General features: G+C 45.3%; 57 protein-coding genes and 1 tRNA gene (2 of these 58 cut by a window edge). 43 read left to right on the top strand and 15 right to left on the bottom strand.

Annotated features, from left to right (window positions below):
* The 3 genes in view from rfbA to AZI87_RS12560 are tightly spaced (at most 41 nt apart) and all read right to left on the bottom strand, a layout consistent with a single transcriptional unit that may run on beyond the window.
* A protein-coding gene (gene rfbA, locus AZI87_RS12570; protein ID WP_063207598.1) for a glucose-1-phosphate thymidylyltransferase RfbA crosses the window boundary here: on the bottom strand, positions 1 to 621 show its 5' portion. Its footprint begins 267 nt before the window's first position; only the first 621 of its 888 coding nucleotides appear in the window; the start codon lies at positions 619 to 621; its stop codon lies off the left edge, out of view.
* Positions 618 to 1,757 carry a dTDP-4-amino-4,6-dideoxygalactose transaminase gene (gene rffA / locus AZI87_RS12565; protein ID WP_063207594.1) on the bottom strand — a complete coding sequence of 380 codons (1,140 nt, stop codon included), beginning with the start codon at positions 1,755 to 1,757 and terminating at the stop codon, positions 618 to 620. Before rffA ends, rfbA begins: the two co-directional genes overlap by 4 nt.
* Positions 1,758 to 1,798: 41 nt before the next feature.
* The gene (locus tag AZI87_RS12560) at positions 1,799 to 3,460 is read right to left on the bottom strand and encodes a HAMP domain-containing methyl-accepting chemotaxis protein (protein ID WP_081112218.1); all 1,662 of its coding nucleotides are present in this window, start codon (positions 3,458 to 3,460) and stop codon (positions 1,799 to 1,801) included.
* 203 nt (positions 3,461 to 3,663) lie between these two features.
* Here AZI87_RS12560 and AZI87_RS12555 point away from each other — a divergent pair, with 203 nt between their 5' ends.
* The 6 genes from AZI87_RS12555 (at position 3,664) to AZI87_RS12530 (ending at position 9,037) form a co-directional block, all read left to right on the top strand.
* Positions 3,664 to 4,551: a hypothetical protein gene (locus AZI87_RS12555; RefSeq protein WP_253696783.1), complete on the top strand. Its 888-nt coding sequence runs from the start codon at positions 3,664 to 3,666 to the stop codon at positions 4,549 to 4,551.
* 98 nt (positions 4,552 to 4,649) lie between these two features.
* On the top strand, positions 4,650 to 5,387 hold the full coding sequence (locus AZI87_RS12550; RefSeq protein ID WP_063207592.1) for an efflux RND transporter periplasmic adaptor subunit: 738 nt from the start codon (positions 4,650 to 4,652) through the stop codon (positions 5,385 to 5,387).
* Complete coding sequence (locus AZI87_RS12545) at positions 5,384 to 6,124, top strand: ABC transporter ATP-binding protein (protein ID WP_253696782.1); 741 nt, start codon at positions 5,384 to 5,386, stop codon at positions 6,122 to 6,124. The genes AZI87_RS12550 and AZI87_RS12545 overlap by 4 nt, the downstream gene beginning before the upstream one ends.
* A complete protein-coding gene (locus AZI87_RS12540; protein ID WP_063207586.1) occupies positions 6,121 to 6,861 on the top strand; it encodes an ABC transporter ATP-binding protein in 741 nt (246 codons plus the stop codon). The genes AZI87_RS12545 and AZI87_RS12540 overlap by 4 nt, the downstream gene beginning before the upstream one ends.
* Entirely contained in the window at positions 6,858 to 7,964 is a 1,107-nt protein-coding gene (locus tag AZI87_RS12535) for an ABC transporter permease (protein WP_063207583.1), read from the top strand. The genes AZI87_RS12540 and AZI87_RS12535 overlap by 4 nt, the downstream gene beginning before the upstream one ends.
* Positions 7,961 to 9,037 (top strand): ABC transporter permease, encoded by a 1,077-nt coding sequence (locus AZI87_RS12530; protein ID WP_063207580.1) that lies wholly within the window; start codon positions 7,961 to 7,963, stop codon positions 9,035 to 9,037. Before AZI87_RS12535 ends, AZI87_RS12530 begins: the two co-directional genes overlap by 4 nt.
* Here the strand turns inward: AZI87_RS12530 and AZI87_RS12525 are convergent.
* Positions 8,954 to 9,547, bottom strand: a complete 594-nt coding sequence (locus AZI87_RS12525) for a hypothetical protein (RefSeq protein ID WP_063207577.1) — start codon at positions 9,545 to 9,547, stop codon at positions 8,954 to 8,956. The genes AZI87_RS12530 and AZI87_RS12525 overlap by 84 nt on opposite strands.
* Before the next feature lie 341 nt (positions 9,548 to 9,888).
* Between AZI87_RS12525 and AZI87_RS12520 the strand changes: the two genes are divergently transcribed.
* Positions 9,889 to 10,755 carry a formylglycine-generating enzyme family protein gene (locus AZI87_RS12520; protein WP_063207574.1) on the top strand — a complete coding sequence of 289 codons (867 nt, stop codon included), beginning with the start codon at positions 9,889 to 9,891 and terminating at the stop codon, positions 10,753 to 10,755.
* A gap of 225 nt (positions 10,756 to 10,980) precedes the next feature.
* Positions 10,981 to 11,056: transfer RNA gene (locus AZI87_RS12515), tRNA-Gly, on the top strand.
* 158 nt (positions 11,057 to 11,214) lie between these two features.
* On the opposite strand, the gene AZI87_RS12510 is transcribed toward AZI87_RS12515, so the two are convergent.
* The 3 genes from AZI87_RS12510 to AZI87_RS12500 all read right to left on the bottom strand — a co-directional run bounded on the left by AZI87_RS12510 (position 11,215) and on the right by AZI87_RS12500 (position 13,858).
* Complete coding sequence (locus AZI87_RS12510; protein ID WP_063207573.1) at positions 11,215 to 11,694, bottom strand: hypothetical protein; 480 nt, start codon at positions 11,692 to 11,694, stop codon at positions 11,215 to 11,217.
* Positions 11,695 to 11,860: 166 nt separating this feature from the next.
* Positions 11,861 to 12,823 (bottom strand): hypothetical protein, encoded by a 963-nt coding sequence (locus AZI87_RS12505; RefSeq protein ID WP_155722563.1) that lies wholly within the window; start codon positions 12,821 to 12,823, stop codon positions 11,861 to 11,863.
* A 234-nt stretch (positions 12,824 to 13,057) separates the two neighbouring features.
* Entirely contained in the window at positions 13,058 to 13,858 is an 801-nt protein-coding gene (locus tag AZI87_RS12500) for a TIGR02147 family protein (RefSeq protein WP_063207567.1), read from the bottom strand.
* A 300-nt stretch (positions 13,859 to 14,158) separates the two neighbouring features.
* On the opposite strand from AZI87_RS12500, the gene AZI87_RS12495 reads away from it, so the two are divergent.
* The gene (locus AZI87_RS12495) at positions 14,159 to 14,896 is read left to right on the top strand and encodes a substrate-binding periplasmic protein (RefSeq protein ID WP_063207565.1); all 738 of its coding nucleotides are present in this window, start codon (positions 14,159 to 14,161) and stop codon (positions 14,894 to 14,896) included.
* 1 nt (position 14,897) lies between these two features.
* On the opposite strand, the gene AZI87_RS12490 is transcribed toward AZI87_RS12495, so the two are convergent.
* On the bottom strand, positions 14,898 to 15,356 hold the full coding sequence (locus tag AZI87_RS12490) for a MarR family winged helix-turn-helix transcriptional regulator (protein WP_063207562.1): 459 nt from the start codon (positions 15,354 to 15,356) through the stop codon (positions 14,898 to 14,900).
* Positions 15,357 to 15,473: 117 nt separating this feature from the next.
* Here AZI87_RS12490 and AZI87_RS12485 point away from each other — a divergent pair, with 117 nt between their 5' ends.
* Genes AZI87_RS12485 through AZI87_RS12475 form a run of 3 tightly spaced genes read left to right on the top strand, consistent with a single transcriptional unit; the run spans position 15,474 to position 19,215 of the window.
* Positions 15,474 to 16,787 (top strand): TolC family protein, encoded by a 1,314-nt coding sequence (locus tag AZI87_RS12485; protein WP_063207559.1) that lies wholly within the window; start codon positions 15,474 to 15,476, stop codon positions 16,785 to 16,787.
* A gap of 8 nt (positions 16,788 to 16,795) precedes the next feature.
* Positions 16,796 to 17,644 (top strand): HlyD family secretion protein, encoded by an 849-nt coding sequence (locus tag AZI87_RS12480; RefSeq protein WP_063207557.1) that lies wholly within the window; start codon positions 16,796 to 16,798, stop codon positions 17,642 to 17,644.
* An 11-nt stretch (positions 17,645 to 17,655) separates the two neighbouring features.
* Entirely contained in the window at positions 17,656 to 19,215 is a 1,560-nt protein-coding gene (locus tag AZI87_RS12475; RefSeq protein ID WP_063207554.1) for a DHA2 family efflux MFS transporter permease subunit, read from the top strand.
* A gap of 150 nt (positions 19,216 to 19,365) precedes the next feature.
* Here the strand turns inward: AZI87_RS12475 and pgsA are convergent, their stop codons facing one another.
* Positions 19,366 to 19,926, bottom strand: coding sequence for a CDP-diacylglycerol--glycerol-3-phosphate 3-phosphatidyltransferase (gene pgsA / locus AZI87_RS12470; RefSeq protein ID WP_063207552.1), 561 nt, complete (start codon positions 19,924 to 19,926; stop codon positions 19,366 to 19,368).
* A gap of 107 nt (positions 19,927 to 20,033) precedes the next feature.
* On the opposite strand from pgsA, the gene AZI87_RS12465 reads away from it, so the two are divergent.
* The 15 genes from AZI87_RS12465 to tsaE all read left to right on the top strand — a co-directional run bounded on the left by AZI87_RS12465 (position 20,034) and on the right by tsaE (position 31,836).
* The gene (locus AZI87_RS12465) at positions 20,034 to 20,444 is read left to right on the top strand and encodes an acyl-CoA thioesterase (RefSeq protein ID WP_063207549.1); all 411 of its coding nucleotides are present in this window, start codon (positions 20,034 to 20,036) and stop codon (positions 20,442 to 20,444) included.
* A complete protein-coding gene (gene glpX / locus AZI87_RS12460; RefSeq protein WP_063207546.1) occupies positions 20,423 to 21,382 on the top strand; it encodes a class II fructose-bisphosphatase in 960 nt (319 codons plus the stop codon). Before AZI87_RS12465 ends, glpX begins: the two co-directional genes overlap by 22 nt.
* The gene (locus AZI87_RS12455; RefSeq protein WP_063207543.1) at positions 21,382 to 21,675 is read left to right on the top strand and encodes a hypothetical protein; all 294 of its coding nucleotides are present in this window, start codon (positions 21,382 to 21,384) and stop codon (positions 21,673 to 21,675) included. The genes glpX and AZI87_RS12455 overlap by 1 nt, the downstream gene beginning before the upstream one ends.
* A gap of 73 nt (positions 21,676 to 21,748) precedes the next feature.
* Positions 21,749 to 22,180: a type II toxin-antitoxin system RatA family toxin gene (locus AZI87_RS12450; RefSeq protein WP_063207540.1), complete on the top strand. Its 432-nt coding sequence runs from the start codon at positions 21,749 to 21,751 to the stop codon at positions 22,178 to 22,180.
* Positions 22,170 to 22,541, top strand: a complete 372-nt coding sequence (locus tag AZI87_RS12445) for a hypothetical protein (protein ID WP_063207538.1) — start codon at positions 22,170 to 22,172, stop codon at positions 22,539 to 22,541. Before AZI87_RS12450 ends, AZI87_RS12445 begins: the two co-directional genes overlap by 11 nt.
* The gene (locus tag AZI87_RS12440; protein WP_063207535.1) at positions 22,541 to 23,344 is read left to right on the top strand and encodes a PulJ/GspJ family protein; all 804 of its coding nucleotides are present in this window, start codon (positions 22,541 to 22,543) and stop codon (positions 23,342 to 23,344) included. Before AZI87_RS12445 ends, AZI87_RS12440 begins: the two co-directional genes overlap by 1 nt.
* A gap of 55 nt (positions 23,345 to 23,399) precedes the next feature.
* A complete protein-coding gene (locus tag AZI87_RS12435) occupies positions 23,400 to 23,630 on the top strand; it encodes a hypothetical protein (RefSeq protein ID WP_155722562.1) in 231 nt (76 codons plus the stop codon).
* A gap of 50 nt (positions 23,631 to 23,680) precedes the next feature.
* A complete protein-coding gene (locus tag AZI87_RS12430; protein ID WP_063207530.1) occupies positions 23,681 to 25,030 on the top strand; it encodes an NAD-dependent succinate-semialdehyde dehydrogenase in 1,350 nt (449 codons plus the stop codon).
* 2 nt (positions 25,031 to 25,032) lie between these two features.
* Entirely contained in the window at positions 25,033 to 25,983 is a 951-nt protein-coding gene (gene tilS, locus AZI87_RS12425) for a tRNA lysidine(34) synthetase TilS (protein ID WP_063207527.1), read from the top strand.
* A 75-nt stretch (positions 25,984 to 26,058) separates the two neighbouring features.
* Positions 26,059 to 28,005: an ATP-dependent zinc metalloprotease FtsH gene (gene ftsH, locus AZI87_RS12420; protein WP_063207523.1), complete on the top strand. Its 1,947-nt coding sequence runs from the start codon at positions 26,059 to 26,061 to the stop codon at positions 28,003 to 28,005.
* A 48-nt stretch (positions 28,006 to 28,053) separates the two neighbouring features.
* Positions 28,054 to 28,866 (top strand): diadenylate cyclase CdaA, encoded by an 813-nt coding sequence (gene cdaA / locus AZI87_RS12415; RefSeq protein WP_063207521.1) that lies wholly within the window; start codon positions 28,054 to 28,056, stop codon positions 28,864 to 28,866.
* A complete protein-coding gene (locus tag AZI87_RS12410) occupies positions 28,863 to 29,285 on the top strand; it encodes a hypothetical protein (RefSeq protein WP_063207518.1) in 423 nt (140 codons plus the stop codon). Before cdaA ends, AZI87_RS12410 begins: the two co-directional genes overlap by 4 nt.
* Before the next feature lies 1 nt (position 29,286).
* On the top strand, positions 29,287 to 30,663 hold the full coding sequence (gene glmM, locus AZI87_RS12405; RefSeq protein ID WP_081111028.1) for a phosphoglucosamine mutase: 1,377 nt from the start codon (positions 29,287 to 29,289) through the stop codon (positions 30,661 to 30,663).
* A gap of 1 nt (position 30,664) precedes the next feature.
* Positions 30,665 to 31,390 carry a pyridoxine 5'-phosphate synthase gene (locus tag AZI87_RS12400; RefSeq protein ID WP_063207515.1) on the top strand — a complete coding sequence of 242 codons (726 nt, stop codon included), beginning with the start codon at positions 30,665 to 30,667 and terminating at the stop codon, positions 31,388 to 31,390.
* Positions 31,390 to 31,836 (top strand): tRNA (adenosine(37)-N6)-threonylcarbamoyltransferase complex ATPase subunit type 1 TsaE, encoded by a 447-nt coding sequence (tsaE, locus tag AZI87_RS12395; RefSeq protein WP_063207512.1) that lies wholly within the window; start codon positions 31,390 to 31,392, stop codon positions 31,834 to 31,836. The genes AZI87_RS12400 and tsaE overlap by 1 nt, the downstream gene beginning before the upstream one ends.
* An 88-nt stretch (positions 31,837 to 31,924) precedes the next feature.
* On the opposite strand, the gene AZI87_RS12390 is transcribed toward tsaE, so the two are convergent.
* From AZI87_RS12390 to AZI87_RS12380, 3 genes are all read right to left on the bottom strand, one after another.
* The gene (locus AZI87_RS12390) at positions 31,925 to 32,566 is read right to left on the bottom strand and encodes a thermonuclease family protein (protein ID WP_063207509.1); all 642 of its coding nucleotides are present in this window, start codon (positions 32,564 to 32,566) and stop codon (positions 31,925 to 31,927) included.
* A gap of 139 nt (positions 32,567 to 32,705) precedes the next feature.
* Entirely contained in the window at positions 32,706 to 33,221 is a 516-nt protein-coding gene (locus tag AZI87_RS12385; RefSeq protein ID WP_063207506.1) for a cysteine hydrolase family protein, read from the bottom strand.
* Between the two features lie 85 nt (positions 33,222 to 33,306).
* Positions 33,307 to 34,776 (bottom strand): hypothetical protein, encoded by a 1,470-nt coding sequence (locus tag AZI87_RS12380; protein ID WP_063207503.1) that lies wholly within the window; start codon positions 34,774 to 34,776, stop codon positions 33,307 to 33,309.
* A 197-nt stretch (positions 34,777 to 34,973) separates the two neighbouring features.
* Between AZI87_RS12380 and AZI87_RS12375 the strand changes: the two genes are divergently transcribed.
* From AZI87_RS12375 to AZI87_RS12345, 7 genes are read left to right on the top strand one after another with little or no spacing between them, the layout of a single operon-like run.
* The gene (locus AZI87_RS12375; RefSeq protein WP_063207500.1) at positions 34,974 to 36,179 is read left to right on the top strand and encodes a cysteine desulfurase family protein; all 1,206 of its coding nucleotides are present in this window, start codon (positions 34,974 to 34,976) and stop codon (positions 36,177 to 36,179) included.
* Positions 36,172 to 37,254, top strand: a complete 1,083-nt coding sequence (gene mnmA / locus AZI87_RS12370; protein WP_253696781.1) for a tRNA 2-thiouridine(34) synthase MnmA — start codon at positions 36,172 to 36,174, stop codon at positions 37,252 to 37,254. The genes AZI87_RS12375 and mnmA overlap by 8 nt, the downstream gene beginning before the upstream one ends.
* Positions 37,239 to 38,582, top strand: a complete 1,344-nt coding sequence (mtaB, locus tag AZI87_RS12365; RefSeq protein WP_063207497.1) for a tRNA (N(6)-L-threonylcarbamoyladenosine(37)-C(2))-methylthiotransferase MtaB — start codon at positions 37,239 to 37,241, stop codon at positions 38,580 to 38,582. Before mnmA ends, mtaB begins: the two co-directional genes overlap by 16 nt.
* Positions 38,579 to 39,268 carry a ribonuclease III gene (rnc, locus tag AZI87_RS12360; protein WP_063207494.1) on the top strand — a complete coding sequence of 230 codons (690 nt, stop codon included), beginning with the start codon at positions 38,579 to 38,581 and terminating at the stop codon, positions 39,266 to 39,268. The genes mtaB and rnc overlap by 4 nt, the downstream gene beginning before the upstream one ends.
* Position 39,269: 1 nt before the next feature.
* Positions 39,270 to 40,181: a GTPase Era gene (gene era / locus AZI87_RS12355; protein WP_063207491.1), complete on the top strand. Its 912-nt coding sequence runs from the start codon at positions 39,270 to 39,272 to the stop codon at positions 40,179 to 40,181.
* Positions 40,159 to 41,499 (top strand): ribosome biogenesis GTPase Der, encoded by a 1,341-nt coding sequence (gene der / locus AZI87_RS12350; RefSeq protein ID WP_063207488.1) that lies wholly within the window; start codon positions 40,159 to 40,161, stop codon positions 41,497 to 41,499. Before era ends, der begins: the two co-directional genes overlap by 23 nt.
* Complete coding sequence (locus AZI87_RS12345; protein WP_063207485.1) at positions 41,499 to 42,863, top strand: sodium-dependent transporter; 1,365 nt, start codon at positions 41,499 to 41,501, stop codon at positions 42,861 to 42,863. Before der ends, AZI87_RS12345 begins: the two co-directional genes overlap by 1 nt.
* On the opposite strand, the gene AZI87_RS12340 is transcribed toward AZI87_RS12345, so the two are convergent.
* The 3 genes from AZI87_RS12340 to AZI87_RS12330 form a co-directional block, all read right to left on the bottom strand.
* On the bottom strand, positions 42,864 to 44,603 hold the full coding sequence (locus AZI87_RS12340) for a hypothetical protein (protein WP_063207482.1): 1,740 nt from the start codon (positions 44,601 to 44,603) through the stop codon (positions 42,864 to 42,866).
* A gap of 111 nt (positions 44,604 to 44,714) precedes the next feature.
* Positions 44,715 to 45,482 carry an outer membrane beta-barrel protein gene (locus AZI87_RS12335; RefSeq protein WP_063207479.1) on the bottom strand — a complete coding sequence of 256 codons (768 nt, stop codon included), beginning with the start codon at positions 45,480 to 45,482 and terminating at the stop codon, positions 44,715 to 44,717.
* Between the two features lie 119 nt (positions 45,483 to 45,601).
* Positions 45,602 to 46,156: a glutathione peroxidase gene (locus AZI87_RS12330; protein ID WP_081112217.1), complete on the bottom strand. Its 555-nt coding sequence runs from the start codon at positions 46,154 to 46,156 to the stop codon at positions 45,602 to 45,604.
* A gap of 162 nt (positions 46,157 to 46,318) precedes the next feature.
* Between AZI87_RS12330 and AZI87_RS12325 the strand changes: the two genes are divergently transcribed.
* From AZI87_RS12325 to AZI87_RS12285, 9 genes are all read left to right on the top strand, one after another.
* Complete coding sequence (locus AZI87_RS12325) at positions 46,319 to 47,614, top strand: hypothetical protein (protein ID WP_063207477.1); 1,296 nt, start codon at positions 46,319 to 46,321, stop codon at positions 47,612 to 47,614.
* Positions 47,611 to 48,894: an adenylosuccinate lyase gene (gene purB, locus AZI87_RS12320; protein ID WP_063207474.1), complete on the top strand. Its 1,284-nt coding sequence runs from the start codon at positions 47,611 to 47,613 to the stop codon at positions 48,892 to 48,894. The genes AZI87_RS12325 and purB overlap by 4 nt, the downstream gene beginning before the upstream one ends.
* 2 nt (positions 48,895 to 48,896) lie before the next feature.
* Positions 48,897 to 49,829, top strand: a complete 933-nt coding sequence (locus tag AZI87_RS12315) for an LD-carboxypeptidase (protein ID WP_063207471.1) — start codon at positions 48,897 to 48,899, stop codon at positions 49,827 to 49,829.
* Positions 49,826 to 50,887 carry a serine hydrolase domain-containing protein gene (locus tag AZI87_RS12310; protein ID WP_063207468.1) on the top strand — a complete coding sequence of 354 codons (1,062 nt, stop codon included), beginning with the start codon at positions 49,826 to 49,828 and terminating at the stop codon, positions 50,885 to 50,887. The genes AZI87_RS12315 and AZI87_RS12310 overlap by 4 nt, the downstream gene beginning before the upstream one ends.
* 82 nt (positions 50,888 to 50,969) lie before the next feature.
* Entirely contained in the window at positions 50,970 to 52,379 is a 1,410-nt protein-coding gene (mpl, locus tag AZI87_RS12305; RefSeq protein ID WP_063207464.1) for a UDP-N-acetylmuramate:L-alanyl-gamma-D-glutamyl-meso-diaminopimelate ligase, read from the top strand.
* Between the two features lie 283 nt (positions 52,380 to 52,662).
* Positions 52,663 to 54,513: a hypothetical protein gene (locus AZI87_RS12300; protein WP_253696779.1), complete on the top strand. Its 1,851-nt coding sequence runs from the start codon at positions 52,663 to 52,665 to the stop codon at positions 54,511 to 54,513.
* Position 54,514: 1 nt separating this feature from the next.
* Complete coding sequence (locus AZI87_RS12295; RefSeq protein ID WP_063207462.1) at positions 54,515 to 55,180, top strand: hypothetical protein; 666 nt, start codon at positions 54,515 to 54,517, stop codon at positions 55,178 to 55,180.
* 23 nt (positions 55,181 to 55,203) lie between these two features.
* On the top strand, positions 55,204 to 56,616 hold the full coding sequence (locus AZI87_RS12290) for a hypothetical protein (protein WP_063207459.1): 1,413 nt from the start codon (positions 55,204 to 55,206) through the stop codon (positions 56,614 to 56,616).
* 54 nt (positions 56,617 to 56,670) lie between these two features.
* Positions 56,671 to 56,826, top strand: partial view of a hypothetical protein gene (locus AZI87_RS12285; protein WP_063207451.1) — the 5' end (the start) only. The gene runs 1,104 nt beyond the window's last position; 156 of the gene's 1,260 nt are visible here — the first part of the coding sequence; its start codon is at positions 56,671 to 56,673; its stop codon lies off the right edge, out of view.

Here is a 56,826-nt window from a genome sequence, read left to right as displayed (position 1 = left end):
CAGAATCAAATCCACGATTTCTGTTTCACCGCGAGGCGAAGGTTTTAATTCCTTCGCACGCTTTGAAACTGTGTTATCGAAAAGGTAAAGCCCCGGGATGGCATAATTGGATTTCGGTTGTTTTGGTTTTTCCTCGATCGACTTTACTTTTTTAGTCATCTTATCAAACTCAACAACACCGTAAGCTGTGGGGTCGGCAACGTAGTAAGCAAAAACACGTCCGTGAAGATCTGATTTTTTTGCCTTTTGCTCTTCAATCGCGCGACGGAAGAAATCCAAATCTCCATAGAAAAGATTATCACCTAAGATCAAGCATACGTGATCGTTGCCAATGAAATCTTCACCCAAGACAAAAGCTTCAGGAAGTCCGTTCGGCTTTTCCTGAATTTTATAGCTGAGCTTCACGCCAAATTGAGAACCATCACCCAAAAGTTTTTTAAACAAGGGTTGATCATCCGGTGTTGTGATCAGAAGAATATCTTTGATTCCACCTAACATAAGAATGCTCAGCGGATAATAAATCATGGGTTTGTCGTAAACAGACTGAAGCTGTTTTGTCATGACCCGAGTCATTGGATAAAGACGCGATCCTGCGCCGCCAGCTAGGATGATACCCTTCATGCTTGCCCCTTAAAGAACGAATGAATTTTTTCAAGAACCAAGGCTGCCTCATCACTGGAAAGGTCAGCCCACATCGGAAGACGTAACAGGCGATTGGAAAGATCGTCTGTGACTTTCATCGAACCCGACACGCGACCGTACTTCACTCCCGCCGGAGCCGAATGAAGTGCCACATAGTGAGTGGTGGATTGAATGCCAGCTTCTTTCAGGTAAGTCCATAAAGCCGCACGCACCTCAGACGAATTTAAAAGCAGATAGTAAATATGAGCATTCGCCTGGCACCCGCTAGGAATTGTCATGCGTTGCAAGTGGCCGTTTTTTTCAAGGTCCGCTAAACCTTGATGGTATTGATTCCATAAAGCCAAGCGTTTTGCTGTGATCTCTTTGCCTTCTTCCAATTGGGAAAGAAGAAAGGCGGCGGAAAGTTCCGAAAGAAGATAAGAAGAGCCTTTGTCCTGCCACGTGTATTTATCCACTTGGCCGTTCAGAAATTGCTGACGGTTCGTACCCTTGTCGCGGACGATTTCAGCTCGCGCCACTAGGCGGGGATCATTGATTGTTAGGGCTCCACCTTCACCACAAACGATATTCTTAGTTTCATGAAAACTGAATGCCGCCATATGGCCCCAAGTACCTAAGGCTTTTCCTTTGTACGAAGCAAAAATGCCCTGAGCTGCGTCTTCAACAACCCAAATGCCGTGTTGGTTTGCTAGGGCCATGATTTCATCCATCTTGCAACCCACACCAGCGTAATGCACCGGCATGATGACTTTAGTACGCGGAGTGATGGCCCGTTGAATAGCCGCGGGATCAATATTCATTGTTAAGGGATCGACATCGACAAAGACGGGGACCGAACCGTAAAGCGCGACGACGTTAGCTGTGGATGTGAACGTGAAGGAAGGCAGAATAACTTCATCTCCAGGTCCGATGTCAGCAAGCACCATGGCCATTTCAAGAGCCGATGTGCATGAAGGAGTGATGACGGTCATCAGAGTCGGAAGATTTTTATTAAACCACTCAGCGCATTTTTTATTAAAAGAGCCTTCGCCGCTTAATTTTTTATTGGCGATGGCCTGAGAGATATATTTCTCTTCATTCGAGCTTTTTGGCGGAATATTAAATGGGATTTTCATACCCCCTCATCGTAGCCTAAGCACCATGAGGGAGCAATGGATTAAAAACCGTCTGTAGTGCCCACTTTGCGAGTCGGGCCGTCATCATCAAATGGAATGACGCTCGACGCGGTCTGTGACTTTTTCCCCACGGGACGGGCTGGTTTTTCAGAGGATTTTTTCTCTTGGAATGAAAGCACTTTAGCTTCTTTTTTTGCAGAAGTTTTGTGGACAGAAGGCTTCGCTATAGGCCCCTGTGAAGAGCCTAAAATAACAGCATTCAGATTCTCGACCATCTTCTTCATATTCAAAGCCTGTGCATTGATTTCTTCAGCAGATGCCGCGACTTCTTCAGAGGATGCCGCATTGGATTGTGAGCTTTGATCGAGTTGATTCATGGCCCGGCTGATCTGTTGGATGCCCGTAGTCTGCTCACCGCTAGCCGCTGAAATTTCATTGTTCAGATCTGCGACCTTTTTAACAGAGTTTACGATGTTAGAAAGAACTTCGCCTGAACGATCCGCGATCGTGGATCCTTTTTCGACCTTCTCAACGCTTTCTTTAATAAGACCGTTGATGTCTTTGGCTGCCACTGCGGAGCGTTGTGCTAGGGTGCGAACGGCTTCGGCGACAACGGCGAAACCTTTTCCATGTTCTCCGGCGCGAGCTGCTTCCACCGAAGCATTCAAAGCCAATAAGTTTGTCTGGAATGCGATATCATCAATCACGCTGATAATTTCTTCGATCTTTTTAGAAGAAGACGAAATGTCACGCATAGATTCGATCAAATGATGAATCTCTTGCTGTCCGTGTTCTGCAGCGTCTTTAGATGATTGAGATAGAGCTGCTGCTTGTTTTGCATTGTCAGAGTTCATTTTTACCATCGAAGACATTTCTTCAAGAGAAGCGACAGTTTCTTCTAAAGAAGCCGCGGCTTCCGTAGAAGCTTCAGAGAGGGTTTGTCCAGCAGCTGAAAGTTGAGTGATTGCAGATGCGACTTGCGAACCCGACTCATCAAGGCCAGAGGCAATTCCACTGACTGTGTTTGAAACGCGGTATGCAATCCACATCAAAAGACCAAACATCGCGGTCGCACAGAAGCCCGCGATCAAAAGAAGAAGCTGAGTTTCAAAAACGCGCTTCTCTTTTTGCATTTTATTGTTCTCCAAAGAGCGCTTGTTGTACAATTCCATGTTAGTTGCAATTGCCGCTTGTGTGTGCAGAGCCAAAACATGCCATTCTCCGCCATTCATTGCGGTATGTACTTTTGCATTATCTTCCGGAGTATTCTTTTCGAGGCCGGCAATCATGTTCTCTGTAAGAGTGTAAAACTGTTCTTTGACTTCGCGAGCTTTGGCGTAGTTTTTCTGTTCTTCATCATCTAAACGAGTGGATTCGTAGTAAGCTTGACCTTCTTTAAAGTCTGCAAAAGCTTCTTTGGCTTTCTTGATAAAGTTATCGCGGGACTTTTTATCATGTTCATTCGCAAGGGCGGCCCAAATAAAATAGCCAATACGAGCGCGTTGCATACCAATGCGGCCAAGGCCATCCATGTTCGGGATCACGTCTGTGTAAGCATCCGTCAGCATGTCACCCAGGTGACTCATGGAGTTTAAAGAAATTCCTGTGAGGACACCGAAAGCAATCACTGGCAGCATTGCTGACAAGAAGAGCTTGCCGCGCAAACCTTTAAACCATGATGATCCTGACGTTCCTAATTTCATCTAAGACTCCCTGTTAAAAAAAAATGATTAGTACACCAATAGTCTTCTCGACGGGAAAATTGTGGAACTTTAAGTCTTTTGTAAAATGCGAGGTCATCGTATGGACGTAGGTGCGGTGCGAAACGTTAAAGTTATTTAATTGAATATGGCCGCACTAGGTTGTTACGATTTTTAGTACGTCTAGACTCAAGGAGGGGAAAGTCATGACAAAATCAACGCTTACGCGTGTGACGGCGGCTGTTGCATTGATCGCAACACTCGGCTTCACGCATAAAACCACGGACACAGTTTCTCTTTGCCACGGTTTCGTTCCAGAAAATGATATGAGAATTCCAGTGGGACTATTCACTGCTGGCGGTATCACAGAGCAGCAATTTAATGATGTTTTGGATCGTTTAGAAAGAATCTACAAAGCTGACGTTGAAAGAATGGGCGACACTTTGAAGATCAACCGCCTTTGGAAAGACGCGACAGTGAACGCTTCTGCACAAAGATCAGGCAAAACTCAGATCTTAAATATGTACGGCGGTTTGGCTCGTCACCAAGCAACAAATGTGGAAGGTTTCGCGTTGGTAGCTTGTCATGAGTTCGGTCACCACAATGGGGGCGCACCAAAAATTTCTGGTTGGATGGGTTCATGGGCGACAAACGAAGGGGGCTCTGACTATTTCGCGACTTTGAAATGTCTTCGCCGCTTCTTTGCTGAAGATGACAACGCCGCGATCTTGAAAGATCTTGATTTGGATCCGTACGCAGTGGCGGGTTGTGAAGCGCAATTCTCTGACGAGAAAGAGCGTTTGATCTGTTTAAGAACTTCTTTGGCTGGCCAATCTGTCGCTAATCTTTTCCAATCTTTACGTAAAGAAACAACAGCACCTAATTTTGGAACTCCTGATAAACGAGAAGTGACTCGTATGAACGATCAGCATCCAGACACTCAATGTCGTTTGGATACATACTTCCAAGGTATGTTGTGCGTAGCTAAAGAGAGCGAAGCGGTGAGCAACTCTGATTACAAGCAAGGTTCTTGCTATGCTCCTCGTGACGTTGCGGGTGTTCGTCCTCGCTGCTGGTTCTTTCCAGGTCGCTAATATTTTCTGACTAAAGAAAATGATCAAAGCCGGTGTTGTTGAAACATCGGCTTTTTTTACATGTTTACTCTGGCCCTCCATTGGCGCTATCGTGAAGCATGTCAAAAAAGAAAGTCATCCCGGTTGTTCTCATCGTTGTGATTCTTATCCTGGCCTACGTGGTCAAAGTTTTCTTGTTTAAAACTGAATTTGCTTATGCTGGTACGGTGGAAGTGACCAAGGTGGATATCCCGGCTCGGGTGTCTTCGGTGATTGAAGAATTTCCAGTGCGTGAAGGGCAGATCGTCGAAAAGGGTCAACAAGTCGTAAAGCTGGCTTGCGAAGACATCCGTATTTCTTATCGGCTTATCAAAAGCAGTTATGATCGTTCCAACAGTCTTTTTCGCAGCGGCGGTATTTCACGAGAAGCCTATGATCAAATGAAAAATAAAATGGACGATGTTTCCTTACGCCAAGGCTGGTGTGACATCGCGTCTCCGTTAAAAGGCACGGTGTTAACGACCTATTTTGAGCCGGGCGAAATGGTGCCTCCAGGAGCGAAGCTCTTAACGGTAGGTAACCTTGAAGAAGTTTATGCTTATTTCTATTTGCCTCACGATGAAATTTCTAAGTTGAAGCTGGAACAAAAAGTGATGGCTGAAGTTCCAGAGTTAGATCATAAAAGTTTTCAAGGCGTGATTTCCTATATCAATCCCGAAGCTGAATTTACACCTAAGAATGTCCAGACCCGGGATGAAAGAACGCGTTTGGTGTACGCCGTAAAAATTTACTTTAATAATCCCGAAGGCTTTTTAAAGCCGGGAATGACCCTGGAATGGGCCGCGGACGAACCGTGAAAGACATTTCTTTGAAAGCTGTTAATGTCTCTAAGAAGCTGAGACAAACCCAAGCTCTCAAAGGTCTTTCTATGCAGTTTGCCCCGCATCAGATTCACGGGATCATTGGGCCTGAGGGCGCAGGTAAAACCACTTTTCTTCGCCACATCATGGGTCTTTTAAAACCAGATGCAGGTGAAATAGTTTTTCTTGATGAAGACTCTCCGGTGGAATTTTCTAAGATTCGCGAACTCGTTGCGTATATGCCACAGACGCAAAGTCTTTATCCAGAGCTCAGCATTCACGAACATCTGGAGTTTTTTAAAACGTTGTACCAGCTTCCTGAAGAAGAATATAAAAACCGTCGGCAAAAGCTTTTGCATATGGCTCGCTTAGAAAAATTCACGGATCGACTGGCTTCGCAATTATCCGGCGGGATGTACAAAAAGCTGGGTTTGATCTGTGCGCTTCTGTCTTCCCCGAAAGTTCTATTGCTGGATGAGCCTACCAATGGTGTCGATCCTTTGAGTCGTCGCGATTTCTGGGAACTTCTTTACGAACTCAAAGAGCAAGAAGACATTCTTATTCTGGTAACGACATCTTATATGGATGAAGCCTTAAAGTGCCAACAGGTGCATTTGCTCTTTGATGGAAAAATGCTGCTTGAAGGCACTCCGCAAGAAATTCTAAAAGAGAAAGGCTGCAAAAGCTTTGATGAAGTGTTTTTGCAATACGACTCCTCTTTGGAGGCCTTATGAATGCGGTTGAGGTCGAAGGTCTTTCAGTCAAATTTGGCGACTATTATGCAGTGAATGATATTTCTTTTAAAGTCAGCAAAGGGGAGATCTTTGGATTTCTAGGCGCCAATGGCGCAGGTAAAACGACGACAATCCGAGTTCTTTGTGGGTTATTACTTCCTACTCATGGGAAGACTTGGGTCTGCGGCTTGGATGTTCTGAAAGACTCGTTTCAGGTGAAGCAGAAAGTCGGTTACATGTCTCAGAAATTCACGCTCTATGACGACTTGAGCGTAGCGGAAAATCTGGCGTTCACCGCTTCTTTACGAAAAATTTCGGATTTAAATTTTCAACAACAAAAAGAAAAGCTCTTAAGTTTTATTAAGTTTAAAGAGTCTGAAAAAAGTTTGGTTCGCGATCTTCCCGGCGGCGTGAAACAACAGGTGAGTCTTGTGGCTTCGCTGCTTCATGATCCTGAGTTGGTGTTTTTAGATGAACCGACGGCGGGTGTGAGCCCGGCCTATCGTCAACGCTTCTGGGCTTTAATTCGTGAGCTTGCCAAAGAGGGTAAGACTGTTTTCGTCACGACCCATTACATGGATGAAGCCGAACAATGTGAGCGTATTGCCCTGATGCGGTCCGGAGAACTCATCGCCTTAGATTCGCCCTCAGGTTTGAAACATAATAGTTTCCCCGATAGAGATCCGCACGTGGTCACACTGGAAGATGTCTTTATTCATCAGGTGGAGGGAAAGTGAAACTTCGCTCTATTTTAGCGATAGCGAAAAAGGAAGTTTTCCATATTGTGCGCGATCCATTCACCATGGCCCTGGCATTAGGAATGCCTGTGGTAATGGTACTTTTTTTTGGATACGCCATAGAATTCAACATGGATAAAATTGGACTTGCGGTCTTTGACGGAAATAAAACACAGACGTCGTGGAATATAGAAAAGACATTTACGAGCTCAGGCTATTTCGTTTCGGATCCCGTGCATAGTCCTGCGGAAGCGGTTCAAGCTTTGGATGAGGGACGGGTTCATGCGGCTTTGATTATGCCTCCGACGTTAACTCAAGATTTAAGGCCTTTTTCAACTGCGTCGGTGCAGGTTTTAATCGATGGCTCTGACAATTCGTCTGCGGGTTCTATCGCAGGTTATCTGGGTGGCATTCATCGGCGGGTTCTTGAAAATGAATTTGGAAAGATCAAGCCTCGCATTGATGTGAAAACGAGATTTTTATTTAACCCGGAATTGAACAGCCGCTGGTTTGTGGTGCCGGGCTTAGCGGCTGCGATCATTGCGATTCTTTCTATTTTGATGACGGCTCTCACCGTTGCTCGCGAGTGGGAAAATGGCTCTATGGAGTTGCTGCTGGCAACGCCCGTAAGACCGATCGAGATTATTCTGGGTAAACTTTTACCCTATTCTGTGATGGGAATGGTTGCGGTGTTTTTCGTTTTTATTATGTCTCAACTGGTGTTCTCAGTTCCCTTTAAAGGAAACTTTTTGGTGTACCTGTTAGCATGCATGATTTTTCTTAGTACTTATTTGGCGCAAGGTCTGTTGATCTCTGTCGTCACTCGTAAGCAGCAGCTAAGTATGCAGATTGCAATGTTGTCGGGGCTTTTACCGACAATATTGCTTTCAGGCTTTATTTTTCCTAACGAGCACATGCCGTCGTTCTTTTACTACGTCACGATGATTTTACCGGCGCGTTGGTTTATTAAGATCAGTCGGCAGCTGTACCTGCAAGGATCCAGCTTTTTAGACATCCTTCCTTCGTTTCTCGCTTTGTGCGGGCTTTTTTGTTTGATGATCCTGCTTGCGACGAAAAAGTTTAAAAAGGACGTCGAACCATGAAAACACTTTTAGGCTTTATCCGAAAAGAATTTTTGCAGACCTTGCGTGACCCTCGTATGCGCATGCTTTTATTCGTGGCTCCTTGTGTGCAACTGACTATCTTTGGTGTGGCTTTATCTACAGAAGCAAAGAATATCCGCCTTAGTGTTTTCGGAGCGCCGAACGACACCAGTCTTCAAGAGATCTACCGCAAGGCCTTAGCCTCAGGATGGTTTATTCCCGCGAAGACCTCGTCACTCGATCCTTTCGATCAAGTCAATAAAGGGGAAGCCGATGCCGTCCTCGTGGCTCCAACCGGTGGTTTAGATAAAAGCTTAGGCCGCGATGACGGGAAGGTGCAGCTTCTTATCAACGCCACGAATGTCACTCGTGCACAAAGTATTGAAAGATATTTTTTAAGTGTCGTGCAATCCCTGCACCCTCAACAGTCGCCTTTTCATTTTGACGTGCGGGTTCTTTATAATCCCGCTCTAAGAACGGCTTTGTTTCTCGTTCCCGGCGTCATGAGTTTGCTGGTTTGTCTTATCACGATTTTGCTGACCAGTATGTCGATCGCAAAAGAAAAAGAGATGGGAACATTTGAAACGCTGATTTCGGCTCCGATAAAACCAGAAGAAGTTATTTTTGGTAAAACAGTGCCGTTTGTGCTTTTAGGAATGAGTAACATTCCTTTGATTGTGGGAGTGGCCGTCGCTCTATTCGGAATGCCTTTAAGAGGCAGTCTTATAATCCTGCTTCTTTCGTCTTTTGTATTTGTGTGTTGTACGGTGGGAATTGGACTTTTTATTTCGACTGTCGCCAAAAACCAGCAGCAATCAATGATGGGAGGATTTCTCTATCTATTTCCGTCAGTGCTTCTTTCAGGGCTTGTCTTTCCTATTGAAAACATGCCCTGGGTTTTAAGAATTTTTTCTTACATCAATCCGCTGACATATTTCATCGAGCTTCTTCGTAATATCATGCTTAAAGGTGGGGATGCTCGGCTGATCTTATTTAATGTTCTTATACTTACCGCCATGGCTGTCTTTGTCATCACAGCTAGCTGGCGACGCTTTAAGGTCGTACTCGGGTAGGCCACAAGGATCTCCGCCATCTTCAATTTCAGGAATTGCGGGAAGGGGTTCGGAAGTTCTGGACGTTCTTTCAAGATCAATCTCAAAGATATCCAAAGTTTTTAGTGTATCCGACCGGCGATGCATAGAGAGGTGATAAAGATCTCCGGAGACCTTGCGCATGATGATCACTTCACCATAGCCGTATTGGTCATTAATAAAAGAAGCATAGTAATCACCTTTTTCGGAATATTTTCCGTGAGGCAACTGACTCATGTTTTTAGGAAGACCAAAAGAGCGGACCGCTTCTTCGCCATTAACCCATTGAGAAAAGTAAATAGAAGTTCCGTAAGTTTCAGGATGAATAGTGACTTGTTTGTTATTGCAAAGCTTCGCATCTCCCACAGAAGGATTCGCCGACTCATTTTTGCAATTCAGGATTTTATAGGTCCCACGAACATTTTCAAAAGTAGAAGCCTGAGAGTTGAGGCCAAAAAATACCAGGGCCGACAGGATGATGTTAAATTTCATAAAGACTCCTTTAAGAATCTTTTAGCGGATCCATCGCAGGAGTCATGTTTCTTTCCGTTAACCTACATAAACGATTTGTTAGAAATTTCTTTCAATTCTTATTGTCGTCCTCTTCTTGTCGCACAGTAACAAGGTGAGTCGTACGGCCTATCTGTCAAGGCTCATGAATCAAGCAGCTGCCGAAACTTCGGCAAGAGCCAGGATCTCGGCGAAAAGGCCTGACGGAGGCCCGGCAGCGTTCTTGAAATACGCACATAAGTTATTGAAAGCAGGTGGGACAGAGGCTGGCATCGACGGTGCAATATCAAGTCTCTGAAAACAAACAATCCTGGAGATTAAAAATGAAAAACCTTAAGTCCTTCCTACTTGCCGCATTCACTTTAGCTACATTAGCGAGCTTTGAATCCGCATTCGCGAAAGAAAGTGCCTGTAAAAATCAAAAGACTGTCGTTCTTGACGGTTATGTCACGATGACCTTTTGTGAAATACCGGCCGCTGGCGGAGTCATGATCGGGAATAACGATGACTTCGAAGCCGCGCCAGCAAAGCCCCGTAACTTTCAAAAATTCCAAATCGGTCAATTCACGGTGACGCAGCTTCAGTACAAAACAATTATGCAGTCAGAACCGTGGATGGCAAATGGATCGCCATTGACGTACGTGCAAGAAGGGGACAGCAATCCCGCAGTTTGGATTTCCTATGAACAGGCAAAACAATTCACGCGCACATTGAATTTAATTGATCCGACAGCCACCTATCGTCTTCCGACTGAAGCTGAATTTGAATACGCAGCTCGCGGCGGTACAAAGACGACATATTACTGGGGTGACGAGATGGACACTAACTTTCCTTTCTTCGCAGGCAACATCGGCAGCGAGAGTTATGCCCACGCAGTCGATTCCTGTCCTGTTCCTTACTTGAACAATAGAATGCCGGGCTACTGTGCCAATCCGTACGGGCTTTTTCATATGCTTGGAAATGTCTGGGAGTTGACTGAAGATGTTTACGTAAGGGGTTATGACAATGCGCCTACGAATGGGAACGAACCCATGAAAGGTGAGCCCAACGCTGTTCACACGACTCGCGGTGGAAGCTTTCTTGATGATGCGAATTTGATCTCTGCTACATGGCGCGGATATGCTCCACCGAACAAAGGCTATGGTGATACGGGTTTCAGAGTGGTTAGAATTCCAAAAAGTATGCGCTAGCAGAGGCTCAGTTTAGCGGGGGACAGTAAGAGCAGGAGGTTGTGAGTTTTCTTGCACCTTATGATTCTTGTGTCCCCAAATATAGCCCACAAAATAGGCAACGCAGCCTATAAGAGCGAAAATCATCCATTTTTTGATGCGACTGTACAGTAAAGCCTTCATTTTTTTGATTTTTACCCGTTGACAACGAAGGCTGGCAACTGTAATTTTGGTTTCTCTTCGAGCGCGGGAGTAGCTCAGTTGATAGAGCGATGCCTTGCCAAGGCATAGGTCGCGGGTTTGAGCCCCGTCTCCCGCTCCAAATTTTCAAGCTGTTTAAATTAACATTTCTTGAAATAAAAGAGCTTAAAATAAAATTAAAAACCCCTAGTGAGAAATTACTAGGGGTTTTGTTTTTTTATCCAGTCATATGTCGCCACCGCAGTCCATCTTCAAAACGGCTGAGTGACGTCAACACCACTAGAATCCTTCATTCTCTAGTTGCTCGCGGAAATCTTCAGGTACGGTGTCGATCCATTTTTCGCTAGGACCATAGTAATACTCCATATATTCTAATTCACCAATACGGCGGCCAGCGGTGTTGACATACGCACCGACAATGTAAGCTTCTGGATCTTGAGTGTAAGTAATAAATTCGGCGAAAATGTATCCCACCGTTTTCTTAGTTTGAGGATCAAAGACGCGATAGATAACAGAAGCATAAGAATCGTAATAGCCATCACCAAGTTCAAAAGGGATTTCAATTTCAGAAGCTGTTTTTTGAATCACCTTTGGAAGTTTTTGAAGGGTGGTGCGTTCAATGTTTTTTGAAAATACAGTGGTTTTCTTTAGGATCTCATCTGGGTGCTGAAGAGGAAGTTCCAGTTGTCGAGCAGAGGCACTTTGAAAGCCCAAAACCACTAAAGCTAAGAATACAAAAGTTTTCATAAAACGGATCATATGATCTCCTTGTGAGTGTTCTATTACTCTAAGTCGGTGCCGATAATACAATGCATCCTACGAAACAAATTATTAATTCCTGAGTTTTGAAAAAAAAGTGCGTCGCTAGATTTAGAGACGCACTTGCCGTCAGGAAACGCTATGAAATTCTTACCTGGAGGATGCTTTAAAACGAGGCTTGATAAAGAGACAGTCGTTGCATCGACCACTCTAATAGCTCTGTGACCTTCTGAAGATCAGTCTGAGCAGAGTCGGCGGGAAAGCGAATCTCGATCTGGTCGTAGCTTTCGCCTTCAATATCGGAAGTCTTGCAGATTCGCAGGGGAGAAGTCTCGTCCGCCCGGCAGTTCAAGGCGATGGTGCGAATATTCGCTTTGAATTTAGAAAGGTATCTGAAAGAGTTTTTTAAAAGTCTTCGAGCCGTTTCTTTCTTAAATTCAAGGTTTCTGTTTCGCTCTTCACGAAGTCTTTTTAAAGAGCTTTTATCCAGAACGTTTTCTTCTAATCCAGGAGCTTTTTCGGTCAGAAAATCAATATCTGACATATGCGTGTCTATTTCATCCAGACGAAGGAAGTCGGAATAGACCTCGGAGGTTTTCTTATCGGCGATCAACGTGATACTGGCTAGAGTCGACACTCCCGCAAGCAAGTTCTCGTTTTCAAGCACGTGCCGAAGCTCATGTTCTAAAGTGTCACCCAAACCACCTGTGCGATAAGAAAGGGCGGTCACGCTGAAGTAAAGAGAGTTTGAAGACGGTTCAAAGAAACCTTGTATCGGGCCACTCCACAACGGCAGAAATGGATCAAACACCATTTTTAAATTTTGAAAGCGGTCATCTGCCAGAACCTTCTCAAAGAATTGTCCATTGCTTTCACGGGATTCTGAAACCTCGGAGATGATAAAAAGCGGGTAAGAGATCTTTTCGATAAAGCTTCCTTGAAACTCTAAATCTTCTCTTTTCACCATTTCAAGTTGGTATTGAACACCGATAGATTTGAAATAGTCTTCCGCTGCATTTTGTATTTTGATGAACCAGGGCTGCAGATCTTTTTGGGGAATAAGTCGGCCATTGTAGCGCAGAACAAAATCGTAAAAGTCGGCTGTGAGATTGCTAAAAGGCTTCACCATTTCCAGAGGGTTGTTGGCAGAAGACACAGGGGAGGGCGGGGCGCTCTTTTTGGGCTTTGCATAACTTGTGGACAAGCCTGTAAAGAAAACAAAGCAGAAACCTAAGATGAAATATAGGAGCGTTGAAACGTGTTTTTTCATGACTTAACGGAAATGCAATCCAGAGACCTAAAAATAAAAAACGCCACTAACGATGACGTTGTGGCGTTTTGAAAGATGAAATTATGGCGAATCCTAAGATGACTGCTGTTCTGTAAGTTCAAAGAAGCTTGTTGAAAGCGCAAAAAGGGAATTTTTGCTCTCAGAGCTTTGCAGTTCTTGCATGATTTCCAGACGGAAAGCACGAATCTTCTGAGAGATCTCTTTGGCTTTATCGCGATTTGTTGGCACCAAAGTGCATCCCATGTCCCAGCGCTTTCCGCTGTTAGGAACCATCGCTTCAGAGGCTTTAGTCTGCATCTGGTTGTAGAAAGCGCGAGCTGCTTCAGAGGAAGGGGCATAGGTTGAGGAGTATTTGTTCTTGCTTGAAGTCCAAACGCCCTCAGCAGATTTTGTAACGAGCCCGACATTTTGCAAACGTTCTAAAGCCTTTTCCACTGTGTCGACAGGAAGGCCCAGTCGTTGAGACATGTTTTCAGGTGTTGCAACAAATTGATCTAGATTTAAAAGTTCTGCAATGGCCGTGTGGTACCAGTCAGAAATAATGGCGAACTGGTCTTCCCCGATTTTTTCAAAAGCTTCTTCGCGAGCTTGCACGCGTTTTAAAGCCATCTCGCGTAGAACCGCACTGCGAGCATGTTCCGAAAGTGCCAAGTCGACGAAGAAGTCTTTTTCCGATGGAGCCAAATTTAGTTTTACGGCTAGATTCATAGCGCGGGATTCAGAAAGACCCACTTTGCCATTTAGGATTTCGCTCAATCGTGAGCAAGGAACCTCAAGGTCGCGAGCGTAGGCGCGAAGAGAGTAAGACGGATTCTTTCTTTGTCTACGTTCAAGTTCTTTTAAAATATAGTCTCGATAGTGGTGTTTTGCCATGAGCGAGGGTGTAGACGGGAATTATTTGAGTGTCACTCATAGACTCGAAAACCCCCTCCATATTGTTCCAGAGTGTTCCATGTGCTTCCGTTGGAGTGAAATTCCTTCATGAAATAAACAATTTATGCTGTTCCATTTGTTGTAAAAATCTCCATGGGTTTGACCACACGAACTTAAGGCAGGTAATTCATCAATGACCTTTTCGTCCATTGTGGACAGGCACTGCTTTCTTAGGAAAGTCAGCATTGTTCAGGGTTTTTCGGTGACATAGAGTTAAGAACCTATAGTCTCGGGTGTGATATGAAGCTGTGTGGGTTTGTGTTCGTCATTCTTTTTTCCTCCTGGGCTCTTGCAAAAGAAAAACAGGTGCTTCGCTATGGCGTTAACTCAAACTATGCGATGCCTTTATTAGGATTGACTCGTCTGCCACAAGGGCAAGTCCTTCAAGAAGGCATTCTTAAAGATTTAGGTTTGGCTTTGGCGAAAGAGTTGAAGCGCGAGCCTCAATTCATTTTACTTCCCAAAATACGTGTCGCGGAAAATCTCAAAGCGGGCAGTGTTGATATTCTTTGCCATCTGAATGAGGTGTGGCAGCCGGCGATCAAGAATGACGTTTATTGGAGTGATGCCCTTTATGAAAGTCGAAATTTGATTGTGCACATTGATAGTAAACCGATTAAACGAATCAGCGACCTTTACGGCGCTCGTGTCGGAACGGTTCTTAATTTTATTTATCAGAATCTCGACCCCTATTTTGCAAAGAAACAGATCCTGCGCGAAGATACGTCGACGAACGAAAGTAACATTCAAAAAATTCTCAAGGGACGCATCGACTATCTAGTGATGTCGAATTTAGAGTTTGATTTCTATAAACGAATCTATCCAAATCTGGATGCGGTCGATTTAAATATGGATTCCGTGCAGACCAAGTGCGCCCTGTCGAAAAAGTCATCTATCCGTCAGGAGAGTTTCGATAAAGCCATTTTCAATATTCAAACCACAGGTGTTCTGAGGAAGATTCTAAAAGTCTATCAATGATCTAGGTGAGTTTATTTAACATCTCGTGGAGAATTTGTCGTTCCTTCGCGGTTAACGGACCTAAAAACTCGCTAGTGATAGAGGCATGCATATCTAACACTTTTTTAAGCCCCTCAGTTCCTTTGGGGGTCAGTTCAACAAGTTTGATTCGACGATCCACTTTGTCAGGCACTCGTCGCACCCATTTCATCTTTTCTAACCCATCAAGAAACTTCACCATAGAGGCTTTGTCGACACCCATGTCTTGACCTAAGGCAATCTGACTTGCGGGGCCATGAAGGTTGAGAAGCTTTAAGATTCCAATATGCGCAGTCACAAGTTTATGCTTCTCAAGTTCTTGTGAGAGCATAGTACGGTATTTCATGGCCGCTTTGATAAAAGAATAGCCAAAAGAGGTCTTTAACGCCGGGTGTACGCCGTTATAGCATGCCGGAATTGAGCCTGCCTCATTCTTTTTCAAAATCGACCTCCAATCGAAAATCAGTTGCTGTGGTTTTTAATACCCAATTGATAGTAGCACAAATGGTTTGCAGCGCAAACGGTTTTGTGTTACAACCAATACATAGTTAGGTGGCTTATGAATCATCTCAAATGGATCTTTTCTTCTTTAGTCTTGTTCGTCTCATTAGAATCTTACTCTCAAGGAATGAAACTCGGTGAAGCGGTGGACGAAGCTATGGCTCAGTCTCCAAAAGTTCAAAAGTCCGAGTCCCAATACAAGGAAAGCAGTTGGAAGAAGACCGAGTCTTACTCCGGTTTCTTACCCAGCTTGTCAGCCAACGCCAGTTATCTCTTTAACAAGAAGTATGCGTTGGTGGACGTGACCATGAATAACACTCCGTTGACCATTCCTCAGGTTGTACCCACGACAAATCTCTATTTAACGGCCCAGTGGTCGATTTTTGATGGTTTTTCAAGCACGAACCGCTATCTCAGTGCGGGGGCTTTTGAAGATTCCGCAAAGAATGAATATGACTGGACTCGCTTCCAGGTTGAGCGCGAAGTCGTCGTGCTTTTTTATAAGGCCCTTGCTGCCAAAGAACTTAAAGCAGTGGCAGAACAAAATGTGCGCGCTTTAAACGATCACCTTAAAGATGTTCGTCTATTTAAAAAAGTGGGGACTTCGACGAACTACGACGTACTTCGTGTCGAAGTTCAGATGAGCGAAGCGCAGTCGGAGCTACTCAATGCAACGGATAATGTTGAGGTGGCGCGTGCGCGATTAAGTGAGGCTTTGGGGCAGGATCAAGATGTCTCTGAAGTGGAAGGGGTGCTTCCACGTTTAAAACCGGAGCTTGTCGCAAAAGTGACCCAATTTAATTCGAGTGAGCGTAAAGATCTTCAATCCCTTCGTCAGAAAGCAGAGGGTTTTCGTTATCAGGAAGACTCGGCTGAAAAATACTGGGTTCCACGTTTGGCTTTGATTGGTCAATATCAGTACTACAACAATCGCAATGATCGCTTCGACGATTATGAAAACGGGTTTCGCGATGCTTGGCAGTACGGCATCAGTCTTACTTGGAATATCTTTGATGGTATGACATCGATCTCGCGTTCGAAACAAAGTATCGAGCAAAAATATCAAGCTGAAAAAACACTTCGTCAGGCGGAACTTAAAGCTAAACGCGACTTCGATTTCTGGAAGCGCAAGTATCTTTATTACTGCGCGGTTTTTGAAGCTCGTCAAAACGATATTGCAAAGTCTGAAGAAAGCGTTCGTCTATCACGAGAAGGACAAAAAGTCGGTGCAAGAACAAATACAGATGTTCTTGATGCGGAAGCAGAGTTGTACCGGGCAAAAGCCGGCGCGGTCAATGCTCAGATTGGTGCTATTGAAGCACTTGTAAATCTTGAGCTGAGCACAGGTCAAAAATTGGTTGATTTTAATTGAGGTTGAAAATGGATAAGAAGAAAAAGATTTTATCAGGTATTGGTGCGATCGCAGTTTTGGGTGCACTTTATTTCGTTTACGAACATTTTATGTTTGTGACGACGGACAATGCACAAGTTGAAGCGCACTCTGTGATGATTGCTGCTAAAGTCGGCGGTTACGTCAAAGCAGTTCATGTCACAGAAGGTTTGCGAGTGAAGAAGGGTGACTTGTTGATTGAACTTGATGAGCGCGATTACCAAAACACTCTTCGTCAAATGAAAGGCGAACTTTCTTCCTTGGAAGCTCGTAAGCGCGATTTAGAAAAAAACCAAAGACGTCTGTCAGAGCTTTTTTCTAAAGGCGTCGTTTCTCAGCAGCAATATGATGCTGCTTCCACTTCTTTTGCCGAAGCCAAAGCAAAGTTTGAAGCTTTGTCAGCTCAAGTGGCACAAGCTGAGCTGAACTTCGAAAATACCAAAATCAAAGCTCCTTCTGACGGTTTTATTGCAAAGAAGTCGGTGGAGGTTGGTCAGTTGGCGGCTCCGGGTGTCCCGCTAGTAGGGTTTGTCGATGCGGGTGAAAGATGGGTCACGGCGAATTTCAAAGAAACTGAAATCGAAGGAGTGCAGCCCGGTAAGCGCGTGAATATCGACGTGGATGCGATTTCGGGACGCAGTTTCGTAGGGGTCGTAGAATCTATCAGTTCTGCGACAGGCGCGACATTCACCTTGCTTCCTCCAGACAATGCGACGGGAAACTTCACGAAGGTTGTTCAGCGCGTTCCTGTGAAAATCAGATTTGAAAATGTGACGGCTGAAGAAGTGGAAGCTTTAAAAGCCGGTCTTTCAGCGTTCGTAAAGGTGCATAAGCACTAAGGTCGTTTTTTATGAAAAAGGAATCCGTACTGATTATTGTCGTAGCGGTGATGGCTTCGCTTTTGGAAATCATCGACGCCTCGATCGTGAACGTGGCCTTACCCTCTATGATGGGGAACTTAGGTGCCACGTTGGAAGACATCAGTATGGTGATCACGGGCTACGCGATCGCCAATGCCATTGTCTTACCAGTCTCTGCATGGTTGGGGGAGCGCATTGGTCGCAGGACTTATTTTTTAGGATGTATTCTTCTGTTTACGGGAACCTCTGTGGCCTGTGGTCTGGCGCCGAATTTAGAAACTCTGACCATCTTTCGAATTCTTCAAGGTTTGGCGGGCGGAGCTCTATTGCCCACATCTCAAACTTTAATCTATGAGCAGTTCCCAAAAGAAAAAGCCGGTATCGCCGGAGCGATCTTTGGTATGAGTGTGATGATTGGTCCAACACTGGGTCCCACGATGGGGGGATATCTGACTGACAACTTCGGTTGGAGATCTATTTTCAACATCAACCTGCCTTTGGGTTTGCTCGCGTTCTTCATCGGTGCCGCCGTGATTTTCAATCGTCCCAAAGAAGAGGGCCAGCATCATGAAAAACAAGAACTTGATATTTGGGGTCTGACTTTCTTGGTATTGGGTATAGGTTGTCTGCAGTTCGTCTTAGAACGCGGTGAAGCGGAAGATTGGTTTGCCTCACGTATGATTGTGGTCAACTCCCTGATCGCGGTCGTCAGTTTGCCGCTCTTTGTATGGTGGGAATTGCGCGTAAAAAATCCCATTATCAATGTGCGATTGTTCTTAAAACCTTTAGTGAGTAACGGCGTGATGTTGATGGCCATGGTGGGATTCTTCCTTTATGGAGTGGTCTTTATTCTTCCCATTTTCGTCGGCCGAACATTGCACTTGGATGCAACCCAGACGGGCATGCTCTTTATTCCAGGATCTCTTTTAACTGCGGCAGTCATGCCCTTTGTAGGTCGCCAGATGTTTAAAGGGACGAATCCGAAGATCTTAATTTTTATCGGCTTGGTGTCCCTGGAAATCTGTTTGTTTTTAATGACACGCTTATCACCTCAATCCTCAGAGCGCGACGTTCTGAACATGATGTTTGTGCGTGGATTCGGAATGGCGTTTTTATTCGTTCCAATCAACTCTTCGATTTTAAGTCAGTTCAAAGGCGTAGAGATGGGGCAGGTTTCTGGACTCTTAAATCTGGCTCGCCAGATTGGAGGCAGTGTGGGGATTGCTCTTATCGGAACTTTACTCACAAAGAACAGTCATCAAAACTATCTGGATCTCGCCGGAAAGGTTTCATTATTAAATCCTCAAACTCAAAGTGCGTATTACTCCTCAGCTTCAGGCATGGGCGTTAAAATGAGTGAAGGTTTAGGAATGGCGACGGGATCTGAGGCGGCGTTGAGAAGTCTTTACGGACGTATTCAGAACCAAGTCTTCATGCTGAGCTTTACTCAGTTGATGTTCCTGATGATGTTGATCTTTGCGTTGTCATTCATCCCTCTTTATTTCTTAAAGTTTAAAGAGAAGACAAACAAGGTCGTCGATGCGCACTAATTAGCGCAAGATGGAACTGAAAGAGGAACTTGCAAAAGAAACGGGCTTTTGCGTTTTAGCCGAAGCAATCTTCAAATAGCTCGATAGCAAAAGAGCTAAGAAAATGAAGAACCAATTGCTAGGTGATAAATGCAAAAGCATAACCGTCCATTAAGCCTTTCGGCTTTTAAGATAACCTAAGTAGTATTCGATACCGCTGGTTATACTCAAAATGACGCTGATCCACAAGACGCCGTAGCCAATTTTGTCCAAATAAGGCAGGTAAGGCTCTAAATTTCCAATAATTACAATCGGGATGGCCACCATTTGCATGGCCGTTTTCCATTTTCCGGCGGGTTTGGCGGCAATAATGATTTGATCTGCCGCGGCAACGGAGCGGATGCCCCCAATGAAGTTGTCACGCGCCAAAATGATGATCACCATCCAGGCGTCGATTTTTCCTTGAGCTAGAAGCATGGCCAACACACTGGTCACAAGGATTTTGTCGGCGATCGGGTCCATGAACTTTCCGAAATTGCTAACAGCATTGTACTTACGAGCGTAATACCCATCGTAGTAATCCGTGATCGAAGCCAGAATGAAAAACACAGCGGCAGCAATATTCCATGCCAGGGTGTCGGGCCACATCATTGCCACAATAACGGGCACGGCGAAGATACGACTGAGGGTGATTCTCATCGGAAGATTTTTTTGGAATTCGGTTGCTGTCATATCGTCCTTTGTTGATGCTTCTGCTTCAGCTACGGGCCCGAAGGCGCTCCGGCACTGCGACCTGCCGGTCGTTGACTAAAACTAACCGTTTAGACTAGAAATAATCAATGTTTATTCATCGTCACAAAGTGCAGTTTTACGAAACGGACTTGATGGGCATTGTTCACCATAGCAATTATCTGCGTTTTTATGAAGAAGCGCGGGTGGGGTGGGCACATGCGAAGGGTCTTTTGGATTACCAAAAACCGGGGTCAGCAAGTCAGTTTGCTGTTTACGAGACCCAGGTTCGACATATAAAGCCGACTTTTTTTGGCGACGATTTAGAAATTGAAGTGCAGGGGCGCACCGAAGGCAATCGCATCGTTTTGCAGTATCGCTTGCGGGGACGTAATAAAGAAATTTGTTCGCTTGCGAAGACCGTGCATGTAGCATTAGGACCGGACTTAAAACTACAAAGACTGTCGGCCGAGATGAAAGCCGCAGCGGAGAGTGACTCATGGACAGAAACCTGGCTTTAGAATTTGTACGTGTAACAGAAGCTGCTGCTTTGGCTTCAGCAACTTGGGTTGGACGTGGAGAAGAAAAAACGGCGGATAAAGCCGCGGTCGACGCTATGAGAAAAGCCTTTGATCACATTCGCATGGATGGCACCGTTGTCATCGGTGAAGGAGAGCGCGACGAGGCTCCGATGCTTTATATCGGCGAAAAAGTGGGTCACAAGACAGAAGATGCTCCAAAACTGGATATCGCTTTAGACCCTCTTGAAGGAACGACTATTTGTGCGACGGGTGGGCCGGGATCGATTTCTGTTATCGCTGTTGCGGAACAAGGTAAATTCCTGCATGCGCCTGACACATACATGGATAAAATCGCGTGCGGTCCCGGAGCAAAAGGTCACATCGACATTGATAAGTCGGCAACAGAAAACATCAAAGCTGTTGCAAAGGCTTTGGGTAAGTCTGTAAGTGAAATGACGGTTGTTATATTGAATCGCCCTCGTCATGAAAAGTTGATCGCTGAAGCTCGCGCTACGGGCGCGCGTATTAATTTGATCGGTGATGGCGACGTGTCTGCGGCGGTGTCTACGGGTTGGAATGACACAGGCATTGATTTACTCTTAGGTATTGGTGGTGCCCCAGAGGGAGTGATCTCAGCTGCAGCGATGCAGTGTTTAGGTGGAGACTTCCAAGGTCGTTTGAAATTTAGAAATGACGAAGAAAAAGTGCGCGCAAAACGTATGGGTGTCGCGGATCTAGAAAAGAAATTTACAATTGATGAATTGGCGTCAGGCCCTGTGATGTTTATTGCAACAGGCGTGACCGACGGATCTCTTTTAAAAGGTGTTCGTTTCATGCCAGGCGGACAAGCGAAAACGCATTCGATTGTCATGCGTTCAGCGACAGGTACCATCCGTAACATCGAAGCTCACCATGTTTTGAATAAGAAGCCTCAGTAATGGAAGGAAAGTTGTTCTGCTTTAATTGCAACAAAGAGATGGCCTTTGCCGGAGTCATCGGTCGTCGTGAGGAATGCCCTCATTGCCGCGCCGATGTTCACGTGTGCAAGAATTGCGAACACTACGATCCCAAAGTTTATAATGAATGTCGTGAGCCACAAGCGGATGTGGTTCGCGAAAAAGACCGAGCCAACTTCTGTGATTACTTTACTCCACGCAAAGGCAGTGGCGGCGGCATTGATAAGGCAGCGGCATTAAGGGCTGCGGCCGAAGCTCTATTTAAAAAGTCTTAGGTTGTTGTAACATAATCATTCGTGGTCTAGGTCGGCGTTGACTTGAGAGTCGTTGCAAAGACACACTTATTTTATGGCAAAAGCATCAACCACCGAAGTTTTCAATTGCACTCCCGAACAATTTTATAAAATCATCGCGGACTATGAAAAATACCACGAGTTTTTACCTGAGGTAAAACAGTGCAAAGTTCTAAAGTCTGAAGGCAATCGCAAGCTTGTTGAATACAACGTGCAAGTAATGAAGTCGTTTAAGTACAGTTTGTGGATGACAGAGAATGCACCTACAAGCATTACTTGGGAGTTTGCGTCCGGAGACATTTTTAAAACGTCTGTAGGATCCTGGAAATTGGAAAACGAAGCTGGCAAAACGCGCGCGACTTATTCGGTTGAAGCGACTTTCAGCATGTTTGTTCCCGGTCCGATTGCAAATGCCTTGGTCAGCGTGAATCTTCCAAATATGATTAGCAGCTATCACAAGCGAGTGAAACAGCTTTATGGCGTCTGATGATTCAAATAGAAAAGACGATAAGGACAACTCCGGAGACCTTAAAGGTCTTCTGGGTGACACTGTAAAAAAAGTTTTTACAGCCGGAGTCAGTGCCGCTTTCATGACCGAAGAAAGCTTGCGCGCCTATGTCTCTGAATTGAAACTGCCCAAAGAAGCCTTGAATCTTCTAATTCAAGGTGCCAATAAGTCTAAAGAAGAGGTCACCAATCGCGTGACAAAAGAAATCTTAGGCATCATCCAAAAAATTGATTTTGTGAAAGAGGCCTCCAAGTTCGCCGAGACTCATAAATTCAAAATCACCGCCGAAATCGATATCATAAAAAAAGAAAATACCAACAAAGACTCCGATCCCTCTTAATGACGAAGAAATTGAATTCTGCGGGATTAAGTTTGATTGAAATGTTAGTCGCCGTGGCGATTGGCAGTATTATGTTGGTGATGGTCGCTTCCATGTTTCAGGCGCAACAAAAAGAAGTGCGCTCCCTTCGCCAAAAGCAGGAAGTCATCGAACTTAAAAATCTGATGCTTGCCCAACTCACAAAAACCGAAGTGTGTTCATGGCAACTTAAAGGCCGCGTGATTGACGTGGCGGCTTCGCCGACAGCGGCAAAACCCTCCGAAACGATTTTGAACTTAAAAGAATTACGCCAAGGTGTAAACAACGCCTCAGCGATTGTAGCTAAAACTGGCGACAGCCTTCCGGGTTCCAGTATTAAAGTAAAGAGCATCACGTTCAAAGACATTTATCCGACAGGAAATCCTGACGAATACAAAGGTGTTTTTGAAATTACATTTGATGAATCTTCATTGGCGTATCCTCTTCGCCCTTTGCAAACGCAGCAGATCATCAAGACTCTTTCCGGTTCTCCAGATCGTGCCAAGATTATCGATTCGTGCGGGACAGTTTCTGCCTCCAGTGGATTGGGTGAAGAGGATCTTGATACGAGCGAATCCTTTGATGTTTATTGCGAATATCGATGGGTGACTTCCAATGGGTATAATGGCGGCTATGCTTCGTTTAAGGCGTCTTTAGTGACTTCTGAGATGTTGCAGTGGCAGGAAAAAGATCAAGACCCCACGCGCGTGTTTCGCACGAATAAGCGTCAGGCCATGGGCCCCCGATCCGGTGTCATTCGCGGCATCTATAAAGTCTGTCCTTAAGAACTCGACTTAAGGCGATCTCAAGTTGAGACGATTTTTCTCCGACAAGACGGACATGGAAAATGAAATCTTAAGCGTCATTTCAGTTGTGCTGTTCTGTTTGTGTTGTCACCAGTTCATTCGAACGGTGGTGAAACCAATTCCGCTTTTGGCGTCCGAAAGACCTTATGCGCGCGCAGCAATGCAGCTTGGCAAATTCTATAAGTCGATGGCTTGGGGGTCGATGACGGGGGCATTTTTATTGGGCCTCGTTTATTCGTTCACCCAAGTATTTACAACTCTTTAGTTCTCCTAAAATCGAAAATTCTGTGGCAGCCTTGCTGAAGGAGGCCTGCCATGAATACATTTTCCACAGTCAATCCTGCCACCGGCGAAACTCTAAAAACCTATCAACACACATCTTGGGAAGAATCGCAAAAAGCCATTCAAGGGGCTTGTGAGGATTTTAGCAAGTGGCGTAAGACTTCTTTCGAAGAGCGCGCCGTCGTTTTAAATAAACTTGCACAAAGTCTTCGGCAGCATAAAACGGAACTCGCGCAAATGATGAATGCCGAGATGGGAAAGCTGATCGCGGAAGGAAAAGCGGAAGTTGAAAAGTGCGCTGTCACTTGTGAATACTATGCGAAAGAGGCGGCTCACATGCTTAAAAATCAAGTGGCTGCTTCATCTCCTTACAAAACGGCCGAGGTGAGTTTTCAACCTTTGGGCGTGGTTTTTAGTATCATGCCTTGGAATTTTCCTCTGTGGCAGACGATTCGATTTGCAGCCCCCGCGTTGATGGCGGGGAATGTCATCCTATTAAAACACGCAGATCTGACGGCAGGAACAGCTGCGATGGTCGGGCAGATTTTTTCAGATCTGACATCGGGATATAAACTTTTAAGAAATATCCAAGTGGATCATGAAGTCGCGGCCAAAGTGATTGCAGATAAAAATGTGCGAGGGGTGACTTTCACTGGAAGTTCCAACGGCGGAAGATCTGTAGCGACCGAGGCGGCAAAGAATTTAAAGAAAATTGTTCTTGAGTTGGGTGGCAGTGATGCCTATCTCGTTCTTGAGGATGCCGATGTTGAAATGGCCGCGAAAACGTGCGTGAAGGCGCGTCTGGTAAATTGTGGGCAAAGCTGCGTGGCGGGAAAAAGATTTATCGTGCATGAAAAAATCGCGAAGGATTTTATTCAGCACTTTGTGAATGAAATGAAAGCCTCAGAAATCGCACCACTTGCGAGCAAAAAGTTCCAAAAGACAATTATCGAGCAAGTTGAAAAGCTCAAATCCTGGGGTGGTAAAGTCGTTCTTGGTGGCACAGCGCCGCAAGGTGAGGGAGCTTATTATCCTGCGACGGTGATCGTCTTCGAAAACAATCACCCCGAACTTCACGCCGAAGAAGTTTTTGGACCCGTGGCTTCGATCATTATTGCAAAAAGCACACAGGAAGCTTTGGATTTCGCAAACTCATCTCCGTATGGATTGGGCGGTGGCATCTTCACAAGTGACCTAAAAAAAGGCAAAGAGCTTGTGGAAAAAGAGTTGCAGGCCGGATTTGTCGTAGTGAATGATTATGTGAAGTCGGACCCGCGCATTCCTTTTGGAGGAGTGAAAGAGTCGGGTTATGGAAGAGAGCTGGGGCACTTTGGTATTCTGGAATTCGTGAATATCAAAACGGTGGCGGTGGCCGGGGAGTAAGAGTGAAACTAAAAAGAGCCAAGCAAGATTTAGATCATCACGTGTGGAAATTAGTAAAAACACACTCGCTGAATGAGAAAAAGATTTTGGTGGCTCTTTCGGGTGGGACGGACTCGGTCGCGCTTTTGCGCGTGCTTTCGAAAATTCATAAGAAAGAACTTTTAGGGGCGTGCTACTTTCATCATGGTGAAGATTCCAATCAAGAGTATCGCAAGGAAGCCCAAATCTTTTGCGAAAAACTGTGCACTAAATTAGGCATTGAATTTTTCCCTTTAAAATCGTCCGTCTTAGCAAAATCAGAAGCAGAATATCGCGAGCTGCGTTACGAAGCTTTAACCCGCCTCATGAAGGAACAAGGTTTTCAAATTCTTGCTACAGGACATCATCGAGACGATCTTTTGGAGACTCGACTTTTGCGTTTGATACGAGGTACGGGGTCCCAAGGATTTCAAGCCATGCATGTCCTAAAAGACGACAAGTTTCGTCCCTTTTTGGAAATCACAAAGCGAGAATTAAAAAAATATCTGCGCGAAGAAAAGCTTCGCATTTTTGAAGATCCTAGCAACGACAAACTGGACCCTCTGCGCAACTGGATTCGCGAGGATTGGTTGAAAGCTTTAGAGAAGCGTTCGCGAGGAGCTGCTTCGTCATTAGCTCGCTCTTTAGAAACCATTGCGCTTGAGATGGAAAATCGCGCTTGGGGAGATCTTTTGAGTCAAAATGAGGCTTATAAGACACAGGGCTTATCTCGGGGTTTTTATCTCACATTAAGCCCCTTCGAACAAAAACGACTGCTAGCGCAATATTTATTTGCTCTAGGAAAAAAAGATTTTTCGCAGTCTCATCTCGAAGAAATACAAAAGCGCCTGGACAAGTCACAAAAAGTGATCACATTCAAAGTCGGCGGATGCCACTGGGAAGTTAACGCAGAGCAAATTAAGGTCCAGTCCTGATTTGAGAGGTGTTTGTGACCCTTAAACCGTGTTACCCTCAAGGGTGACTTTAGACCTCGTTTGAAAGGAACTGAAATGCGCTCTACTCAAAAAACGCTAGCACTCTGGTTCTTCCTCATCATTATGGCTGTCTTTCTGTTTCAGGCCTATGAGAGTAAGCACCAAAAAGTGATTGCTGATTTTAACTTCTCGAAATTCACAGAGGCTGTGAAAGCTGGTGAAGTTGCGACTGTCACTTTCCGTCAGGACACAAGTGAAATTGTCGGTGAAATGAAACCGGAATTTGAAAAGAAATATAATGGAACTCACTTTGCCATTATCGGTAACACTCAAGATGAGGGTTATAAATTTCTTCAAGCAAACGGTATTACTCCAAACTACGAACGTGCTGACAACGGTGGCTTCTTCCAATCTTTGATTGTGAACTGGTTGCCATTGATTTTGATCGTCGCGATGTTCTTGTTCATCATGCGCCAGATTCAAGTCGGCGGTGGTAAAGCTATGTCATTCGGCAAAAGCCGCGCGCGCCTTTTAACGGAGCACAAAAATCGTGTGACGTTCAAAGAAGTGGCAGGCGTGGATGAAGCTAAAGAAGATTTGCAAGAGATCGTCAGCTTCCTCAAAGATCCAAAAAAATACACAAAATTAGGTGGTCGTATTCCTAAAGGTGTTTTGCTAGTAGGTCCTCCGGGAACAGGTAAAACATTGCTGGCTCGCGCCGTTGCGGGTGAAGCGGGTGTACCATTCTTCACAATCTCGGGATCTGACTTCGTTGAGATGTTCGTGGGTGTGGGTGCGAGCCGTGTTCGTGACTTGTTTGAGCAAGGTAAAAAGAATGCTCCATGTTTGATCTTCATCGACGAGATCGATGCAGTAGGACGTCATCGTGGTGCTGGTATGGGTGGTGGTCACGACGAACGTGAGCAAACTCTGAATCAGCTTCTTGTTGAGATGGATGGTTTCGAATCTTCTGAAGGTGTTATCTTGATCGCAGCGACGAACCGTCCTGACGTTCTCGATCCCGCTCTTCTTCGTCCAGGTCGTTTCGACCGCCGTGTCGTTGTGAATAAGCCAGACCTTAAAGGTCGAGAGCAAATCCTAACGGTTCACATGCGTAAGACTCCATTGGGTCCTGACGTTGAACCGTCTAAGATTGCTCGTGGTACTCCGGGCTTCTCGGGTGCTGACCTTGAGAACTTGGTGAACGAAGCGGCATTGATCGCCGCTCGCACAGATAAAAAATACTTGGATATGGAAGACTTTGAAAAAGCCAAAGACAAAGTCATCATGGGTTCTGAAAGAAGATCCATGGTTATCTCTGACGAAGATAAGCGCGTGACGGCTTATCACGAAGCAGGACATACGCTGGTTGGTAAAAAACTAACAGGCCTTGATCCAATTCATAAAGTAACAATCATTCCTCGCGGTATGGCGTTGGGTGTGACACAGACATTGCCTGAAAAAGAAAGCGTTTCATTGTCGAAACAAAAAGCGGAAAACATGATTGCCTTCTTGTTTGGTGGTCGTGCCGCTGAAGAAGTGATCTTTAAAGACATCACAACGGGCGCTGGTAACGATATCGAGCGCGCAACAGACTTGGCTCGCCACATGGTTTGCCAATGGGGTATGAGTAAGTTAGGTCCTTTGGCTTTTGAAAAACGTGAAGGTCCTGTGTTTTTGGGAATGCAGTACGGTCACACGCATAAAGATTACTCTGAATCAAAAGCGCAAGAGATCGATGCGGAAGTTTCTAAGATCATCAACGAAGGATACTCCACAGCGGTGCGTATCTTGACGGATTACAAAGATGCTCTTGAAAGATTGGCGAACGCCCTTCTTGAGTACGAAACTATCGACGGTCACGAAGTAGAAATGCTTGTGAACGGTGCGGCTGTTGCGGAGATTGAAAAATACCGTAACAACAAAAGAGATGGTGGCGGTTTAGGTGCTGTGGTGACGGCGGGTAAAAAAGATTCTTCGGGATCTGATCCTGTAGGCAACACGGGTCCTGTGACTATCTAGTATTCGCGAAGCTTTTAGTAGAACGTTTTAATAATTAGAGGCATCTTGATGTTGCAACAGTTTGTCGACAACTTGATATTTATCGTCCAGCATCTGCGCGTGCAAGATGCTGTCGATATGCTTCTAGTATGGATGGTGGTTTACCGGATCCTGGTTCTGATCAAAAGAACGGGCACCATCCAAATGCTTTCCGGTCTTGGAGTTCTAGCCATCGGGTACATCCTGAGTATTTGGCTAGAACTTTTTACGTTTAATTGGATCTTAGAAAAGTTCTTCTCAAATCTTTTTGTGATCGTGGTCGTCCTTTTCCAAGGCGAGATTCGCCGTGCTTTAGCGCACATTGGAAGCAATCCTTTCTTCAATGACGCCTCGACAATTCAAGAAACGCAAATCATCGAAGAGATCGCGAAAGGCATCATCTTAACTGCGCAAAAAGGTTTCGGCGCCTTGGTGGTGGTTGAGCGTGAAATCGTGATCGACTATCACATTGAATTTGGAACGGAAATGGATTCCAAAGTTTCAGCGGAGTTACTGGCGTCCATCTTCCATCCAGAAAGCCCCATGCATGATGGGGCGGTTCTTATTCGTAACGGCAAGCTTCATTCCGCAGGCTGTTTTTTGCCTTTAAGTAAAAATCCGGCTTTAGATAAAAACCTGGGCACACGTCACCGTGCTGCCATCGGATTAACAGAAGAAACAGACGCCTTGGTGTTTGTGGTTTCTGAAGAAAATAAATCTATCGGTATCGTACAAGGTGGTCACTTAAGCCCGAATGTCGAATTGGGCGATATCCGCAAGGCTCTTTATGAAACCTTCGGCCTTAAATACAAAGCCTTCTCTCAACAAGGGGAGGTTCTGTGAAACGTCGTTGGTCCAATATCGTCACCGAAAATTTCAGCTATAAAGTGGTCGCACTTTTTATCTCTTTGATTTTGTGGCTGACCATACTAGGACGTCGTGACTTTGTTCTTAGTAAGAACATCGATGTTGAGCTTATCACAGCTCCAGGGACGCAGGTCGTAGCGCAGACAACAGACCACATCAAAGTAAAAGTTTCTGGGCCGCGTTCCTCCTTGAAAAAATTCTTGGAGAGTTCCCTATCTGAAGCTATCACACTTGATATTTCACAAAAGGGTGAAGGGGTGGTTTATGTAGACATCCCTTTGAATAAGATAGAAGTTCCCCTGGGCGTAAGAATCCTCGGCGTGCGGCCTAATCAGATTCAAGCCGAAGTGGTTCCAGTGAGAGGTCAGACAAATGACGAACAAAAAGGTCAGTAAAGTGGAAAAGAAAGCAAAGCTTTTTGGTACCGACGGCATTCGCGGTACGGCAAATCAGTGGCCCATGACTCCGGATATGGTGGTTAAAATCGGGCAGGCAATTGGGTATCTCTTACAAAAAGAAACTCACGGTTCTCCGGCAGTGACACCTCGTAAAGTAGTTATCGGAAAAGATACGCGTCTTTCGGGTTATATGATCGAGCAAGCTCTAGCGAGTGGTTTAAACTCCATGGGTGTTTTTGTTCAATTGGTAGGTCCACTTCCAACTCCGGGTATCGGGTATTTAACTCGCACGATGAGAGCGGCGGCAGGTATTGTTATCTCCGCTTCTCACAATCCTTTCCATGACAATGGTATTAAAGTTTTCGGTCCGGATGGTTTTAAAATCTCTGATACGATGGAAAAAGAAATCGAACGTTTGGTGCTTGAAGAAGACCTGACGGAGTTTCTTCCTCCAAGTAAGGACATCGGTCGCACAAAGCGTATCGAAGACTCCCAAGGTCGTTACATCGTTTATGTGAAGGGCACTTTCCCTTTAGAGTACACGCTAGATGGAATGCGTATCGTTCTAGATACAGCGAACGGCGCTTCTTACAAAGTGGCTCCGTCCGTGTTCCAAGAGCTGGGTGCGGAAGTCATTCAATTGGGTGACGATCCAAATGGCACAAACATCAACGACAAGGTCGGTGCTTTGTATCCACAAAAACTTTCTGAAGCTGTGATTCAATATCGCGCGGATGTCGGAATCAGTCTTGATGGTGACGCCGATCGCGTGATCATGGTGGATGAAAAAGGGGAGATCGTAAATGGGGATCGCATCCTTGCGATCTGTGCTCTTCACATGAAAGAGCGTGGTCTTCTTAAGGGGAACACGTTGGTCGCGACGCAAATGTCGAACTTCGGTCTTGAAAAGCGCATGAACGAGGCCGGCATCAAGCTTGTGAAAACAGGCGTTGGTGATAAGTACGTCGTCGATGAGATGAGAAAAAATGGTTACAACCTGGGCGGTGAACAATCCGGCCATATTATTTTCTTAGATCACACGACTACGGGTGATGGTTGTATCGCGGCTTTGAGTGTTCTTGCGGTGATGAAACAGACCGGTAAAAAGATGAGTGAACTGAATCGTGTGTTTGAGGACATGCCTCAAGTGCTTATCAATTGCCGTGTGAAACGTCGTACAGAGCTTCATGAGATTGCAGGCTACGACAGTTTGATTGCAAGTATTGAAAAGAAATTAGGCGGCGAAGGCCGCGTCTTTGTGCGTTTCTCAGGAACAGAACCCGTGATTCGTGTTTTGGTGGAAGGATCTAATAAAACACAAATCAGTCAGTTTGCTGAAGAGATCGCCTCCTTCTTAGAAAAAGAGTTATCATAGTATGAAACATAAAATTCGTTTGGGTGTGAATGTAGATCACGTGGCAACTCTTCGCCAAGTGAGAGGCGGAACTACGCCTTATCCTAATCTTGTCGACGCCGTTAAAGCCTCGGTTAAAGGTGGCGCAGAACAGATCACGATTCATTTGCGTGAAGATCGCCGCCATATTCAGTTAGAAGATCTTAAAGTACTTTCTAAGGTGTGTCCGGTTCCTCTTAATTTAGAGATGGCTGCGACCGCGCAGATGGTGAAATTCGCGAAGAAATATCGTCCTGACTGGGTTTGCTTTGTTCCTGAAAAAAGAGCGGAGCTAACAACAGAAGGTGGCCTTGATGTAAAGAAAGGCTTTAAGAAGATGGCGCCGATGGTTGAAAAACTAGGGCGTATCGGGATTGAAATTTCGATGTTTATTGAGCCTTCCATCGAACAAGTTGAAGCGTCTTATGAAATCGGTGCGGATGCTGTTGAACTGCACACGGGAAAATGGGTTCTGCTAACGGGTGCAAAAAAAGAAAAAGAGTGGAAGCGCTTGGTAGATGCTGCTGTGTGGGCGAACTACTTAGGTTTGAATGTTCACGCCGGCCACGGTCTTGATTATCATCACTCAAAGCTGATCAATAAACTTCCCTTCCTTCAGGAGGTGAATATCGGGCACTCTTTGATTTGCTACGCTCTTGAAGACGGCCTTCAAGAATCCGTGCGCAAGATGAGAAAGATCTTAAAGTAATGTCTGAAGTTTTAAACTCCGAAAGAACAGTGAGAAATCTCGCTGAACTTAAAGAGTTCTGGAAAGAAATTTTGCCAGCTCTCAAAGATCGCTGCATTTTATTAATGAGCGGTGATGTCGGAGCTGGTAAAACCACTTCAGTCCAACTGATCGCAGAGATTCTAGGAATGCGAGATGTTCAATCTCCGTCTTTTGCGATTCACTTACGTTATGAAAACCAACAAGGCCAAGCCTTGGATCATTTAGATCTTTATCGCCTCAAAGACGACGACGATCTTGAAAGCTCAGGCTTCTGGGATCTTTTCAGTCAGCAAAAATCCCTGATCATCATCGAATGGGCAAACCGCCTGGACTACGAATACCTACCCATGAACTGGCAAAAAATCGAAGTCCAATTCCAAAAACTTTCCGACACCGAAAGAAAACTAAAAACCCACACCCTCTAAAAGGTGCCTGCTTCTTTTTCGGGTCTACACCGCATCAAAATGCCAAAAGTCCCCTGGCACCTTTTGGTTTGGGTCCGCTCAAGATTTTTTAGTTGTAGCCGTTTTTGTAGGCTTGTTCGAAGCTGGGGAAAAAGACTCTTTTCCAGACGGGAATATTGGCGGAGTCTTCAGGTGGAAGGACTTTTTTAAGTTCGAAATCACCGATGACATTGCGACCGACTTGGTTTTGAACTCGCATGCGGAACTCGTAAGGAATTTCTGTGCCTTTGAATTCGTTTGAGAAAATGCCGCGTTTGTTGTCGAAGGCTTCCTTAGAAGCTTTGCTGTAATCAGAAACAACGCGCTTATCGAATGGGTAGATAAAGTACATCGCTCCCCAACCCAGACGAAGCATTTCGATATTAATATCTTTTCCGTTTCTCAATAAGCGACCTAGAACACGGCCATGCTTGTCGACCTGACTGTCTTCAGAAAGAGTGAGGATACTACCTACAGGAGCTAATTTCAGTAAAACATCGCGGGCTTTAAGGGCCACGTCACCTTGAGTGCTCTTATAGAAATCCACTTCCGGGGTGTCGACTCCCAACAGGCGAACTTTGTACTTCTGTGAGTCTGAAACGCCAGTCGCCGTTAAGGTGTCGCCGTCATGAACGCTGATCACTCGGATTTGAAGATCGGCAAAGACGGAAAGGGGAAGAAGAAAAAATAATAAGAAGAGCGTTTTTTTCATAGAGAGAGTTTTAAAACTTTTACCTCTGAGAATCCAAGGATTCCCTTCATAGAGAAGAATTTCCTCTGGTGTATAAACTTATGACAAAGGTCTTCTCGTCAGAGGCCATTAATTGGTTATAAACGGTGATTCTAAAGATTTAAATCAACTCGCAATGAGGGCGAGTGATCAAGTCGGCCTTGATCTTAGCCCACTTTTTAGGAGAGCCACTCAGGATAGCTTCATCCACGAGCTTCACTGAATAACCGAGTTTGAGGGCGCCATAGGCTGTTGCCTGAATACAGGCTGTACCATCCTGCCCAACAATGTGGATTTCGTTAATGCCTTTTTCTTGCAAGATGCGATGAAGATCCGTCGATGCAAAAGTATTTTCCGTATTCTTTTGAAGAATCTGGGAATTACGAATTTCTAAGCGCGGATCAAAGATGGCGTTGGGGTCAGCGCGTAAGCCGGCGCCTTTAAAGAACCACTTGAGAACCCATTTTTCAGGACCCTTATCAAAGAAGTGCTGAATGTAAAAGACATCGAAATCTTCTTTCAATGCTTTCTCTGTCAGTTGATTGACCTTCGAAATGGCTTTCGCCGCCGCTTCTTCCGTTGCATTCATTTTCAAATAACAAACTTGCAGATCAATAACTAAAAGGGCTTTTTTCATAGGTAAATTTTAACTTCGGTTTTCAAAAAAATGTAGGGGCATCGGTAATTGATGCGGTGTAGACCCAAAAAAGAAGCAGGCACCTTTAGGCGGCGAGGCCTTTGACGAAATCAACAGAGAGCTTTTCGGCCAAGTTCAATGAGACCTTGTTGTAGGCGGCTTTTTCCGCGAAGCCCATCAGCATTCCTACCAATTTTTCGTTGATAATGATCGGAGAAATTGTGACGTGGTCGGGGATGCGTCCCTGATTCCAGTCTTCGAAGAACTTCTCGTTGATTTCATTTAAAGAAATGTAACCGTGGAAAGACTTTTGTGTTGAAGCCACGATGTTAAAAATACTTGGAGTGTGTAGAGGAAAACGCATGGATGTGTCCTTCATGCCTTGGAAGTTTTCGTCCCAAGCAAAGGCCGTCATTTGAGTTTCTTGCTCATCCAAAGTTAAAATCATCGACTTTTCAAAATGCACTTTCATTTCACTTAAGATCTGTTTCACTCTTTCGTTTAAGATCGCGGCATTTTTCTTTTTCATTCTTTCCAAAGCAAAATTCCCGGAAGCCACAGGATTGATTGTGGGTTTCGCTACACCCGCAGGGCGAGGAACGATTGGAATCGGCTTATTACCAAAGCTATCCTCAAAGGGAGGAGGCATCTCTGATTTTGGCGGTGGTGGCGGGATTTTCTTACCACCCAAAGCTTCATTCACTGCCACCACGACCGGCGCTTTTTCTTCTTGCACCACCAGTGGTTCAACAACGGGGGCAGATGTCGCTGCCGGAGTTAAAGCCACTTCGTCCACTTGAGTTTTTGGCTCGGAGCCTTCAGAAAATTCAACAACGATGGAATCGCTAGAAGCTTCTGCAGAAACAGGGGCTTCTGACGAAGGCGCCTCTGCTGTCGACAAAGCTTCAAGACGAATCACAGTCGGGCCGTCAAACAAACCGTCTAAACCCTCTTCTGATGTGTTTTGATCCAAAGAAAGAGGTTCTAAACTTGGAGCTGCATTTTCATTTTCAGAAACTGCTAAATCATCGAAGGAGAAACTGTCTTTAGGGCCTTGTTTTGTGACCGTGGCAACAGAGAAATCCATGCCTTCCGGAGCTTCTTCCGCAGGTGAAGCAGCGACAGGAGTAGTAGCGGTCGCAGGTATTGCTGCCGCACGAGGATGCAACTGTTCCCAAACCTGTTCTAGACTGTCAAAGTGCGCCAGCACTAAAATCGCCGAAGGTGTTTGAGGAAAATCCTGTGGCGGTTGAAGACAAGCTACGATGAGTGAGCCATCCCACTCCGCCACAGGCAGACACTCCGCAGACCACGGGTAATGGGTCGCCCACTTTGCGAACATTTCCTGGGAAACGGAAGTCTCTGTAAAAAATCGTGACTGAAGCTTTGGTAGTTTGTAGTGATCTTGTGCCCAGTTTAAATACAGCTCAGAGCTGAGGCGTTGTTCCTTCAAAGCATAACCCAACAGGCTTAAATTCGAACCGCTCTGTTCAAAAGATTCGGTAAGTCCTTGAAGTTGCTCTTTAAAATGTTCAAACCAGGCATGAATACTCATCTAGGGTTTTATCGGAATTTTAGGCCAGAACATTAAGAATCCGAGGTCTAGTCTAGCTTCGGTCGGAAAAAGCCCCTTTTTAAAGCACTTTAGGGGGTGTAGAATTTCCACTTCTGTTAACGCATTAGACGGCTCAAAACCGCAAATATTCTTAGAAGTTTTCAATACTTAAGAAGTATGCTAGTTTCCCCGAACTTATGAATCAAAGCCGTGTCTTTCATTATTTCGACCACAACGCCACAACTCCTGTGTGCAAAGAGGTTCTTGAAGCTTTGCCTGAACTTGCGCAAGCTTGGGGAAATCCTAGTTCCATTCACTGGGGTGGTCGTATGCCGAAGAATATTCTTCGTGATGCCCGTAAAGCTGTGGCAGATGCGATTCATGCAAGTCCTTTGGAAATTGTTTTCACCTCGGGTGGCAGTGAAGCGAACAACACCGTACTTAAAGGCCTTTTTGATTACTATCAAACGGCGCAATTCCTCACCGCAGAACAACGTCGTCGCACGCACTATATGACAACGACGGTCGAGCATCCGAGTATCATGAAGGCCATGCAGCACTTGCAGTCGTTGGGTGCGCGCGTGGATTACATTCCAGTGAATCGCCAAGGCGAAATCGATCTTGAATTTTATCAGGCTCACTTGTCCGAAGAAACAGCTCTCGTATCCGTGATGATGGCGAACAATGAAACCGGCACTTTGTTTCCAATCAAACGCATGGCTGAGATGGCGCATGCCAAAGGAGCTTTATTTCACACGGACGCTGTTCAAGGTTTTGGAAAAATCCCAGTTGATGTCCAAGAGCTGGGTGTGGACTTCGCTTCTTTCTCGGGTCACAAGTTTTACTCAATCAAAGGAACCGGGGTTCTTTACACGCGTAAAGGCAATAACGTCAGCTCTTTGATTCATGGTGGTGGTCAAGAAAGACATCGTCGGGGAGGCACGGAAAACACTCTGGGCATTGGTGCCTTGGGAGTGGTGGCTAAAAGAGCCTCGTTGATTCCACAAAAAGTGGAAACATTGACGAAGCTTCGTGACTACATGGAAAAAAGAATTCTTTCAGAAATCGAAGAAGTCACGATCACCGCAGGGGAGACGGCACGTCTTCCGAACACAAGCTCTTTGGTTTTAAACGGAGTGGATGGCGAAACCATGTTGATGTCTTTGGATATCAAAGGGTATGCGGTTTCCACAGGGGCCGCTTGTTCCAGCGGAAATCCCGAGCCCAGTCCGGTGTTACTCGCGATGGGCTTAACACGTGCGGAAGCGCAAAACAGTTTGCGCGTCAGTCTAGGTTGGGACACGACTCAAGAAGAAGTCGACGGTTTTATTGAAGCATTAAAGGTCGTAGTGGCTAGGCTACGATCACTGAACAACAACGAAGGAGATTCTTGCCATGTCTAAAGGGAGAGTCCTTGTTGCTATGAGCGGAGGCGTGGACAGTTCTGCCGCGGCTGCGCTCTTGGTCGAACAGGGGTACGAAGTTATTGGGGCGACAATGCAAGTCTGGGATTACTCGACTTGTGATATCGAAGAAGGGAATGGGACTTGCTGCTCAAGCATCGATGTGGATGATGCTCGCGCTGTAGCAGATCGTCTGGGCATTCCGTTCTATGTTTTAAACTGCGAAGCGAAATTCCGTGCGGCGGTTATCGATCCTTTTCTTAAAGCTTATCTTGAAGGACAGACACCGCTTCCGTGCGTGAACTGCAATACGTACTTGAAGTTTGATCACTTGGTTAAAAAAATGCGCGAGCTTGAGTGTGATTATCTGGCTACAGGTCACTACGCAAAAATCGTTTATGATGAAAATGGCAAAGCCTCTATTCACACATCAACAGATGATTGGAAAGACCAAACGTATTTCTTGTTCACAATTGATCCAGAGCTTGTTCCTAAGTTGTTATTCCCTGTAGGGGATATGAAAAAGCCTGAAGTGCGTGCTTACTCAGAAAGCCGTGGCTTGGTCACAGCTCGTAAGAAAGATTCTCAAGGTATCTGTTTTGTGGGTAATCAGGGGTATCAGAATTTTATTAAAGGCCAAGTCGATAAAACCATCCTGGCATCTAAAAAAGGTCTGATCAAACGCTATCCAGCCGGTGAAGTGATGGCTTCTCACGAAGGTATTCACAACTTCACAATCGGTCAAAGTAAAGGCCTGGGTATGGATCACCACGAAAAACTTTTCGTGATCAAAATTGATTCCGCAGACAATACAGTTTGGGTCGGTGACGAATCTCATCTGCATGCTCTTGAAGTAACGGTTGTTGATCCAAAACTTTTGGACGAAGTTCAAGATGGTGAAGTGATGAGTGTGAAGATTCGCTATCAGCACAAAGGCTCTTTGGCGCAAGTTTTCAAAACGGAAACAGGCTATAGATTGAAATTCCAAGAGCCACAACGTGCTGTGACGCCAGGACAAGCGGCGGTGTTTTATCGCAACAAACAACTGGTGGGGGGCGGATGGATCACTCTGTAAAGTATCAGGTCCACACCTTTGGTTGTAAGGTCAATACTTACGATACGGGCTTGATCCAAAAGAACTTGAATGCCCATGGTTTTGCTCCGGTGATTTCTGGAGAGAAAAACGCGCGCGTTCATGTTCTTAACACGTGTGCAGTGACGGCGGAGGCGACAAAAGAAGCGCTTCGTTATATCCGTCGTCTGAAAGTAAAAGATCCTTTCTGCACGATCGTGGTTACAGGTTGTGCTGCGCAAGTGGATACGGGGTCTTTTTCTAATCTTCCGGGCGCGGATTTGGTTGTTGCCAACTCTCATAAAGGATCTTTGCCAGATCTTTTAAATAAACACTTCCGCGGTGAACTTACGGAAAAGGTCTTTAAATCGAACATCTTTAAAAAAGAAGATTTAGAAGCGGGTGGCGGTATTGAGAAACACCACACACGCACTTTCTTAAAGATTCAAGATGGCTGTAATAGCTTTTGCACTTACTGTATTATTCCGTACGCTCGTGGTAAGAGCCGCTCTATTTCAGTGGCAGATCTTGTCAATCGCGTGAACGAACTTTACGCGGAAGGTTCGAGAGAAGTCGTGCTTACGGGCGTTCACATTGGTGATTACGAAGACGAAGTGGGCGGCAAGAAGTATGTGATGGAAGATTTGATCGAAAATCTTTTGGTGCGCACAAAAATGCCTCGTTTCCGTCTTTCCAGCTTGGAACCCGTTGAAGTTTCTGAAAGACTTTTAGAGCTTTATCAAGATCCACGTATGTGTCCTCATTTTCATATGAGCATTCAAAGTGCGAATACGGATGTGCTTTTTCATATGAAGCGCAAATACACACAAGATGATGTGGTGAAGTCTTTAAATGCGATTGCTAAAAAAGTGCCTGGCTCTTTTGTCGGTATGGATGTGATCGTTGGATTCCCCACAGAGACCGAAGAACAATTCCAAGATACTTACAATACTTTAGCGCAAACGCCTTGGACTAAAATCCACGTCTTTCCTTACAGCGAAAGACAAGGCACCCGTGCCGCTGCGATGGATGTGTCAGTTTATCCCCATGTTCGCGCCGAGCGCGCAGCTCGCTTGCGTGAGTTGAGCCTTTCTCGTTACTCGGAACTCGCGAAGTCGCAAATCGGTCAAACTAAGAAAGTATTGATTCTCAAAAATGCGGCTAAAGGTGGTCAGGGCCTCAGTCATGATTACTGGCCCGTGGAGATTCTAGGGGCCGAGAGCTTCATTGATCACTGGGCAGGACAAGAAATCGACGTGAAGATTTCGGGTTATGATCATTCCAATAAACAACATATGGAAGGTCATTTGTTAGGCGAGGTGGTTCCATGACAAATCTTGAAACGAGGCTAGGGTATACATTTAAAAACCAAGCCCTCTTGCAACGAGCTTTGACTCATAAGAGCTACGCCAATGAGCTTAAAAATGCGACTGAGCACAACGAAAAATTAGAATTCTTAGGCGATGCGGTCTTAGATTTAGTCGTCGGCGAATTTCTTTTTGAAAAGTTCCCGGAAGATACCGAAGGCGGGCTTTCAAAAAAGCGCGCTAGCATAGTGAATGAAGAAGTTCTTTCCGAACTGGCTCTTGATATGGAGTTAAACAAACTCATGCATCTAGGCAAAGGGGAAACACTGACCGGAGGCGCACAAAAGCCCCGACTTATTGCCTCTTCTTTTGAAGCCATCGTCGGTGCGATGTACTTAGATGGGGGATTTGAAGCGGCGAAGAAATTCATTCGCTGCGAATTCACGAAGCTCACTGAAAAAGTGTGCGGCACTGAAGATTTTGAACGAGATTATAAAACGCGCCTTCAAGAACTGGTGCAAAAGTCCCTCAAAGAAACACCTCGCTACGAGGTTTTAGCTGAAGAAGGACCGCCTCATGACCGACAGTTCTTGGTGTGCGTGAAGATTAAAGATGATGTTTGGGCCCAGGGGCGAGGGCGCAGTAAGAAAAATGCAGAGCAATCTGCGGCAAAACAAGCCCTGGAAATGAAGTATAAGGAGACGAATTAAAATGGGTTATAAAGCAGGATTTTTGGGATTGATCGGACAACCCAACGCAGGGAAGAGCACTTTGATGAACTACCTTGTGGATGAAAAAGTCTCTATCGTGTCGGCGAAACCGCAAACGACTCGCCGTCGTATTTTAGGTATTTGGAGTACAGACAAAGGACAGATCGTTTTTGTTGATGCTCCCGGTATCATTAAGGCTGATAAAGGTCTGAATAGCTTTTTGGCAAAAGAAGCTGAAGAAGTGATCGCGGATTCAGATGCTCTTTTGGCTATCGTCAGTGTTGATGAAGGAAAACCAGAAGATGCGGAAAAGATCTTAGATCTAGTTTCTAAAAGCGGAAAACCTTGGATCGGTATCGTGACTAAAGCAGATATCGAAGAAAAAGCGCACCGTGTTTTGATTCTTAAAAAGATGATTGAAGACCGTGGTGGTAAAGCCATGTCAGTTTCTGTTAAAGATTCTAAGGATGATCAAGAAGAGCGTGAAGCAATGTTGATTGAATTCCTAGAACTTCTTCCAGAGACACCGGCACCTCTTTACGACGTCGAACTTTTCACGAACGAAAATGTGCGTGAAATGGCTTCTGAAATTATCCGTGAGAAGTGTTTTGAATCTTTACATCAAGAGATTCCGTACTCACTGGCTGTACGTATCATAAAATTTGATGAAGCAGCGACACCAGTTCCAAAGATTTATGCGGAGATCATCGTATCTAAAGACAGTCACAAAGCCATCGTGATTGGTAAAGAAGCCAAAGTGATTAAGCAAATCGGCATGGATTCCCGCAAAGAAATTGAAAAACTAATGGGTGAAAAAGTATTCCTCGACCTTCAAGTCATCGCGAAGCCTGAGTGGTTTGAGAACAAAAGAATGATGAAGGAGTTGGGCTATGCAACAAAATCTGAAAACTGAGTTTGCGCCCAAGGTGGCCATTATCGGCCGCCCGAACGTAGGAAAATCAACACTGTTCAATATCGTCACGGAAACTCGTAAAGCCGTGGTGAAAAACCAAGCCGGTGTGACTCGTGATATTATCATTGAGCCTGTCGATATTTGGGGTAAGCAATTTGATTTGATCGACACCGGCGGTATTACTGAAGCCGGAGATATTTTTTCAAAGCTGATCCGTGAGCAGGTGACAGAATTTTTGCATTCTGTAGATTTGATCGTCGCGGTGATGGATGGTCGCGCGGGTTTAGTGCCTGAAGATCGTGACATCATTCGTGTCGCCAAACAAACAGGAAAACCTTTTCTTTTAGTGATCAATAAAGTCGACAAAGTTAGCGACGAAGAAATGGCGAAAGCTGATTTCTATGAGTTTGGTGTCGATATTATTTCGGCTTCTTTTGAGCAACGCCGTGGTCTTTCTGACATCCTTGAATGGGTGACAAAACAAATTCCGGATAATCCAGGAACGGTGAAAGAGGGTATGAATATCGCCATCGTTGGTAAGCCCAACGTAGGTAAAAGTTCTATCTGCAACGCCATCTTGGGTGCAAAACGCATGATCGTTTCTGACGTTGCCGGTACGACGATTGACTCTGTCGATTCTCCGTTTATCTATAACGGCAAAAAGTACACTTTGGTTGATACTGCAGGTCTTCGTAAATCAGCGAAGCGTGAAGAAGATCTAGAAATCATTTCAGCATTTAAATCTCAAGAGGCCATCCGTCGCGCTGATATTGTGCTCTTGATGGTTGACGGAACTATCGGACCTACGGATCAGGATGCGCGCATTATGCAGGCGATTTTGGAAGACCATAAAGGCGTGATCTTAGTTGCCAACAAATCAGATCTTGGTGGTAAAGAAGTTCCTGAATATCGTAAAACGTTCCGCGAACAAGTAGAACGCACGTTCCACTTCTTTAAAGATGTCCACGTCGTATTCACAAGCGCGAAGACGGAACAAGGTCTGGGTGATCTTTTTGATATGATTGAAAAGGTCTCTGATCAAATGAACTTCCGTGTTCCGACATCAGAGTTGAATGATTTCTTCTTTGAGACCATTCGTAAAGCTCCAGCTCCGGTTTGGGGAACAACGAATGTGAAGTTCTATTACCTGACTCAAACTTATCAACGTCCACCGGCGTTTATCGCCTTTGCGAATCATCCGGATGGTGTGACAAATTCGTATCGTCGCTTCTTGATCAAAAATATCAAAGAGCGTTGGGATCTTCACGGGATGCCGATTCGTATCTTCTGTATGAAGTCTCGTCGTGGTGGTGAGTAATGATGAAACGCGGCTCGTGGCGAACGCGCTTTGGATTTTACCTTTTGGCCATTGGCTCTGCCTGTGGTCTAGGTAATCTTTGGCGCTTTCCTTACGTAGTCGGCGAGAATGGCGGCGGAGCCTTCATTCTTATGTACGTGTTTCTGTCACTAGCGATTGGCGCTCCGATGCTGATTGCGGAATTGATGATGGGTAAAAACAGCCGTCGTTCCGTGATCGTCGCCACCCAGCAGCTCAGTCAAAAAGCCGGTAAAGGCTTTCGCTGGGCGGGACGCTTGGCTGTCATTCTCAGTATTGTTGTTCTTTCTTATTACGCTGTGATCAGTGGTTGGGTTTTACACTTTATGACCCAGTTCATGATTTCTCTTTTCAGTCCCCCAGAGATGGTCACGGCAAAAACAAATCTTGCGGCACTTATGGGAAACGGCTGGCTTCAGTTGATGTTGGCCAGTGCGCATTTGCTGATCACGGTTGTTGTCGTAGTAAAGGGTGTTCAAGAAGGTCTTGAAAAGTTCATCAGCTACACGATGCCGTTATTTGCAATTTTAGTGTTTGTTCTGGTGATGCGCTCCTTTTCTTTGCCTTCCACGCCAGAAGTTTTGCGTTTCCTTTTCTATCCTGACTTTTCAAAATTGACCTGGTCCTCGTTGAATCATGCCTTGGGACACGTGTTTTTCACTTTGTCTGTCGGCTTTGGAACCATGGTGACCTTTGGTTCTTACATGCGTGAAGAAGATCACGCACCCACGGCGGGCTTTCGTGTAACATTGGTCGATACGGCAATTTCATTAATTGCCGTGGTGATGATTTTTCCCGTGGCCTTCCAAGCGACGAATGTTCCTCTGACAGACCCGGCGTTGATGTTTGAAGTTTTACCGCGTTATCTTTTGGGAATTCGTGGGGGGACTCTATTTGGTCTGGCGTTCTTTGCCTGCCTTTACATGGCTGCTCTGAATGCCAGTATTGGTCTTTTAGAAGTTGTTGTTTCTAACTGGGTGGATGCACAAAAGACCATGGAGCGCGGTCGTGCCACTTGGTATTCGGGTCTTATCGCATTGGTTCTAACTATCCTGCCGGCGCTTTCAAGTTCGGTATTTAAAGAAGTTCGAGTTGCGGGCCGCTCAGTGATTGAGTCTTTAGATTCCTTATTAATCAATTGGGCTCTGCCGCTGGTTGCTCTTAGTATTCTGATTGCTTACAACATCGGAACTACAGAAAAAGAAAAAGAACTCAGCTTTATCGATAAAGAAAAGTTCGTTTCTTACACTATGTATCCGCATTGGCGCTTCACTTTGCGCTGGGCCGCACCTGCCGTGATCGTTCTTGGTCTTTTGATGCAGGTGATTGGTGTCTTCTTTAAATAATTAAATCGGCGAAGGGTGACCATCCACTCGCAGTTGGAAAAGAAAATACGGCGGAATGCACGCACCCTTCCCGCTGGATGTCTTCATGCAGATGTAGTCCGCACGACATGCAGTTTGATTGTCGCAGGCTTGCAAAGCTCCGGGGCGAGTATTCTCTGCCAAGCACTGTGAGAACGGGCGAGATTTCGCAAGACAGTTATTAAATCCAACAAGAACGGCGATAGCTCCGCAAGTTTCTCCAGGTTTTAAGTCTGCGCATCCACCGGAACACATGCCGCCGGGAAATCCCACGCGAGTGGTTTCGCAAAACATCCCAGAACCACAAGTGGTTTTTGCAAGCGGTTTTAATCCGTCCTTGTGGGCGTTGCGGGTTTGAGAAATCAATCCGGGCTCGCAAGGGTTTCCCGCAATGGGGGTTTCAGGAAGGCATTCTCCAATTTCAACATTTTTTTCTGGAGCGACAACGGCCGTGCATTTTAATCCTGCGGCACAAGTCCAAGCCTTGTATTCCGAAGAAAGGCCGCAGTGAGCATTTAAGGCGCCGGGTTTAAGAGGATCTCTTTCTGAAAAGGGACGAGAAGGGTCGGCTGTCTTTCCTTCTAGGAGCGCGGACCAATATTTTCTTCGACGTGGTATCTCATCAATCATATGGGGAGACTGCGAAGAAAAAATCGAGTTCGCAAATACAGTTTTTGCGTGATCGGTTCCTAGAAAATGAAACCCGGCAATTGTGCGGCCTTGGTGACAGCCAGCACAACTCATATCATTCAAACGACGACGGAATGACGAAGCTCCATAGATATGGGTCAGTTTGCTATAGTCGATATTCTGAAAATCTTCTTTCTTAAATACCGAATCAAAAGGCCGATTCGCCAGTCGATTCATTCCGTGAAGAGCAAAGGAGCTCACTTTGCGCGCTAAGAATTTTTCGGGAATATTTAAAACTCCCTTGTCGAGGGCTTGAATTTGTTCCGGCCTTAACAGCCAGCTTAAAAGTTCCTGTTTTAATTGCGAATTGGTATTTAAAGCGTCGACATCCGGTGTGTTTTCTAAAGGCGCAGGGATCCATTTGCCGTTATTGGCGACGTGATAAACGCGCATAAAATATTCTGCGTGTCCTCCCATGTCGCCACGAACCGTTGAAGGCCAGCGTACAGACTGCAAATTAAGTTCTAAGGATTTCAGTTGCGATTTTTTCGTCCATTCTAAAATAGTGGTCGTATTAATCTGGGTCCATTGACTCGCGATTTCTTTGCAGGAGTCTTTAAGGGGAAGCTTAAAGACCGCATTTGCCGTCATAGGAAGGCGTGAGTTTATCAGAACGCCGTTTTGGTTTTTTTCGTAAGAAAGGCGGTAGATCAAACGCAGCTCTCCGCAAGTTCCAGGATTAAAGATGGCGCGGTCCATGCGGTTTACGATGCCGACGAGCTCAAAGCGGGCGGATGAAGATTGAAGCCAGCGTACATCGAAAAGACGGTGACTGTACTTCATCGAAGGTCCGAGGTTTACATCTGCGGCCTGAAGAGCTTTAAGATCCGTTTCGAGGTCGGTAACTAAAGTTTTATATTCTGTCTGCGCGAAAAGATCCTTGTTGTTAGTAAGTTTTGTTGCGAATAAAACTTCTGAAAAGCTGACGCCCTGGACTTCCATGGATCGCAAACTGACCGGATCTTCGATGAGTAGTTGAGCCTGACTGAAATAGGAGGAAAATAAAGAGATAAGAAAAAGGATGTTTTTCATTTTATTATGCTTACCAAAGTCGTCTCGGGTGTCACGTTGCGAATTGATAAGTCTTAAAATAAAAAAGGCTCCGTATTCGGAGCCTTTTCATAAAACCAGGTTTAAACGGGATTAGAAGTTCATTCCCAGGATAAAGAGGAAGTTATAAAAGTCACCCGTGAGGTTTTTATCAAGCTTTTCAGAACCGTCCACGTAAGACTTGTTTTCGTCACTGAAGTTGACGTAGTGATAAGTCCCTTGAATTCCTAAGTAAGCCTTTTTGCGCATCAAAGGAATTTCTAAACCTGCACCGACATCAAAACCCATAGTGGAATCGCGCGAGAATCCATCAAGTCCCGAGATCGTGTAAGTACGATAGAATTGTCCAAGACCACCCAGGATGTAAGGATTTAAATCCGCAAGACCGCGAGTGACGTTTTGAGTGTTTAAGTAATACTTCAAATCCACATTCACTGAGGTGATCGAGACGTTCCCAGTGTAAGTTTTAGATTGGTTGTTGACGGTAAACTTAACGGCGTGGTCGCCGGTTTGAAAACCTAAAGTCATCGCCAAACGAAGATCAAAGAAATAGCTTAAGAAGATTCCGAAAGTAGGTGCTGCCTCGTAAGAGTCCGCAAAGTTCCCCGTGAAACCACGATAACCGCCGGCAAGACCAATTGTAAAGAAGCGCCCGTTACGGAAAAAGTTGATGTCAGCTTCTTCATCGGATTCTTCATCGAACTCACTGTAGTCCGTGAATGGGTCGTAAGCCTCATCTGGATCTACTTGCGAAAGAAGATAGGATTTGTGATCGGACTGAGCTTGCGCGAGATTTGGAACTGCCAATGCGCCCAGCAGGAAAGCCAGAAGTATGAACTGAAAAGTGGATGCGGTTTTCACAAGGTCCCCCTCTGAATATTATCGAATAAAAGAGGGCAAAACTTCAAAAAAAAGTATCAAAACGAAGTCCAGTCTTCGCTCTTTGTCTCACTCTGAAACATCCCTAGATTTTGTCGAAGTTATAGCGGCTCAGCCAACGCTTTTTCAACGGCATTTGTGATGCTGTCGGAAGAAGGTTTTGTGATCGAACCCCAGCGTTCAATCACCTCGCCACGACGATTGATGAGGAATTTTTCAAAATTCCAACCGACATCTTTGAAAAGAAGGCCCGGCTTTTTCTCCGTCAGGAATTGATAAACGGGTTGTTTGTCTTTGCCGCTGACCGGAGCTTTATCGAAAAAGGGGAAGGTGACGCCGTATTCCTTCTCTGCAAATTTTTGGACCTCGGAGTTTTCGCCCTTTTCTTGCTTAAAGTCATTGGAAGGGAATGCCAGAACGACGAAGCCACGATCTGCATATTTTTTGTACATATCTTCAAGTTCTTTAAGCTGAGGCGCGAACCCGCACTGCGAAGCTGTGTTTACAACGAGCACGACTTTGCCTCTGTACGTCGAGAAATTCACCTTTTTGCCTGAAATGCTGGGTGCTGAAAGTTCAAAAAAGTTCTTCGGAGCGTCGTAAGCCTGAGTGATGAAAGAAAAGAAAGTGAGACTAAGAAGAATCAGTAAACGCATAGGGACCTCCCGATGAGTTCCGAGTCTAAGAGGGGCTTTTTAAAATCTCAAGAAAAAGACCTTTTGAGGGTTTTAGATGCGGTGCGCACCTTTGACTTTGCGAACGCCTGATTTTCTAATCATTAAGACAGTTTACATACTATTTTGAGGAGTTTTGTTTCGATGGAGTTGGGAAGTCCAGTCATCTTGGTTTCGGCCTTTGGGCGCGGTCATTGGTTGGCGGCAGCTTTGGCGAAAGAGGGAATTAAAACGACTCTGGTAGACGTGTCGACAAAACTCGGCGTGTGGCCCTCAGAAGATGTTGAAGGTCCCTTCGGATTTTTCCGCACGGAAAGAATTTCTGAATCGCAAATGGAACGCCTGTATTCAGATGATCACTTCGAAGAAGTTCCCAATGGTTTTACAATGTGGCTGAAAGAAGGACCCTTTGAGTGCAAAGGTCCTTTAACGAAATTCAAAATTGATAAAGCGCCCTTGTCCTCGCACATCAAAGACTTCATGTTTTCTTCGAAGAACAGCAAATCTCTTTATAAAAATCTGGAGGCCTTCAGTTTTGAACAAAGCTGGCTTTTGCATCTTTCGCATCAGTGGGCCGGAACGACCTATATGCCGAATGCGCAAGGCGCGGCTCGCGGCGAGAATCTTCCACTTTTTTCTTCTTTCTTAGTTCGTCAGGCTACACGTAATGGCTTGGAAAAATCTTTTGAGTGGTTGGCCGCCAAAGGTGTTGAAGTCATGCGTCCCCAGCAAATCGTTGATGCTTCCTTTGGCGGAGGAAAATCCATCACGGGTCTTGAAATCTCGGGTGAGAAACAAGGTCTGTTTCGGTTGGAGCAAATTGTCTGGCTTTTGACGAGTGAAGAAACGTATTTCTTGAATGAACGCTTGGGTAAATACTTCTTCCCGGAAGGCGCATTAGAGCCCGAGTGGTGTTGGGTGCGCTATCGCGTGAGCTTACAACAGTGTTTTGAGCGAGATCATCTTCCGTCACACACGTTGGTGATGAATGATCTGCAGTCGCCATGGACACATGAAAATATGCTGATTCTGCAAAGAACGACTTTAGCTGATCAGTTTGATGTGTGGATGCGTATTCCCACGGTTCAGCGATTCAATAAAGAATATCTAACGGTTCGCAGTGATCGCATGCGCCAGCATTTGTCAGAAAGAATGTCCTTGTCCGACCCGCAGATTTTAAATTTCCCGCAAGAGTATTATTATACTTATGCGCAACTGGGTGCAGCTCGCTTCCCGGTTTTCGGCGACAGACAAAGCAGCCGTCGTGGGAAAGTTCTTTATAGCAATCTGCATTTAAGCAGTCCCGAGGAATGGCCTCACTACTCTTGGGGAGCCTACTTTGACCGCGACGAAATGATCCTGGGTCGTTTGACTCAATGGTGGAAAGAAAAACTCCTTAAAGAACAAAAAGAAAAACGCAGAAAGGAACAGGCAACGTGATCGAACGTTACACGCGCCCGGAAATGGGTCTTTTATGGCACGCCGACCATAGATTTGGCAAAATGATGGAAGTCGAGATTGCCGTTGCTGAAGTTCAAGCGCAGATGGGAATTATTCCTAAAGTCGCTGCAAAGTCCATCGCACAAAAATCACGCTTCAACGTCAAGCGCATCTCTGAAATCGAAAAAGAAACAAAGCATGACGTGATTGCTTTTGTTTCTAATCTTGCCGAAAACGTAGGACCGCACGGGAAATATATTCACTATGGAATGACGTCCTCTGATGTTCTGGATACGGCTTTCAGTCTGCAAATCCGTGAAGCCGGTGTTGTTTTGATGAATTCCATCACGACATTGGAAAAATCCTTAAAATCCTTAGTGAAAAAACACGCTGAAACTTTGTGTGCGGGTCGCACTCACGGCATGTTCGCAGAACCGACGACTTTCGGTTATAAGATGGCGGGTTTTTTGGCGGAAACCGAAAGAAACAAAAAGCGCGTGAAAGCGGCTTTAGACAATATGATGATCTGCAAATTGAGCGGAGCTGTTGGAACTTATTCCAGTCAGCCAGCTAAAGTGGAAGCGGCGGTTGCAAAAAAATTGCGCCTGAAACCTGAAACTATCGCGACTCAAGTGATCCCTCGAGATCGTCACGCTGAAATGCTAAACGCTCTGGCTCTTTTAGGCACCGGTTTAGAAAGATTGGCTGTCGAACTTCGTCATCTACAAAGAAGTGACGTCGGTGAAGTGACGGAAGGCTTCACAAAAGGTCAAAAAGGCTCTTCGGCGATGCCTCATAAGAAAAACCCGATTAGCGCTGAAAACATCACAGGCCTTTCACGACTGCTTCGCGGTTACGCGATCGCAGGATTAGAAAACGTGGCATTATGGCACGAGCGTGATATCAGTCACTCGTCAGTTGAACGCGTTGTTTTCCCTGATGCGTTTATCGTAGCGGACTATGCTTTAAATCGCATGAGCATCTTGTTGGATGGTCTAGAAGTAAATAAAAAGCGCATGCTCGAAAACATTGATAGTTCTCAAGGTCAGCTCTTTAGTTCCCATGTGCTGTTGGCCTTGGTGACTAAAGGAATGATTCGTGAAGAGGCTTACGCTTTAGTGCAGCGCCTTTGTCATTCTATGGGATACGGAGAGCATTTAAGAGACAAACTTTTAGTGGATGATCAAGTCCGTGCTCTGCTAAAGCCTAAAGAGATTGACGAAATCTTTACGGGTAAGAAACACAAAAAATCTATCAAAGACATTATCAAAAGAGTTTAAAAGTGAGCTATTGGAAGTACTTTAAAGAAAATGACATTATCGATGTGGTGGCTCCTGGTTACCCATCTCAGCCTCAAGATGTGGAAGGCTCGCGTGATTTTCTTTTAAGATGGAAATTGCAACCACGTATTCCGAAAGGTTTGATCAAGCCGCACTTTTTGCACGCCAATGATGATGAGCAAAGATTTAAGTTTTTAAAAGCAGCGATTGAATCTAAAGACTCGCGCGTGATCTGGTGTTTGCGCGGAGGCTATGGCAGCAACCGAATGGTGCCAATGCTTGCAAAGCTAAAAAAGCCCAAAGAGCCAAAGCTTCTTATTGGCCTTAGTGACATCACGTCTTTGCATACGTTTGTCACGCAAGAATGGGGATGGACTTCTTTGCATGCGCCGATTTTAGACCGTTTTGGAAGAAATCTGATTGCGCCGAAGCATGAAAAAGAAATGCATGACATTCTTTTTGGTCAAACGAATCAAATTGAATTTAAAAAAATCAAAGCTTTAAATGAAGCCGCTCGTAAGGTCAGAAACCTAAAGTCTAAAATCACGGGTGGCAACCTGACAGTGCTTCAATCCACCATGGGCACCCCTTGGCAGATCGACACTCGCAAGTCTTTGCTTTTTGTTGAAGATATTGGCGAGCGTGGTTACCGCATCGACCGTATGTTTGAGCAGTTTCGTCAGGCAGGTTTGTTCAAACAATGTCACGGCCTGATTTTAGGTGATTTTGTTGGCGGTGAAGAGCCTTCAACAAGGAAGAATAATTTTAAACAAGTATTTAAACGCTGGGCGCAGGATCTGGATATTCCGATGTTTCAAGGTTTGGAGTCCGGTCATGCCATGATTCAAAGGCCTGTTCCTTTTAACACTTCGTGCGTTCTTAATGTCGAGGCAGGGAAGGGTCATTTGATTATTCAAACAGGAGGGCGTAAATGAAGTTTTCAGTCCTTGAGAAAAATTTGATGAAGCAGCTTGAAGAGCGCATTCGCGACACCACTCCCGGGGTCATGGTGCGCGCTTATCAAGGGGGACGTATTATTTGTGACGTCTCTGCAGGAAATACATTTGCTTATTATGATTTAGCCAGTCTAACGAAGGTGATCTTCACGACGCAGGCGATGATGTATGCGTTTGAACTTTCTAAATGGAATTTCGAAACAAAAGTCGCTGATGTTCTTTCATGGTTTCCCCATAAAGAAACCAAAATTACAGAGCTTTTGACTCACTCTTCGGGGTTGGCGTGGTGGCTTCCTCTTTACCAAGAGATCAACACGCAATTGCCGGTTGAAAAAAGAAGAGAGCAGCTTCGCGAGATTCTGCAGGGACTTAAAATTGAAAAACAAGAGACCGCCGTGTATTCCGATGTCGGTTTCCTAGTTCTGGGTTTTATCTTAGAGAAGTTTTTCGATAAGCCTTTGCACGATGTGTGGGAAGAAATTAAAAATAAATTCTACTTGGGAACGACTTTAGAATTCCATCCCAACAATCAAACTTCCGTCCGTACGGGACTTTTTGCGCCGACTGAGGAGTGCTCTGTTCGTCGCAAGCTTATCCAAGGTGAAGTTCATGATTTGAACTGCTGGTCTTTGGGCGGAGTTTCGACTCATGCGGGGCTTTTTGGAAGCATTGATGATGTGGGTTGGTTCTCTCTGCACTTGCGTTCGCAACTAATGGGTATAGCCCGGTATTCTATTCGCCAGAAAACCGCTCAGCTTTTTGCTAAGCGCGCGCTTCCTGAAGGAAAAGGGGACTGGGCGATGGGCTACATGATGCCGACACCAGGATCTGCAAGCTGTGGCAGCTATTTTTCTTTGGATTCCATCGGGCATACAGGCTTTACAGGGACTTCGATTTGGTATGATCCGAAGATGGATATGAGCATCATCATTCTTTCAAATCGTGTGTTGTACGGCTCTGATAATAAAGCCTTTGGAAAATTGCGTCCTGAAATACATAATTGGATTGTTGAAAATTACCGCCGCAGTGGCGTTTAGTGCGGAAGCGCACAGAGTGCAGCGGCATCCCGCGCGAAAGCGCACAGAGTGCAGCGCCATCGGCGCGGAACTGGAGTAGCAAATGAACTTAAAATCAGGCAGCCACATTCACCTTATGGGGATCTGCGGAACGGCGATGGCATCTTTAGCAGGTCTTTTGAAAGATCGCGGATTTAAAATCACTGGCAGTGATTTGAATCCCTATCCTCCGATGTCCACGCAGTTAGAAAGCCTCGGCATCAATATTATGAAGGGATATAAGGCTGAAAATCTTCACCCGAAGCCGGATTTTGTTATTGTCGGTAATGTGATTTCTGCGAGCAACGAAGAAGCGCAAGAGTTGATGAAGTTGCAAATTCCCTACACATCTTTACCGAAAGCGATGGGTGAATTTATTATCGGAGACCGTGAAAGTGTAGTGATCTCGGGGACGCACGGTAAAACAACGACGACATCCATGATGTCGTGGGTGGCGGAAAATGCTGGTGTGAAACCAGGCTTTTTGATTGGCGGAATCCCCAAAAACTTTTCTCAGTCATTTAAAAATCCAGAGGGAAATTTCTTCGTTATCGAAGGTGACGAATATGACACGGCTTTCTTTGATAAAGTACCAAAGTTCGTCCACTACAAGCCTAAGCATGTGATTTTAACGTCGGTCGAGTTTGATCACGCGGATATCTACAAAGATTTGCAAGCGGTGAAAGACTCGTTTGCGCGTTTAATGACGCTGATTCCAGAGAACGGAACTCTTTTAGCCTGTGCTGAAGATGCAAATGTTATGGAGCTTCGTAAACTTGCAAAGTGTAAGAACTCTTTCACCTATGGCTTTGGCGAAAATGCTGATTTCCGTGCGAAAGTTCTTTTCCATAATGAAAAAGGCATCGGTTTTGAAGTTCATCACAAGGGTGAAATTTTAGGCCCGTATGCGATGCAAATTACGGGCGATTATAACATCCTCAATGCGACCGCTGTCGTAGCGATGTCGAAGTGCCTTGGTTTTTCTGAAAACCGCATTCAGATTGCTTTAGAGTCCTTTGAGGGTGTGAAACGTCGTCAGGAAATTTTAGGTGAGCCTGGTGGAGTGTTGGTTATCGAAGATTTCGCTCATCATCCGACGGCGGTTCGCGAAACAGTAAAAGGCATTCAAAAGAAATATCCGAACCGCAAAGTCTTTTCGGTGTTTGAGCCGCGCAGCGCGACTTCTCGTCGTAAGGTCTTCCAGAAAGACTATGTAGAGGCTTTCAAAGGTTCTCACGAAGTGATGTTAGCTAAAGCTTTTGATCAGTCTAAAATTGACGAAGAAAATCGTTTTTCTTCTCACGAGCTTGTTGAAGATTTGCGAAAATCCGGAGTGACGGCGGCGGACTTTGATAATGCGGATCAGATTGTTGCGGCCTTAAAAGCCCGTGCTAAAAAAGGTGATGTTATCCTCATCATGAGTAACGGTGGTTTTGATGGCATCTATGGCAAACTGATGAGTGCTTTAAGCTAAGTATTTTCCCTCGTAGATTCTCATTCTGACTCGACCCAATTACCAGAATTCCGTGGGCAGTTCTGCTCACGGAACAGAATTCATATTTTGCAAAATTGATCTCAGATGTGTCACTTTGAAATTCTTTGTGCGTGGGGCCCGTTTAAAATCTAGATCGCACGGTGACTGTTTAGAAGAACGTCAGTGTCGAACTTTTATGTAGCTGATATCATGGATTTTTTCATCGATTTACCCTCTCTAGTTTTCGTAAAAAAGACGATAATAGAGTTACGGGGGATACGGTATGAAAGGTCACTATTTTCTCATTGCGGCCGTGACAGCGTTTTCTTTAAACGCTTTTGCTGCTTCAGATGCGGATATGCGAAGTGCGAAGAAGCTTTATGAGCGCATGACAGGCGTTAAGGTCTCTTCTAAACGAGCGGAACTAAAAGTGGTCGCGGATCATATCGCAAATGGTGATTATAAAGCTGCGGCGAAATACATCACGACAACTCCGGACTTTCTTAATGTGCAAATCAAAAATCTTTCTTTACGTCTTTCCAATAAAGACGAGTCGGTGAAAGTAGGTTTTAACGATTTTTCAGCACTAATCGTGGGTGTGGTTCGTGACAACCGTGATTTCCGTGAAGTGCTGACTTCGGATTATTACTACGATGTCTCTGGTGTCGCAAATGACGATGATCCTCGCACGCGCTTTTATAATCAGAATAACTTCACTCCTGTTGAGACGGCCTTCTTGGATCTTACGAAGGTTTTGTCTTTTAAACCACGCCAACAAATGGTGATCACTTCGAATGACACGCCTTACATGCAAAAAGAAAAAAGCACGCCTGTTCTCACAGCGGCGAATCATCCGGATCCAGCGGGAGTATTAACAACGCGCACTTTCGCGGAAAGAAATCTAGGGGGCGGAAGCAACCGTCGCGCCGTCGAGTTCACGTTGAAGCAGTTCCTTTGTGTTTCCATGGCAGAAGCTGCGGATTCAAGTGCCTCGGATCAATATGTGGGAAAAGACGTCGAGCGATTCCCAGCGGGAGACTACAATAAATATTTAACTAGTTGTAAGAGCTGTCACTCCGTGATGGATGGTATGCGCCCGGCTTTTGCAAAAATGGATTATGGTAACTTCACAAACTCAGCAGCGACCGGAATTTATTCCACGACGCATGGAGATTTCTTTAATTCAAATAAGATTGCTACTAAATATTCGGACTATTTAACGAATGTCGTCACACCGGCAACGACGGTCGTGATCCCGGATTTAGAAAAAAATCAGGAAGAGTCGGACTACTATAAGACTCGCTATAACTTTTTAATCACACGTGGTTCAACGCCAGAGCAGGCGGCAACAACATTAAATGCAATCCTTAATACAATTCGTGATCCTCAGACAGTGGTTGAATTGATCGCGGATTATCGTGCGAAGAAACAATCTGACCTGAATGTATTCCGTAATAACCGCAATAATACGCAATACCACGTGGACTATGTGAAAGCTTGCTTGGCTCATCTAGGAAACACAGCTTTGACGGCACAGGTCCAGGAAGAGAAGTTCCTTCAGTGTAATCTGGATTCGAAAAAGGACATGTCCGTACTTTACGGTTACTACACAGCTGTTCTGACAGCAAGCAAGGTCAGTGCGAGTGAAATTGCGCGTCTTCAAGGAAAACTAGTAAATCGCGGGCGTCAGGCAAACGTGAATTTAATGGCGCCTTATCTTCAAGCCAAAGATCAACTGAGACTGTTCCCGCGCAATGTTTTTGATTCAGAGACCGGAGTCGCAACTAAGATGAACAGAGGGAACTATGCCTACGGTTTCACCGTGACTAGTGATGACTTCGTAAATAATGCCACATTAGGAAGTAAGTCTTCTTTCTTCGGTTGGCGCGGTTCAAATAAGACGGGTGGTCAGGGTGTGAAGGATTTTGGTCGCATGATTTCGGAATCCCGACGCTTCAGTCAGTGTATGGCAAAACGTGTGTATGAAAGTGTGTGCTTTAAAAAGCTAGATACGACTCAATATACGACCTTGGTGCGTTTAGGGGATCGTTTCGAAGCCTTGAACTACAACCTTAAAAGCCTTTATCAAGATATCGCCTTGGATTCAAGCTGCGGTCTCGTGAAGGAGCCTTAAGATGAACTTGAAGAAAAAAATCTCTTTATCCATTGGTATGACCTTTTCCTTCTTGTTTGTTGGAATGGCCTTTCAAAACTGTGCGGAGCAAACGGACTTTGCCAGCCTGGAAGCCGCAATGCCTGAGGGGCATTCGATAGACACTCCAAACTCAAAAGCAGAAAGCGCGATCGACGGTGCGCCAACAGATGCAAAACAAACCTTAGAATCTATGATGTCTTTATTGGATTTGAAACCCAATGAGATCAATCAGGCGGAAGTGAACGCCGAGGTGAACTATCGTCGTAATTTACTGGCTTCGCAGAATGATATTGCTTTGGTCAATTCGCCAGCCATTATTGCGATGACGTCCCTTGCAGCGGTGGTTTGTAAGCAAGCCGTGAATAAAGAGAAAAAGGGCACCCGCGATATTTTTAAATTTATTGATTTCACTAAGGGCCCGAGCTCTTACGGAAAGCTAGGGGCTCTAAACACTTATATTACGATGGTGGATCGCTTTTGGATGCGTAAACCGACGAGTGAAGAATTGGCTTTGTTTTCAAAAACGATTGATGAGTATTACAGCACTCTGAATTCTATTGCGATGGGGAACGCAGCAGAAACAGACAAGCTTGCGATCTTTATCTGTTCAGGAATGTTATCGGTGCCTGAATCCTACTTGTTGTAGGACGAGAGGAAATTGGGGGAGTTATGAAGAACGATAAACTTAAAAAAATTCTGGAAAACCCAAATGAGGCCTCTTCAGGACTGCGACTTTCACGTCGGGAACTCTTAGAAGCAGGTGTGCTTTCTTTTGCCGCACGCGTGGCTGTGCCGGGTGCGGTAACCTCTATCTTGACGATGGCTGAAAAAGCGGTCGCGCAAACAACACCGATGATGCCTTTTGTGACTTTAAGTCTTAGCGGGGGTGCAGCTCTGCATGGAAACTTTGTCGTGAAAGATTCCGGCGGCAGTCTTCTTAAGTCCTATTCGAAGTTGGGATTGGGTAAGGCTGGTTTTGCAACGGAAAGACTCATGGGAGCTGACTTTGCCTCTTCCTCGCAGCTTCACAAAGGTATTAAAGACGTCTGTTCCTCCGATGCTTTAGGAAGATCTCGTCTTGTGGCTTTATGTACAAATACGGCCAATGATACCAATGGTCAGTCGGCACTTCGTCCTTTTTATGATCTTTCAGGTCCGCTTGAAAGAGCGGGATTGGTCGGAAAAATTCTGCCCACCGTGCATCAAGGAACTGCCAGTGAAAATATCAAACCGGTGTTCAATGCACCGAACTCTGTACTTGAGCTTGCTAGTTTGGATTCGATGTTCGGCGCTTTGAATTACTCAAGCGTCTTAGCGGATAATGGCCTATTATCTAAGCCTCAAAAAGAAAAACTGAGTGGCTTTATTGGTAAAATGACTCAAGCTCAAGTAGCAAAATTAAATGCGAAAGATGACGGCATCAAAGTCGCTTTACAAGAAGCGGGAATTAAGTCGGGTGATATTATCAAAGCCGGTGGTGCTTCTGGTGTGGATCCCCGTAAGGATGCTTCAGCGCAAGCGGTTTACGGGATCAATGCCTCGACGGCGGCAAACAATGCCAACGCCATTACGGCGGGTGTCGTGTTTAATGCCTTAAACGGCAACGTCTCGCACGGTCGCATCACTTTAGGTGGTTACGATTATCATGCACCGGGATTAAGAACGGTGGCTGATCAGCGTGACTTCGCAGCCGGACAGCAGATCGGGCGTATGATTGAACTTGCTCACCGTATGAAAAAATCTTTATTCATTCTGGTGACGACGGATGGAGCTTGCGTCTCTGAAGAGTCTGAATCCTCAACAGCGATTTGGTCGAGTGATTATAGCTCGTCGTTGCAGTTCATTATCGCCTACCATCCGCAAGGAAAATTAGCCGCTACGGGAAATCAGATCGGACACTATCTTGCGGATCAAAGTGTCGATACGACGACGCTTGTTGGTTCTCGTCCGGACTATGTGGCGGCAGCCGTTCTAGCGAATTATTTAAGTCTTAATAAAAAGCTTGGAATCTTTAAGCAATTGGCTCCGGCAACATTGCAAAATGATGACGTAGAAAAAGTCGTAAAGCTGAAAGCCGCTTAAAAAGTAAGTCGACGTCTTAAGTTCGGGTTCGTAAGGGGAATGGGGAATTTGGGGATGAAAAGAACACAAGCTCTTAAAGTTTTAGGGATGGTATCTGGAAGTTTTCTTCTGGTGATTGCATTTCAAAACTGCGGTCAGAACTTAGGAGAAGGTTTCGTATTAGATACAAAAGCCGTGCAACTTAATTCCGGAAGCAGTCTTCCCGTAGAT

Source organism: Bdellovibrio bacteriovorus (assembly GCF_001592745.1).
Lineage (GTDB): Bacteria > Bdellovibrionota > Bdellovibrionia > Bdellovibrionales > Bdellovibrionaceae > Bdellovibrio > Bdellovibrio bacteriovorus_B.
The sequence above is the reverse complement of the archived record's forward strand: the minus strand, read 5'-3'. Positions and strand labels throughout refer to the sequence as shown.

Coding starts and splice junctions, on each gene's coding strand:
- AZI87_RS12550 (WP_063207592.1), top strand. CDS start 4,650: ATGTCAAAAAAGAAAGTCATCCCGGTTGTTCTCATCGTTGTGATTCTT.
- AZI87_RS12435 (WP_155722562.1), top strand. CDS start 23,400: ATGGAAAATGAAATCTTAAGCGTCATTTCAGTTGTGCTGTTCTGTTTG.
- AZI87_RS12500 (WP_063207567.1), bottom strand. CDS start 13,858: ATGGCAAAACACCACTATCGAGACTATATTTTAAAAGAACTTGAACGT.
- AZI87_RS12560 (WP_081112218.1), bottom strand. CDS start 3,460: ATGAAATTAGGAACGTCAGGATCATCATGGTTTAAAGGTTTGCGCGGC.
- ftsH (WP_063207523.1), top strand. CDS start 26,059: ATGCGCTCTACTCAAAAAACGCTAGCACTCTGGTTCTTCCTCATCATT.
- mpl (WP_063207464.1), top strand. CDS start 50,970: ATGAACTTAAAATCAGGCAGCCACATTCACCTTATGGGGATCTGCGGA.
- cdaA (WP_063207521.1), top strand. CDS start 28,054: ATGTTGCAACAGTTTGTCGACAACTTGATATTTATCGTCCAGCATCTG.
- AZI87_RS12330 (WP_081112217.1), bottom strand. CDS start 46,156: ATGCGTTTACTGATTCTTCTTAGTCTCACTTTCTTTTCTTTCATCACT.
- der (WP_063207488.1), top strand. CDS start 40,159: ATGCAACAAAATCTGAAAACTGAGTTTGCGCCCAAGGTGGCCATTATC.
- AZI87_RS12455 (WP_063207543.1), top strand. CDS start 21,382: ATGGAAGGAAAGTTGTTCTGCTTTAATTGCAACAAAGAGATGGCCTTT.
- AZI87_RS12485 (WP_063207559.1), top strand. CDS start 15,474: ATGAATCATCTCAAATGGATCTTTTCTTCTTTAGTCTTGTTCGTCTCA.
- AZI87_RS12340 (WP_063207482.1), bottom strand. CDS start 44,603: ATGAAAAACATCCTTTTTCTTATCTCTTTATTTTCCTCCTATTTCAGT.
- mnmA (WP_253696781.1), top strand. CDS start 36,172: ATGTCTAAAGGGAGAGTCCTTGTTGCTATGAGCGGAGGCGTGGACAGT.
- AZI87_RS12300 (WP_253696779.1), top strand. CDS start 52,663: ATGAAAGGTCACTATTTTCTCATTGCGGCCGTGACAGCGTTTTCTTTA.
- AZI87_RS12475 (WP_063207554.1), top strand. CDS start 17,656: ATGAAAAAGGAATCCGTACTGATTATTGTCGTAGCGGTGATGGCTTCG.
- AZI87_RS12445 (WP_063207538.1), top strand. CDS start 22,170: ATGGCGTCTGATGATTCAAATAGAAAAGACGATAAGGACAACTCCGGA.
- pgsA (WP_063207552.1), bottom strand. CDS start 19,926: ATGACAGCAACCGAATTCCAAAAAAATCTTCCGATGAGAATCACCCTC.
- AZI87_RS12520 (WP_063207574.1), top strand. CDS start 9,889: ATGAAAAACCTTAAGTCCTTCCTACTTGCCGCATTCACTTTAGCTACA.
- AZI87_RS12555 (WP_253696783.1), top strand. CDS start 3,664: ATGACAAAATCAACGCTTACGCGTGTGACGGCGGCTGTTGCATTGATC.
- tsaE (WP_063207512.1), top strand. CDS start 31,390: ATGTCTGAAGTTTTAAACTCCGAAAGAACAGTGAGAAATCTCGCTGAA.
- mtaB (WP_063207497.1), top strand. CDS start 37,239: ATGGATCACTCTGTAAAGTATCAGGTCCACACCTTTGGTTGTAAGGTC.
- AZI87_RS12450 (WP_063207540.1), top strand. CDS start 21,749: ATGGCAAAAGCATCAACCACCGAAGTTTTCAATTGCACTCCCGAACAA.
- AZI87_RS12440 (WP_063207535.1), top strand. CDS start 22,541: ATGACGAAGAAATTGAATTCTGCGGGATTAAGTTTGATTGAAATGTTA.
- AZI87_RS12345 (WP_063207485.1), top strand. CDS start 41,499: ATGATGAAACGCGGCTCGTGGCGAACGCGCTTTGGATTTTACCTTTTG.
- AZI87_RS12325 (WP_063207477.1), top strand. CDS start 46,319: ATGGAGTTGGGAAGTCCAGTCATCTTGGTTTCGGCCTTTGGGCGCGGT.
- AZI87_RS12480 (WP_063207557.1), top strand. CDS start 16,796: ATGGATAAGAAGAAAAAGATTTTATCAGGTATTGGTGCGATCGCAGTT.
- AZI87_RS12525 (WP_063207577.1), bottom strand. CDS start 9,547: ATGAAATTTAACATCATCCTGTCGGCCCTGGTATTTTTTGGCCTCAAC.
- AZI87_RS12375 (WP_063207500.1), top strand. CDS start 34,974: ATGAATCAAAGCCGTGTCTTTCATTATTTCGACCACAACGCCACAACT.
- glpX (WP_063207546.1), top strand. CDS start 20,423: ATGGACAGAAACCTGGCTTTAGAATTTGTACGTGTAACAGAAGCTGCT.
- rnc (WP_063207494.1), top strand. CDS start 38,579: ATGACAAATCTTGAAACGAGGCTAGGGTATACATTTAAAAACCAAGCC.
- AZI87_RS12380 (WP_063207503.1), bottom strand. CDS start 34,776: ATGAGTATTCATGCCTGGTTTGAACATTTTAAAGAGCAACTTCAAGGA.
- AZI87_RS12400 (WP_063207515.1), top strand. CDS start 30,665: ATGAAACATAAAATTCGTTTGGGTGTGAATGTAGATCACGTGGCAACT.
- AZI87_RS12495 (WP_063207565.1), top strand. CDS start 14,159: ATGAAGCTGTGTGGGTTTGTGTTCGTCATTCTTTTTTCCTCCTGGGCT.
- rffA (WP_063207594.1), bottom strand. CDS start 1,757: ATGAAAATCCCATTTAATATTCCGCCAAAAAGCTCGAATGAAGAGAAA.
- AZI87_RS12385 (WP_063207506.1), bottom strand. CDS start 33,221: ATGAAAAAAGCCCTTTTAGTTATTGATCTGCAAGTTTGTTATTTGAAA.
- AZI87_RS12295 (WP_063207462.1), top strand. CDS start 54,515: ATGAACTTGAAGAAAAAAATCTCTTTATCCATTGGTATGACCTTTTCC.
- AZI87_RS12310 (WP_063207468.1), top strand. CDS start 49,826: ATGAAGTTTTCAGTCCTTGAGAAAAATTTGATGAAGCAGCTTGAAGAG.
- AZI87_RS12505 (WP_155722563.1), bottom strand. CDS start 12,823: ATGGTGAAGCCTTTTAGCAATCTCACAGCCGACTTTTACGATTTTGTT.
- AZI87_RS12510 (WP_063207573.1), bottom strand. CDS start 11,694: ATGATCCGTTTTATGAAAACTTTTGTATTCTTAGCTTTAGTGGTTTTG.
- AZI87_RS12390 (WP_063207509.1), bottom strand. CDS start 32,566: ATGAAAAAAACGCTCTTCTTATTATTTTTTCTTCTTCCCCTTTCCGTC.
- era (WP_063207491.1), top strand. CDS start 39,270: ATGGGTTATAAAGCAGGATTTTTGGGATTGATCGGACAACCCAACGCA.
- AZI87_RS12540 (WP_063207586.1), top strand. CDS start 6,121: ATGAATGCGGTTGAGGTCGAAGGTCTTTCAGTCAAATTTGGCGACTAT.
- AZI87_RS12465 (WP_063207549.1), top strand. CDS start 20,034: ATGTTTATTCATCGTCACAAAGTGCAGTTTTACGAAACGGACTTGATG.
- AZI87_RS12430 (WP_063207530.1), top strand. CDS start 23,681: ATGAATACATTTTCCACAGTCAATCCTGCCACCGGCGAAACTCTAAAA.
- AZI87_RS12290 (WP_063207459.1), top strand. CDS start 55,204: ATGAAGAACGATAAACTTAAAAAAATTCTGGAAAACCCAAATGAGGCC.
- AZI87_RS12530 (WP_063207580.1), top strand. CDS start 7,961: ATGAAAACACTTTTAGGCTTTATCCGAAAAGAATTTTTGCAGACCTTG.